The organism is Stenotrophomonas maltophilia (assembly GCF_001676385.1).
GTDB classification, from domain to species: Bacteria; Pseudomonadota; Gammaproteobacteria; order Xanthomonadales; family Xanthomonadaceae; genus Stenotrophomonas; species Stenotrophomonas maltophilia_J.
This window is the reverse complement of the sequence record NZ_LYVJ01000001.1, coordinates 1-53169: the sequence shown is the minus strand read 5'-3', so window position 1 is coordinate 53169 and position 53169 is coordinate 1. Positions and strand designations below refer to the sequence as shown.

The following is a 53169-nucleotide window of genomic DNA, read 5'->3' as shown; positions in this document are numbered from 1 at the left end:
GTGAGGGCGGCTATGATGGCGCGCAGAGCCTCTCCTGCCTCGATCCTTTCGCCCTCGTCGTAGTCCTCGGGGTCGAGGTCGATTTCACCGCAAAGCAAATCAAGCGCCCGCTTCTCGATGGCGTCCATCAAGCAACCCTCCTGTTCTGTCCAGCCATGTCCCAGAACTCGGCGCGCACGTCGTCGAGCATCACGTGGGTGTACCGGCGGCCGATGTACTCGGTCAGGCCGTCGAAAAGCTCCTGGAACCGGGCCTGTTCCATCTCGTCGAATGACAGGCTCTCTGCGCGCTTGACCGGGATGGTGCGGATCTCCGGCAGCACGCCGGCCAGCACCCTGCGGGCGCCTGCACCCAGCAGCGCCTCGCAGGCATCCAGCACCGCGGCGATGACTGGCGTCGCGTCCATCTCCACCGTTTCGCAGCACACGTCCGCGTCCAGCTGCAGGCGCTTCACAGCGTCGTGGGCGTCCAGCTGCTCCCAGCCTTCTACGTTGTCGATCATCAGGTGCCCGATCTTGTGGATCAGCCGGTGCTGGCTGCTGTCGCGCGGCTGCTTCAGCTCCCCGCGGATCTCCCGGCCCACGCGGAACTTCCGCTCGCGCATCAGGCGCTGGTCGACCTCATGGGCCGGTACCAGGGCGCCCACCAGCTCCCCGGTGGCCGGATCGATCAGCTTCGCCACCACCAGGTAGATCGGCCGGCGCGCACGCTTGGCGCGGATCTTCCTCGCTGCATTGGTCAGGGTCATGCGACTTCCCCCAGCTCGTCGGCAGCGCTGCGGTTCACGAACGACGTCGAACCGCCGTGCCAGGTCACCGGCACCACACCGATATTGCCGTGGCGGTTCTTCACCACGTTGATCTCTGCCGGCGACCGCTCGGCCTGCGGATTCGACAGATCACGCCACAGCATCATGATCTGGTCCGCTTCCTTCTCGATCTCCGAGCTGTCGGCCAGATGCTTCATTTGTGGGCGCTCGCCGTCGGCGTCGCGATTCACCTGGGCCAGCGCGATGACGGGGATGCGAAGGTCACGCGCAAGGTTTTTCAGGCTGCGGGCGATGCTGCCCACCTGCTGGTGCTTTGGCGCGCGCGACATCGATGCAATCTCGATGCGCTGCAGGTAGTCCACGTAAAGCGCGCGTATCCCCAACTGGTGCTTCCAACGGCGCGCCTCGCGCACAACCTCGATGATGTCCGGTGAAGGCCGGTCGAGGATGCGTACTGGCAGTGCGCCGTACTGCTCCGCCGCCTGCAGCAGCGAGCCGATGTCGTCGTGACGGAACTTGCCCGCGCGAAGGCGGCCAACGTTGACTCCAGAGCCGGCGGCCAGCCAGCGCAGGCCAACCTGATCGGCGGGTTGCTCCCCGGAGATCAGGCCAACTGCTCCACCTTTCGCGCCGGCGGCAGTGGCGCCCAGAAGGAAGCCTGTCTTGCCCATCGCCGGCCGCGCGCCAACGACGATCAGGTCGCTGTCGTGGAAGCCTCCCAACGCTTCGTCCAGGTCGAAGATGCCGGTGGAGACGCCGATCAACTTGCCGCCGTTGCGCTGTGCTTCCATGGCCTGGGCGACGGCAGCGTCCAGCGCCGACTGCGAGGTGTGTTCGTAGCTCCGGTCAGCGGCGTGCAGCGTCATCAGCCGCTGGATGGCCGCATCCACTGCGTCCTCCTGCCGAGCTTGCGCACCTGCCTCCAGTTCTCTGGCGATGGCCAGCGCCTCGCGGTCGCGCCACGCAGCGACCAGCACCGATGATTGGTAGGCCGGCTGGCTGCTGGGATACAGATCGCGGTCGGCGCCGATCAGCATCGCCAGCTCACTCAGGCGCGGGCTGCCCATGCGGTCGGCAACGTCCGAGAGCGTCACCGGGTCCACGGGCTTGCCGCCGGCGTCCATGCTGCGGATCAACTCCCACAGCTGGCCGTGGGCCTCGCTGCCGAAGTGCGCCGGCTGCAGCGGCATGTCGGCGATACTGGAGGGGCGGCACATGGCGGTGTGCAGCACCTGGCGCTCGACCTGGTGAATGGCGGAGCGGTGGTTATCTTCGACGGTCGTCATGCGCTGAGCCTCGGCAGAGCGCCCTTTTGCGGAGCCGGGCTCGAACCGTGCCGGGTCGGCGCTTGGTTCTGCGCGCGGCTCAGCCAGGAGTTCACGAACCGCATCGCGCCGCTTCGGGTCTTCCTGTTCTTCGGATTCGCGATCGTCCAGGCCTTCACCGCTCTCAGCTGCTGCAGCACATCGATGGCCGGATACAGCTCGGCGAACTCGCGGACCTGGGCCTCGGTGATCTCGAAGTCCTTCCCGTCGTTCAGCAGGAAGCTGACGGCGACTGGCGAAGCGGGCTCCGCTGGCAGCAGGTCAGCGGCCGGAGCCGGCTCGGCCGGCGCAGCGCAAGAGTTGTTTTCCTTCCTTTCCGTTCCCTTCCCTTCCCTTCCTTCCTTCCTTCCTTCCGCTTGTGCATGCACTTCACGCGTGCAGCTCGCGTCGTCCACGCGTTTCTGACGCGTGCCGCACGCGTGCAAGTCATTGGAATCGCTGGAAACTACTTCATCCGCATGATCGATTCCGGGCAGATCCGAGGACGCTTCTCGGTTGTTGATCACCTGGTGCTTGGTGAACGTCGGAATCCATCCAAACCACTCGTTTCCGACACGGTATTTGACGATGAAACCACGCGTGAGCCACGCGTCGAGCACGCGTGCAAAGTCGACCATGTCGTGCGGCAAGGTCTGGGCCTTGATCGTCCTGGGCCGCCAAGCGAACCGGCCTTCCCGGTCGGCAACAGTGAATAGCATCACCCAGGCAAACCGCATAGGCATGCCTGTGTCCTGCTCCAAGTCGAACATTTCTTCGTGAGCCGCCAGTTCAGGCTTCACAGTACGGATCCGAGCCATCAGGGAGCCCTCATTCCTGCAGCGTGCAAGGTGGCGAGCCGGTCCTCTCGCTGCTTCTTCTTGTTGCAGGTCTCGCAGAGCGCCTGCAGGTTGTCCGGATGGTTGCGACCACCGGCCTTCAGTGTCAGAACGTGATCCAGAATCAGAACGTCTGACCACTGCATGGAGACGCGACGAGCCTGCACCTTGGTATCGGTCAGCAGTGCATAGCGACCGTCATAGTCGGCCGGCACATCTACGGCCTTGGCACTGCACCGCTGGCAGCGATACCCGTCGCGGTGGAAGACATAGGCGCGAAGCGCCGCATGGGATGGCAGCTTGAACTTCAGCCGCCCCTTCATCGTCGTTACCGGCCAGTCTCGGCCTCTGTGATCGGTCCAGGTCTCACGCATGGGACACCCCCATCCGCTGTTCCATAGCCCGAACCTGCTCCGGGGAACGGGCCAGCACCGAAGCGCGCAGCTCGCTCCACAGGCGCCGCAGGGCCGAGCGGTCGCCGCAGGATCGGGCAACCCTCATGGCTGCAGCCAACTCGCGGATGCGGCGTTCGCGCTGCACGTCGGCCAAGTTGATGGTGTTGGCGTTCATGGCCACTTGATCCCCAGGCTTTGGGCGAGCGGCGCCATGGCTTTGGCCAGGTTGGTGAACTGGGCAATGGCCTCTGCGTGCTGGGCCTGCGGGCAGGTCAGGTACTTCTCGATCAGGTAGTGAATCGGCGTGACATCGCCGGTCTCCTTCACGTAGCGCTCGAACTCGTCGATGGTCAGGCAACGCTGCCGGCCCCCCCCATCGCCGCCAGCGAGCTTCTCCGACAGCTTCGACGGGGAAAGGTCCACCTTGCCGGCCACGGCGACCACTCCGCCGTTGTTGTGCACCTGGATCTGCATCAGCTCGCGCAGGCTCCTGGATGTGTGGGTTAGGCCACCCTGATACGTGATGTTGAGGTGTCGCATATCTGCCTCTCTGTGGGTCTTGGGGAAGCATGGGAACGACGTGTTCCCCACAGTTCCCCACGCTGGTTCTGAAAATGGCCGCACCCCCAATCGGAGTGCAGCCTGTGAAAAAGACTCAGCCGGCCTTGGCCGACGTACTGACGCTCACGCCCATGTGCGGAAAGCTGTTTGTGGTGAAGCGGGTCGGGGACACGGTTGAGGCCAGGCCTACGCGGAAGCCGGTGCCGAAGCCGCCCGGTGCACCCAGCGTGGTGATCCCCTTCCCCGTCAGGAGGGCCGTCCGTTGACGCCTCCCCTGCCCTCGGTACGGTCGTGGTGCAACGCCCACCCAACCGATCAAGGAACTACCCATGTACGAGAACAAGAAGCTGGAACTGCGCCTGCGGCACACCGAGGCGAGGACCGAAGCCCTGGAGGAAATGCTGGTGATCGTGAGCAAGGGACTCATTCCCGGATCCCCCGCAGCCGCCGTGGTTCAGGCGCAATTGCGAGAAGCAGCCGCATACGCAGGCCCGTCCGTCGCGAAGAAGGAACTGGCCTCCCTCGCCCGAGCCATTGGCAACCTGCAGTAGCCAGTTCGGAAGACATGTCAGGCGGCGGCCCCGGTTTCCGGGGTTTGCTGCTCAATATCAGTCGGCGCCGGACCGAACACATCGGTTCGGGTGACTCGCGTGTATGGGGGAATGCCCCGGTACTTCCAGTTCTGTACTCGTTGGGTGCCCTTGGGCATCGCGAAGCCCAGTCGTCGGGCCACTTCGGCTGGGCCACCGAGCTGGTCGATCAGCTCGGAATCCTTGTGCATGGTCGTCGTTGGCTGGTTCATGCCAAGGATTAAACGCCATGTTTATTGCACAGTCAACACGGCGTGTAACAACGCCATGTTTAGCCGCAGGACAATGCCCTATGGCTGAAATGCACCCTTCGATGAAACGGCTCTATGCCGCCGCTGCTCACCTCGACTCGCCCATCCGAGGCCAGTCGGCTGTAGCGCGCGCCTTGGGCCAGTCGCCGCAAACGCTGAAGAACTGGGAGAGCCGTGCGACCGGAGTGTCTGCCGCTGGCGCTAACAAAGCGCAGCAGATGCTCGGCATCAGCTCCACTTGGATCCTTGAAGCCCAACCGCCGATGCTGATCGGTGGCCCCTCGCCGGTCTCCAGTTCTGCGACACCCTGTGACTATGTTCGCGTTCAGCAACTGGACGCGGAGGCAGGCATGGGCGAGGCAGTGGAAAACGTCGACTACCCGGAGGTGATCCGGGCTATCGATTTCGAACCCGGCTACATCCGGAGCATCGTGGGATTCGTGCCAGCACCAGGTCGGTTGAGGCTGATCACGGGTAACGGAGACTCCATGCAACCCGTGATTCAACCAGGAGATGCGGTGGTGGTGGATACCGGAATCACCTCATTCGACGGTGATGGCATCTACCTGATCAACATGGGAAACGGCCAGCAGATCAAACGGCTGCTGGACAGGGGTGTGATCCATGTCGCCAGCGACAACAAGAGCTACGGCGAACCCTTCCCAATGCCAGATGGCACTTTGATTGGCGGGAAGGTGTACCTGCGAAACAGGATCGAGCGGTTCAACTAAGGACGACCATGAACATCACTAGATTGCTTGTTGCAGTAGCTCTCGCCAGCAGTGCCGCATGCGTCCACGCACAGGCGGTGGATGATCTGACTCCGGAGTTTCGGGCGTGCATTCGGGGAACCACCAGCCAAGTAGAAACAGGCCACTGCATGTCCCAAGAACTTGTTCGGCAGGACGCGCTGGTCGCGGCAGAGCTGAAGATGGCAGGTGACACGGCAAGACCGGAAATCGCGAATCGCCTGAAGAAAGCCCAGGCCACGTGGACAGCATTTCGGGCCCAGGACTGCGAAACGAAACAGGCTGCGGTCACAGGATCCGGCGCCACCTCTCAGTACCTGGAGTGCATGATCCACCATGCCATGCTCCGCAAGATCCAATTGGGGAACTACTGGTCCTTGTGAGTTGCCCCTTAGCTCCAAATGAAGCCCCGCCCCGGCGGGGCTTTTTGCTGCCCGCGCCGAAATTTTACACGGACGAATTAAACGTCGTGTTGACTTTTGTATAAACGTGGTGTTTAAATGATTCCCGTCGGCCCACCCGGGCCATCTGACGGGGTCACCCATGGCAGTCCGCAACGCAAACGACTTGGCCCGCGCAGCACAGCGCAGCCATGACGGCCGCGCACCGGCCGAACCGAACGACGAGGCCTTCCAGTTCGCCTGTGATCACGTGGCGGCGGAGCTGGAGCGCGAGGGCGACGTCGCCCCGCTGGTCGAGAAGCTGAGCCAGGCTCGGCACGTGATGACCCACCTCCTGTCGCAGGAGGTCCCGGCCTACTTGTTGCCCCACTTCCGCGAGCTGGATGAGCTGGTCCGCGACATGTCCCGCCGCGTGGACGCCTCAATGAAGAATTTCGAGGCCGGGCACATGGAGGACGCCGCATGACCGCCGCCGAACGCGAGCATAGGCACCACGTGGTCGCCACCGTCGTAGCGAATGCCCTGTCGTTCTGCCTGGGCGTGCTGGCCACCGTACTGCTGCAGGCGGTGCTGTCGTGAGCCGCGGTGTGGATGTCCTGGCCGTGTTGGACCGCCAGTTGCGGGACCGGGCGGACCGCGCCGCACGCTACGGCAAGCAGGCCGACAAGGCGGCGGCCAAGCACGGCGGTAGGCAGATCACCGCGGACCGCATGGCAGAACACGCACGCATCCTGCTGGCGGAGCTGCGCTCGATGCGCGCACCGCTGATCGAGTTGCGGTCCGCCGCCCGCGCTTCCCTTGCAGCCCGCGACCTCACAGACCAGGTCATGGCAGACGAGCGCCTCCTTGCGGCTCTGGCCGCCTTCGAATCGGAGGACGCATGCGCTTTCTGACCGCCATCGGCTGCCGCAGCTGGCGCGACTTCGCCGCCTTCCTCGCCTGCTACGCCATCACCGCCGCGCTCGCAGCCGCCATGTGCTGGCCGCTGGCGTGGTCCTGGTCCTGACTTCCCGCCGGCGCGGCCGGCTCCTACGAGAGGCACCACCGATGTTCCAACTCGATCAACACGATGCGGTGTTCTCGCATCTGAACCTGCGGAAGGAAAAGCACGGCGACGAAGACGCGGCCGCTGCTGACCTGAAGTTCTCGCTGAACGCTCCGAACACGATCCTCAACACCATCGACCCGGCCATCCTGCCGGCGTTCTGGAAGAAGGCCGACAAGGGCCAGCAGCAGAACCTGCCGATGGAAGGCAGCACGGACCTGGTGGCGCTCAATCTGCCGCTGCTGGGCGAGCAGGACATCACCGGCAAGTTCGAAGGCTACGAGCTGTCGATCGGCTCCCTGATGGACCACATCGAGCCGGTGTTCTTCGCCGACGCCAAGGTGAAAAAGATCACCTGGAAGCCGCTCGAAGGCGGCAGCGTGGCCATGGGCTTCACCGTCTCGGTGCTGCTGGACGAGGACGAAGACGCCGAGCTGATCTCTGCATGGCGCCGCGGTCAGGTGCGCCTGACCCTCACGCCGCCGAGCGCTGCCGCGCAGCAGGAAGACCTCGCCGCGTAACGAATTCCCCCGCCCTCACGGGCCCCGCGCCGGCCTGGATTCCACGACGCCGGCATCCATTCCTCAACACCACGCCAACGGGAGTTCTAACCATGGCACTGCGCATCATCCGCTCCACCGACCCGATCACGGTCACCCGACTGAACGTCTGCATCTATGCCGCGCCCGGCCTGGGCAAGACGTCCATTTCGTTCACCGCCGACAAGCCGCTGCTGCTGGACTTCGACCGGGGGGCCCACCGCTCGGCCAACCGCAAGGACACCGTGCAGGTGGAGCGCTGGGAAGACGTGGCGCACATCACCGCCGACGACCTGGCCGACTTCAACACGGTGGTGGTCGACACGGCCGGCCGCGCGCTCGACACGCTGACCCCGGACATCATCCGCCGCAATCCGAAGATGGGCCGGGGCGGCTCGCTGACGCTGCAGGGCTTCGGCCAACTGAAGGCCGAGTTCGTGGCATGGCTGAAGCACCTCAACAGCCTGGGCAAGGACGTGGTGCTGATCGCCCACATGGACGAGCAGCGCAACGGCGACGAGATCATTGAGCGTCTGGACGTCCAGGGCGGCAGCAAGGGCGAGATCTACAAGGCGGCGGATGCCATGGGCCGGCTGTCGATCCGCGATGGCAAGCGCATGCTCAACTTCAGCCCGACCGACTCGCAGTTCGGCAAGAACCCGGGGCAGCTGCAACCGCTTGAAGTTCCGCACCCGGATCGCGACCCTCAGTTTCTGGCCAGTGTGATCCAGCAGATCAAGGATCGTCTCAACGCTCTCACCGAGGAGCAGCGCCAGGCGCAAGCGCTGCTGGAGAAGTGGCGCACGCAGCTGGCTGACGTGGAGGACGCGGACGGCATCAATGGACTGATCAAGGATGCAGGCGACCTGCCCCGGTCGGTAAAGGTGCTGGTGCACGACCGCGCCACGGCGCTCGGTTTGATTGCCGACAAGGCCAGCGGCGGCTACGTCTCGCCGAAGGCAGCCTGACCGTGCTGGCCCGCGTGTCCAACATCGAGGCGTTCCGGAAGTGGCGGGACGCCGACGACCAGCCGGTGGCAGACCTGGTGCGCTACATCACCGTGGATCGGCCCACCAAGGCGATGCTGGCCGGTACCGCGTTCCACGATGCTCTGGAGCACGCTGTGCCGGGCGACTACGAAGTGCTGCAGGCGATGGATCACACCTTCCACCTGCCGGACTGCGAGCTGGTACTGCCGACGATCCGCGAGGTCCGCGCCTATGGCGAGTACGGCCACCTGACCGTGACCGGCAAGGTGGATTGCCTCGACGGTAAGCGCGTGGACGACCACAAGACCACCAGCCGGTTCGATGCCGAGCGGTATCTGGCTGGTTACCAGTGGCGGTACTACCTGGACCTGTTCGGCGCAGACGTCTTCCGCTGGAACGTGTTCGAGCTGAAGGAGGTAGGCGAACTGGAGTATCGCGTCTCGGCACCGCAACTGCTGGAGGTCACCCGCTACCCCGGCCTGCACGACGACTGCATGCAGCTGGCGCTGGACTACCTGGCCTTCGCAGAGGAACACCTTCCGGCCAACTATCGAGCTGAGGTGGCCGCATGAGGGGCCTCAACTACGACTATCCCCACGTCGGCACGAAGCGCGGCGGCAACAACCGCGCCCGCCAGTTCGACCACGTGATCGAGGGGAAGCGCGTCACGACCATGGAAGTAGCCGAAGCGCTGGGCCTGTCCAAGAAGATGGCCGCCGCCAGGCTGAAGCGTGGCCCGTTCCCGCTCACCTGGGAAGGCCTGCGCGGAGATCCGCCGGCATGAAGACCTGCACGAAGTGCGCGGCCCGGCTGCCGCTGCGGTTCTTCCCCCTGATCAACGGCAAGGCCACCGCCGCGTGCGCGCCCTGCCGGAACACCGAGCGCCGCCTGCACGACCCGCTGCGCCCCCTGCGCCGCGATCCGCTGCAGGTCGAACTGAACCACCTCACCCAAAGCTGGCAGCGCCGCACCCGTTGGCCGCTGCTGGCACATCAGGAGTCGCAACGATGAAGAACGGAGATATGCCTGTCGTGCCGCTGGTGAATACCCTCGGCGCCGCACACGCACCCAGCAGTGCTGGCCTGGCGCCCGGTGCCGCCTCGGGCCTGACGAAGCGCGAACTGATCGCCGCGATGGCGCTACAAGGCCTGTTGGCCGGCGGGTGGGATCACGCAGGCGTGCCGCGCGAAGGCGCAGAAACCGCCGTCGCCTATGCAGACTACCTGCTGGACGCGATGGAGCGCACCCCATGACCCACCACCGCTACAACCGCCGACTGCCGAAGCGCACCGAGGGCTTCGCCTGGGGCCGGTCCATCGACAAGGTGCTGGGCGGCCACGTCCTCACCTACCGCCTGTTCCGCCGCGACCTGCGGGGCGCGCTGCACATCAGCATGCGGCAGTTCGCCCTGACCGATCACCGCCGCTTCATCGCCATGGCGCTGCGCCAGATGCGCAAAGACCTGGCCGCGAAGGTCGACGCCATCGGCTATGCCCTGATCGAGGCCGAACAGGCCTCCCAACTGCAGGAGGTTGCATGAATACCAACAAGACCCTGGCGGACGTGAAGCCCGGCGGGAGGGTGAGGCTGGGGGATCAGCTGGTACTGGCGAAGCTGGTCGGCGCGGCCGGCCTGATGCTTGCCGAAATCGATACCTGCGGCCATGAGGTAGACCCGGCCTACCGGCGCACTCTTTACGAAGCGTGGGAAGAAGGCAAAGCCGCCCTCTCCGCCCAGCCCTCCCCGGATGGTCAGAATGTGCTCTTCATTGAAGAGCTGGCAGAACTGCGGCGGCTCGTCCCATCGGTCAATCAGAAGCAGGCACTGGATGCAGCTATCGCCGCACTCGCCGCCCGCCAGCCGGTGGGGGAGCCGGTGGCCTACTGGCTCGCCGTGGACAAAGACGGGATCGTCGAATTCGGCATGTCGGCCGATGACGGCAACGCAGGCCAAGCCGCGCGGCAGGAAATGAACGATTTTATCAATGGGCCGCTTCACGATGGCGGCGCGCCGCATCGCTTGGTCGGTGTCTACGCCGCCCCGCCCGCGCAGCAGCCCGCTCAGGTCTATCTGGACGGCTTGGACCGCGCACTCGGCGAGGCCATCGACCAGCGCGACCGCTACCACGAAGTAGCCGACGACCTGGCCGGCCACCTCGCGCGGATCACTGGCGCGGATATCGGCGAGCACAGCAGCGCCAACTGCCCGTGGCAGAACGCCATTGACGCGGCCGAAGCGTACCAGCCCGCGCAGGCCGTGGACCTGGGTGCGGCGCGCCAACTGGCGGAGAAGTGGATGCGGATTGGTGGTGAAGACGCACGATTCTGTGCGGGCGAACTAATGGCCCTGATCGACAGCCAGGCGGTGGGCAAATGAGCCAGTTCATTCCTCCAGCAATGCCGGAGAACAGCCGCGAGGCGGCCATGGTCGTGATCGAGCGTGACGCGACCGACAAGCCCACGGTGTGGTGCGATCCGGGCGTTGTTGACCTGGTGCGCGCCCTCAATGCAGGCGGCCTACGGACCCTTTGGTCCTGCGACGGACATGGCCACCGGCCAGCAGTCGTTGGGCTGATGGACGGCCGACAGCTGCTGGTGTTGGAAAGTGTCGAAGCGTTGCATCAGCTCGCCCACCTGTGGCCGAACATCAACGGTCAAAGGAGTACGCCATGACCAAGGCTGCTACCGGTCCTTTCGGCCAGTGGCTCAGGCAGTGGCGGAAGGACAACCGCTACTCCCTGTCGAAGTTCGCACAGCTCTCTGGAGTGTCGCCTGTCGCCGTCTTCGAGTTGGAACACGGCAAGAGCTTCAACCCGCGCCTTACGACGCTGATGGCTATTTCCAAGGCCACGGGCATCGCCTTCACCAAGGTGTCCCTGCTTGCGGCAACCCAGAAGCTGCAGGAGGCAGACGCCCATGGCTGACCAGCTGCTCACCGCTGCAATGGTCCACGTGTTCGCCCTGGTCGGGTTTGCGGCCGGCATCGCCACCCTGTGGGCGATCAGCCGCGCATGCCGCGCCGCGCGCAATGGGCTGCGCTGGTGCTGGCGGAGGTGCGCTCATGGCTGAGGCAATCGACCACCGCGAGGTCGGCCGGCAGCTGGCCAGCATGTCCGGCGTCGAGCTCGACTCGATCGCTCCCCAGGATGCTCGTCTGTGGGAGGCCCGCGGCCAGGCGCTTCAGGCGCTCGCTGCCGGCGACATGGACGCCGCGCTGCGCACCATGGGCATGGTGTCCTCGCGGATCATGGACCGAGACGAAGCATGGGAGATCGCATCGAACGCGGTAGCCGTCCGGATCGCCGCCGGCTGGACGCGCGACATGCTGGACAGCAGCACCGAGGCCGGCCGCGCGCCGTGTGGTCGCGGCTACTACCTGTTCTGCTCCGGGGCCATCGCGGTCTGCTACTTCCCGATGGTCTGCATCACCGACATGAACGGTCGCGGCTACCACTTCCATATCGCCCAGGACCTGCTCAACGAGCGAGATCCCAACCCTTACGAAATCCGTCGTCCGGCCGTCCCGCAGCAGTTGGAGATGTTCCGATGATCGCCGCTGGCTTCCCGCTCGCCCGGCACAGGTTGCTGATCTTCATGCGGCAGCACCTGGCACTCGCGCGGCGCGTACGCTTGCATGGCCCAGGAAATGGCGGCCTGATGGATCCGCCGTTCTGGCACTGCATGGACCTGGCCGCCGCGAATCGCGCGCGCCTGCTGCATCTGATCGCCGTTGAACGATCAGCAGTGCCCGCCCCATCTCCGGCGCTGCCGGCCCAACTGGACCTGTTCGCATGAACGCGCAGCTTTTCCCCCGCGAACCGCGCCGCATGAAGCAGCCGGCCAAGGACGTGCTGCGCGAGCAGCTGGTGGTCGCGGCCGATGAAGTGATCCGCCTGCGCGCTGAGGTACTGCGCCTGCGCGGCCAGATTTACCAGGCCACCGAGCAGCTGCGCGCTGCGCTGGCCACGAACTGAAGGAGACCAGCATGCAACTGATGACCCCCGAGCGGTGGCTGGACCGCTACTTTGAAGAGGGCAGCCGCCCGTCCCTGCAGGTTCTGCAGCGGCTGTTGCGCGAGGGCAAGCTGCCCGGCCGCAAGGTCGGCGGCACCTGGTTCATCGACGAACACGAATGGCTCGCCGGCGGCGACGATCTCGTGGCGCGCGTCCTGGCCGATGCGGCGTAACCTGCCATGATGGGACGTGTCCGCAAGCCCGGCCGCCGAGACTGGCCGCAGAACCTGTACGCCCACCGGGACGGTTTCAAGTACCGGCACCCGATCACGCGCAAAGAGCATTCGATGGGCAAGGACAAGGCCAAGGCCTTCGCCGCGGCCAAGAAGCTCAACGCCATGCTGATGCCCAGCAACGACCTGGTATCGAAGGTGCTGACGCCCGGCGAGACGGTTGCCGATGCGATCGTTGTGTTCCGCCGCGATGACGTGCCCGGGAGGAAGTGGGCACCGAAGACGGCCGAGGTCTACGAAAGCGTCATCCGCCGCATTGAGGCCGGGCTGGGCTCGAAGCCAGTAGCCGACGTGACGGTGAAGGTGTGCGCCACCTTCATCCGCGAGGTGACCGAATCCGACCGTGCGCGGCAGCAGTTCCGGCTGGTGCTGGGCTGGATCCTGGCCTGCGCCGTGGAGGAGGGCTGGATAGATACCAACCCCGCGCTGGCGACTCGCCGGTTCCAGCACGAGCGGAAGCGCGTGCGCCTGACCCTCGACGTGTACCGGGCAATATGGGACCAGGCCGCGCCGTGGCTGCGCAACGCGATGGACCTGTCGCTGGTGACGCTGCTGCGCCGCGAGGACGTGGTGACGGTGAAGTTCACCGACGTGCGCGATGGCCACCTGTGGGTGGTGCCTTCGAAAACCGAGGGCTCGACGAACGTTCGGCTACAGATCGCCGCCGCCGGCCCGCTGGCGGACCTGCTCAAGCGGTGCAAGGATGATGTGGCTTCGCCGTTCGTGATTCACCGGCTGCCGGAGAAAGCGAGGCCCAGCGACAAGCGCGCCAAGACGCGCAAGCACCACACGCAGGTGCTGCCCGAGCAGCTGTCACGTGCATTCGCCGCAGCACGCGATGCCGCCGGCATCACGGGGGACGCACCGCCAACCTTCCACGAGATCCGCAGCTTGGGCGGCGCGCTGCTGCGCGATGCGGGCTGGACCACGGAGCAGATTCAGGCGCTCATGGGACACGGAAACGCATCGATGACCGAGCATTATCTGGGTGGCCACGAAGCGCCCTGGCAGCCGGTCACCACGGGTATCGCGCTGCCGCGATAGTGGTGGAATAGTGGACACGTAGTGACCACAACGAAAAAGGGCCTGCACCGTATGGTGCAAGCCCTTGTTCTATCGCTGCTTTTGGTCGGGACGGCCGGATTCGAACCGACGACCCTCTGCCCCCCAGGCAGATGCGCTACCAGGCTGCGCTACGCCCCGACTGATGCTGCGATGTACCCGCCCGTGTGGCGGGCCGTGAAGTATAGCGGATTACGAGAGAAATGGGATCAGCGACGCAGCAACTGCAGCACTTCTTCCAGTTCCATGCGCACCTGCTTGATGATCTGGTTGCTCAGCGCCGATTCCTCGCGCGCATCGGGACCGTCCAGACGCAGGCGTGCGCCACCGATGGTGTAGCCCTGTTCGTAGAGCAGGCTGCGGATCTGCCGCACCATCAGCACGTCATGGCGCTGGTAATAGCGGCGGTTGCCCCGGCGCTTGGCTGGCTCAAGGCTGGGAAACTCGGTCTCCCAGTAGCGCAGGACGTGTGGCTTGACGTCGCACAGCTCGCTGACCTCACCAATGGTGAAGTAGCGCTTGGCCGGAATCGGCGGTAGTTCGCGGTTACTGCCCGGATCCAGCATAAGCTTCCACCCTCTCCTTGAGCTTCTGGCCCGGACGGAAGGTGACCACCGTACGGGCGGAAATCGGAATTTCCTCGCCGGTCTTGGGATTGCGGCCCGGGCGCTGGTTCTTGCGCCTCAGGTCGAAATTACCGAAGCCCGACAGCTTCACCTGGCGTCCCTGTTCCAATGCTTCACGCAGCACATCGAAAAATGCGTCGACGAATTCCTTGGCTTCGCGCTTGTTCAGACCGACTTCGTCGAACAGTTTTTCCGCCATCTCCGCCTTGGTCAATGCCATTGCCTGCTACCCCCGAGTGCTGCCCGCTCAGCCGCGGATCCGGGCGTGGTGTTCACGCTCGATGGCAGTGACCGCCCCGGCCACCACCGCATCCACGTCGCGGTCCGTCAGAGTGCGCGACTTGTCCTGCAAAATCAAGCCCATAGCGAGACTCTTGAATCCCGGCTCAACGCCCTGCCCGACATAGCGATCGAACAGGTTCAGGTCGCGCAGCAGCGGGCCGGCGGCCTGGCGGACGGTTGCCGCCAGATCGGCCCAGGCCACCTGTTCAGGGACCAGGAAGGCCAGGTCGCGGCGCACCGCCGGGAAGCGCGACAGCTCGCCGGCACGCGGCAGGCAGCGGGCGGTCAATGGTTCCAGGTCCAGCTCGAAAGCATAGACGTCGGCCTCGATGTCCATCGCCTTGGCCAGGCGCGGGTGGACCTGGCCGATCCAGCCGATCGCCGCGCCGTCACGGAACACCTCGGCCGAACGCGCCGGGTGGCCATAGGCACGGGTCGACGGTCGGAACTCCAGTTGCGCGCCGCTGGCAGCCGCCAGCGATTCCAGGTCGCCCTTCAGGTCATGGAAATCGACCTTGCGGGCCGGCAGGCCCCATTGCACTGCCTGTGCATCACCGCAGACCGCTGCAGCCACGCGCGGGGTTTCCAGCGGCGCCGGCTGGCCATCGCCGGCCTGCTGGGCGAACACGCGGCCCATCTCGAACAGCCGCACCCGGCTCAGCTGGCGCGCCGCATTGCGGCCCAGCGTGGCGACCAGGCCGGGCAGCAGCGAGGGGCGCATCACCGCCAGTTCGGCCGACAGCGGATTGGCCAGCGGCACCAGGCCATCCCGCAGCTGCCACTGGGCCAGCAGCGCATCGTCGACGAAGGCGAAATTGACGGTTTCCTGCAGGTCGCGCGCGATCAGCTGGCGACGCACGCTCACCGCGTCCAGCTGGCTCTCGCTCGGCATCGCCACGCGCGAGGCACCGCCCGGCAGCGTGGTCGGGATCTGCTCGTAACCGTGGATGCGGGCGAGCTCTTCGATCAGGTCTTCTTCGATGGCAATGTCGAAGCGGCGGCTCGGCGCGATGACCTGCCAGCCGTCGGTGGCAGCGGCCACCTCCATGCCCAGCGCACGCAGGATGCGCTCGACTTCGGCGTCTTCAATGGTGATGCCGAGCACGCGGGTGACGCGGGCCCGTCGCAGGGTGATCGTGGCCGGCCGCGGCAGGTCGGCTTCGCGCACGGCCTCCGTGACCGGCGACGGCGTGCCTCCCGCCAGCTCCAGCACCAGGCGGGTGGCGTACTCGATGGCGGTGCGCGGCAGCGCCGGATCGACGCCACGTTCGAAGCGATGGCCGGCATCGGTGTGCAGGCCCAGCTTGCGACCACGCCCCATGATCGCCGCTGGCGCGAAGTGCGCGGCCTCCAGGAACACTGCCGTCGTGCCGTCGGTGACGCGGGTGTCGAAGCCCCCCATCATGCCGGCCAGGCCCACGGCACGATCGGCATCGGCCACCACCAGGAAACTGTCGTCCAGCGTGACATCGCGGCCATCCAGCAGCTTCAGGCCTTCGCCCGCACGCGAGCGGCGCACGGCGATGCTGCCCTGCAGGGTGCCAAGGTCATACGCGTGCATCGGCTGGCCCAGCTCCAGCATCACGTACTGGGTAATGTCGACCAGCAGCGAGACCGGGCGCACGCCACTGCGGCGCAGGCGCTCGGCCATCCACAACGGGGTCTTCGCAGCGGCATTGACGCCTTCGATGACTCGCCCCAGGTAGCGCGGCGCTTCGGCGCCGGCATCGAGCCTGATCGACAGTTCGCGCGTGCCGCCCGCAGCAACCGGCGCAGCGGCGAAATCCAGCACGCCGCTGCGGGTCGCAGCAGCGACGTCGTAGGCGATGCCGCGGATGCTGAAGCAGTCGGCGCGGTTCGGGGTCAGCTTGATCTCGATGCTGGCGTCCGGCAGGCCGAGGTACTCAACCAGGGGCTGGCCGACCGGTGCGTCCTCCGGCAGTTCCAGCAGCCCGGACGCATCGTTGTCCAGGCCCAGTTCCTTGGCCGAGCACAGCATGCCGTTGGACTCGACGCCACGCAGCCTGGCCGGCTTGATCTTCAGTTCACCGATCTGCGCGCCCACCATCGCCAGCGGCGCGACCAGCCCCGGGCGCGCGTTCGGCGCACCACAGACGATCTGCAGCAGCTCGCCCTGCCCGGCATCGACCCTGCACACCTGCAGGCGATCGGCTTCGGGATGGCGCACGGCTTCGACGATGCGCGCCACGACCACGTGATCGAGGCCCTGGCCCAATGCGGTCACGTCTTCCACTTCCAGGCCGATGGCAGTCAGCACCGCGCTCAGCTCATCGCGGGAGGCGTCGGTCGGGACGTGGCTGCGCAGCCAGTTTTCGGAGAATTTCATGGTGTCACCCTGGTGGGAGGCCTGCCTCCCGTTACGGTATTTGTGGTCGCCCAGCGCATGCGCAAGGAGGCGTCCATCCAGAAATGCAGCCGAGCATGGCCCGGCTCTGCATGGTTGAGGCTTACGCGAACTGTTTCAGGAACCGCACGTCGTTCTCGAAGAATGCGCGCAGGTCGTTGACCCCATAGCGCAGCATCGCGAAACGCTCCACGCCCATGCCGAAGGCGAAGCCCGTGTATCGCTCCGGATCGATGCCGACATTGCGCAACACGTTCGGGTGGACCATGCCGCAGCCGAGCACCTCCAGCCAGCGGGTGCTGCCATCGGGCTGCTGCCAGGCAATGTCCACTTCCGCGCCAGGCTCGACGAACGGGAAGTAGCTGGGGCGGAAACGCATTTCGAAATCACGCTCGAAGAAGGCGCGCACGAACTCGGCCAGGGTGCCCTTCAGGTCTGCGAACGTCGAGTGCTCGTCCACCAGCAGGCCTTCGACCTGATGGAACATCGGGGAGTGGGTCTGGTCACTGTCGCTGCGGTACACCTTGCCGGCGGCGATCATGCGCAGCGGCGGCGCGTGGTCGCCCATGTAGCGCACCTGCACGCCGGAGGTATGCGTGCGCAGCAGGCGGCCATCGCCGAAGTAGAAGGTGTCGTGCATGGCGCGCGCCGGATGGTGCGGCGGGAAGTTCAGCGCCTCGAAGTTGTGCCAGTCGTCCTCGATCTCCGGCCCTTCCGAAAGCTCGTAGCCCAGCCGGCCGAAGATGCCGGTGATGCGTTCCAGGGTGCGGGTGATCGGATGCAGGCCTGCGCGCTCGGCGCTGCGCCCCGGCAGGGTGACGTCGATGGCTTCAGCCGCGAGGCGCGCATCCAGTGCTGCGTCTTCCAGTAGCGCCTTGCGCTCGCCCAGTGCGCGGGTCAGCGCATCACGGGCCTGGTTGATGGCTTCACCGGCGGCCTTGCGCTCGTCTGCCGGGAGGGCGCCGAGCTGCTTGAGCTGCGATGTGATGGTGCCGCTCTTGCCAAGCAGAGCCACGCGCAGCTGCTCGAGCACGTCGGGGCTCTGCGCGGCGGCCACATCGGCCAGCGCCTGGGTGGTGAGGGATTGGATGTCGCTCATGGGGGGCCGGAACTCCAGTCGATCTGCCATCGCGATGCGCGAAGGGCCGACCCCTGTCGCCACCGTCGTTCCCGTGCGGCCACCGTGGCCGGCCGGGACCCAAAAAAAAAGATGGGGAAGGACTTGCGCCCTTCCCCATGCATTGCCTTGACCTGACACCGTTCCGAGTGAACGGTTACGGCATCGGGAAGGACTTATGCCGCCAGCGCGCCCTTGGCCTTCTCGGCCAGCGCTGCAAAGCCGGCTGCGTCGTGCACGGCGATGTCAGCCAGGACCTTGCGGTCCAGGGTGATGCCAGCCTTCAGCAGGCCGTTCATGAAGCGGCTGTAGCTCATGCCGTTGATGCGGGCAGCCGCATTGATGCGGGTGATCCACAGCGAGCGGAAGTTGCGCTTCTTCTGCTTGCGGCCGATGTAGGCGTACTGCTGCGCCTTGATGACCGCCTGCTTGGCAACGCGGAAGACCTTGCGGCGAGCGTTGTAGTAACCCTTCGCCAGGGTCAGGATTTTCTTGTGGCGGCGACGCGCCTGTACGCCACGCTTAACTCGTGCCATGTGTCAGTCCTCAGAGGTAGGGAAGCATGCGATCCAGACGGCCTGCGTCTTCTGCACGGACATGGCCCGTCTGACGCAGATTGCGCTTCCGCTTGGTCGCCTTCTTGGTGAGGATGTGGCTACGATTTGCGTGGCCGCACTTGTACTTGCCGGACGCGGTCTTGCGGAAACGCTTGGCCGCCGCCCGGTTGGTCTTGATCTTGGGCATTGCTATGTCCTTGATGATGTTTTTTTACTGACCAGGGCGGTGGCTTCGCCACACTTTCCGTCCGTGCCCTTGCCTGCTTCAAGCCCTGCCTCCCCGAGGGAGTGGGCCGGTCCTGTTGCCGCGTTCAATTAAAGCAAAGAAAACAGCACCCGGCGAACCGGGCCGCCCATTATGCCCGCCCTTCCCGGCCGATGCAAACCTTTGATCGGCGGGGAGTTGGATGGCCACATGCCTGGCGACGGCGCACACCCCATCTCACACCGGCCCGAGACCGGGCCGACGAAGAAAGCCGAGCACGGGCTCGGCTTTGCAGGGATGCGGCAGGGCGCCTTACTTCTTCTTCGGCGCGATCATCATCACCATCTGGCGCCCTTCCAGGCGCGGACGGGATTCGATGACGATGTCCTCGCCCAGATCGGCCTCGATCCGGTTGGCCATTTCACGACCCAGTTCCTGGTGGCTCATCTCACGGCCACGGAAACGGATGTTGACCTTGATCTTGTCGCCCTCTTCGAGGAAACCGCGCATCTTGCGCAGCTTGATCTGGTAGTCGCCCTCGTCCGTGACCGGACGGAACTTCACTTCCTTGATCTCGACCTGCTTGTTCTTCTTCTTGGCCTCGCTGGCCTTTTTCTGCGCTTCGAACTTGAACTTGCCGAAGTCCATGATCTTGCAGACCGGCGGATCGGCCTGCGGCTGGATTTCGACCAGGTCCAGGCCTTCATCTTCAGCCATGGACAGCGCTTCGTCGCGCGACAACACGCCGATCATTTCTCCGTCGCTGCCGATCACGCGGACGCGCGGCACACGGATTTCCTGATTCTTGCGGTTCTGTTTGTTGTCAGGGGTACTGATATTGCAATCTCCCAGAGGAATCGAACCGGCCTGCGCACCCGGTGGCGCGCGGGCCGGACCCTATCAAACCGCGTTCTCGGCCTGCAGCCGCGAGATGAAGGCCTCGACGCTCATGCTGCCCAGGTCCTCGCCGGAACGCGTGCGCACGGCAACCGCGCCGTTTTCCCTTTCGCGGTCGCCAACGACCAACAGGTACGGCACGCGCTGCAGCGTGTGCTCGCGAATCTTATAGCCGATCTTCTCGTTACGCAAATCGGCGATGACCCGGAAGCCTTGATCCGCAAGGGTTTTGCGAACCTGATCAACGTATTCAGCCTGGGCGTCGGTGATGTTGGCGACCACCACCTGGGTCGGCGCCAGCCAGACCGGGAACTGGCCGGCATGGTGCTCGATCAGGATGCCCAGGAAGCGCTCCATCGAGCCGACGATGGCGCGGTGCAGCATGACCGGATGCTTCCTCTGGCTGTTCTCGTCCACATACTCGGCGCCGAGGCGGCCGGGCATCATGAAGTCGACCTGCATCGTTCCCAGCTGCCAGGTGCGGCCGATGGCGTCCTTCAGGTGGTACTCGATCTTCGGGCCGTAGAAGGCACCCTCGCCCGGCAGTTCCTGCCACTCCACGCCGCAGGCACTCAGCGCCGAGCGCAGCGCGCCCTCAGCCTTGTCCCAGGTGGCATCGTCGCCCAAGCGCGATTCCGGGCGCAGCGCGATCTTGATCTGGATTTCCTCGAAGCCGAAGTGCCGGTAGACCGCCAGCGCCTGCTGGTGGAACGCATTCACTTCCGATTCGATCTGGTTTTCCGTGCAGAACACATGGCCATCGTCCTGGGTGAATCCGCGCACGCGCAGGATGCCGTGCAGCGCGCCGGAGGGCTCGTTGCGATGACAGGAGCCGAACTCACCGTAGCGGATCGGCAGGTCGCGGTAGCTGTGCAGGCCCTGGTTGAACACCTGGATGTGGCCTGGGCAGTTCATCGGCTTCAGCGCATAGGTGCGCTTCTCCGATTCGGTGAAGAACATGTTGTCCTTGAAGTTGTCCCAGTGCCCTGACTGCTTCCACAGCGTCACATCCAGCACCTGCGGGCAGCGCACCTCACCGTAGCCGGTGCTGCGGTAGACCTTGCGCATGTACTGCTCGACCACCTGCCACAGCGCCCAGCCCTTCGGGTGCCAGAACACCATGCCTGGCGCCTCCTCCTGCAGGTGGAACAGGTCCTGCTGCTTGCCGATGCGGCGGTGGTCGCGCATCTCGGCCTCCTCGATGCGCTTGATGTAGGCCTCCAGCTGCTTCTTGTCGGCCCAGGCGGTGCCGTAGATGCGCTGCAGCTGCTCGTTCTTCGCATCACCGCGCCAGTACGCGCCGGAAATGCGGGTCAGCTTGAAGGCCTTCAGGAAGCGCGTGTTCGGCACGTGCGGGCCGCGGCACATGTCCACGTACTCCTGGTGGTAGTACATCCCCATGGCCTGGATGTCATCGGGCATGTCCTCGATCAGGCGCAGCTTGTAGTCCTCGCCGCGGGCCTTGAAGATCTCGATCACTTCGGCGCGCGGGGTCATCTTCTTGATGACGTCGTAGTCCTGGGCGATCAGTTCGCCCATGCGCTTCTCGATCGCCGCCATGTCCTCCGGGGTGAACGGACGCTCGGAGTAGATGTCGTAGTAGAAGCCCTCGGCGATCACCGGGCCGATCACCATCTTCACGTCCGGGTACAGCTGCTTGACGGCGTGGCCGACCAGGTGGGCGCAGGAGTGGCGGATGATCTCCAGGCCCTCCTCATCCTTGGCGGTAATGATGCGCAGGCGGGCGTCGTGGTCGATGACGTCGCTGGCATCCACCAGCACGCCATCCACGGCGCCGGCGATGGTAGCCTTGGCCAGGCCGGCGCCGATCGACTGGGCGACCTCCATGACGCTGACGGGGTTTTCAAACTCGCGGCGGCTGCCGTCGGGAAGGGTAATGTTGATCATCGCAGTGGTTTCGTGCGGGCCCGCCGGGCGGGCTGGAAAGCGTTCCCGGGGCGGCGCCCGGGCAATAAAAAAGCGCCGCGAGGGCGCCTGGAACACAGGGCCTTCGGGGGCAGGTCAACAGGGGGCGGTGGTAGTGCTCATGTCGCACGCTCGGCCGGCGCTGGGCGCGGGCCACCTTGTTCCAGTCTGGATTCAGCGACGATCTTAAACCAGTGCAGGGCAAAGCCCAAGGCCCGCCATGCGGCCTGCTGAATGGCGCGTGCTGGCGGCGCGAAAACGCAATGATTACCATATCCATGCAGCCCGCCCCGTGCCAGCCTGCCCGCTTTCCCCAGGATCCCGTGATGCGCCACCCGCTCCGACCGGCTCCCGCCGGCCCCGCCCGTGCCCCGCGTTCGCCGGCCCGCTGCCACGGCGGCCGCCCGCGATGATCACCGTCGGCCTCTCCACGCTGGGCTTCTGCAGCCTGGGCATGCTCGCGGCGATGTTCTCCGCTCTGGCGTTCTATGCCGCCTCGCCACATTGCCGCTGGCCACGGCTGCGCCGCGCCGGACGCCTGGGCCGCCAGATTGGTCTGGTGGCTGCTGCGGCGGCGCTCTGGTTGTGGATGGCCGAACTGGGCTTTGCCGCTGGGCTGGTCGCCATGCTGTGCACGTGGATGCTGGCTGCGATGGTGCTGCCGGCACTGGCCGCCTGGCATCGCCCCGGCACGGGGTCACCCTGATGTGGCCACGTGCATTCGCCGCCATCCTGGCCGGCTTCCTGCTCGCGGCCGCCGCCACCGGCCTGCTGGCATGGTTGCCACCTGGCCCCTGGCAGCGTGCGCTGGTGCCGACCCTGATCGCCTTCATCCCGCTGTGGATGCTGGCTGCCCTCTGGGCATTCAGCTTCCGCAGCGCGCTGCGCGCCTGGCTGGTGCTGGGCGGCAGCGCCGCAGCCGGCTTCGCCGCGCTTGCACTGCTGCGCCTGGCAGGCGCGGTGCAATGAGATCCCCTCCATGAAGTTCAGCTCGCAGACCCTGCGCACGTTCACCACTCTGCACACCTGGGTCGGCCTGGTCGCCGGCTTCGGCCTGTTCGTGGCCTTTTATGCCGGTGCGCTGACCCTGTTCCACCACGACCTGCCGCGATGGCAGACGCCGGGTGCGGCCACCGCGCTTCCTGCCGGCCTGGACGACGCGCAGTACCTGCTCGAGGACGTGCTGGCCGCGCACCCGGAAGCACGCCGCCACGTCGGCATGACCTTTCCCGGCGCCGATCATCCACAGCCACTGGCGTACTGGCAGGCCGATGACGGCAGTTGGCGCTATGCCTGGCCGGGGCAGATCGCCGGCAGCCGGGCGCCGCCGCAGTCCGGACTGGCTGAACTGGTCAACGAACTGCATTACAGCCTCGGCCTGCCGGTCGCTGGCATCTACGTGATGGGCATCATCAGCCTGCTGTACGGAATGGCCCTGCTCAGCGGCCTGGTGATCCATCTGCCGAAGCTGCTGGGCGATCTGTTCGCGCTGCGCCCCGGCCGCAACCTCAAGCAGCTGTGGCAGGACGCGCACAACATCATCGGCGTGCTCAGCCTGCCCTTCCACCTGATGTATGCGGTCACCGGCGCCCTGCTCTGCCTGGTGTTCGTGCAGATGGCCCTGCTCAACCCGCTGATTTACGACGGCAAGGCCCTGCAGGCGGTTCCGACGGCGATGGATACCGCGCCGGTGCGCGAAGCTACAGGCATTCCTGCGCCACCAGGCAGTCTGCGCGTGCTGCATGCACGAGCGCTGGAGGTAGCCCGCGCACAGGGCGTGGCCAACTTCGAGCCGGCCTATCTGAAGCTCGCCAACGCCGGCGATGCCCACGCCACCATCGAGATCACCGGGGAATCCACCGGCACGCTCGGTCCGCTGGGCGCGGTGGCGCTGGACGTCGCCACCGGCGACGTGCTGGCGACCCAGCTGCCGGGCCAGCGCGATGCCAACCACGCCACGCTCAGCGCCACCTATGCCCTGCACTTCGGTGAGTTCGGCAACGGTGTGATGGTCTGGCTCTACTTCCTGCTCGGCCTTGGCGGTGCCTTCCTGTTCTACTCGGGCAACCTCTTGTGGATCGAGTCACGCCGCAAGCGGCGCCAGCCGCAGCAACCCCGCGCCGGCGCCAACATGGCGCGCGCCACGGTCGGCGTCTGCATCGGCCTGTGCGTGGCGATCTCGGTCGCGTTCGCCAGTGCCCTGGTGCTGGAGCGGCTGGCACCATCGGCTGTCGACCACGGCATCCGCTGGGCCTGTTTCGGCAGTTGGGCCGCCTGTGCGCTGTGGGCAGCGTTGCGTCGCCCTGCACAGGCGGCGCGTGAGCTGCTCTGGACCGCGGCGATCTGCACCGCACTGGTGCCGGTCCTGCATGGCGCGCTCAATGGCGACTGGCTCTGGCGTGCCGCCGCACAGGGTCACTGGTCCCTGTTCTGGGTCGATGCGATCGCGCTGGCGATGGCCTTCGGCTTCGCGCGTCTGGCCGTGGCCAGCCAGCGCCGCGCCCGCAACGGCGATCCCAACAGCGTCTGGGCCGATTGAGCCGGGCGCCGGGCTCAGCCCGGCGTCGTCGAGCCGCACCGATCAATCGCCGGCACGGACCTTGTGCCAGGGAGCGAGCATGGCGTTGAGCAGGCTGGCCTGTTCGTCGTCGCCGGTCAATTCCCACATGAACACGCCGGCCAGGCCCTGCTCGCGCGCGAACTGCGCACGCAGCCCGATCGAGCGCGGGTCTTCATAGCTGATAAAGATCTTCTGCGCGGCGTTGTACAGCCACGGGCTCTGCGCCTGCGGCTGCCAGTGTTTCGTCCAACCCGGCTGGTCCAGATAGCGCGCCTTGATCACCCGCCAATCGCCGGCATCGGCCGGTGCACTGTAGGCCTGGTACAGCCCATCCGGGGCATCGCCGGTGACCTTGAAGCCGCGCCCGTAGAACGGCACGCCCAGCACCAGCTTGCTGGCGGGCACACCGTGCTCGCGGTAGTACTGCACCGCGCCGGCGACGTTGTTCCAGCGCCGCAGCTCCGGCGCCAGCGGATCGGCCGGCACTTGATGCAAGGGCGCATTGAAGGTCGACACTGCCGAGAAGCCGGTGCCCATGTCGTAGCTCATCAGGTTGATGAAATCGAACACCTTCGCCAGCGCCGGCAGGTCATAGCTGGCCGCTGGATCGTAGGGGCCATCGGTCTGCAGGCGACCGGCGGCCAGCGCGGCAGTCAGCAGCATCGGCTGCCCCGTCTTGCGGCCGCGCGCATCGAGTGCCGCGCGGAAGGCCTGGGCAAGCCGGGTCAGGTTGGCGCGATCCTGCGGGCGATGCGCCAGCTCCTTCGGTCCGCCACTGACCGGGAATTCCCAGTCGATGTCCACGCCGTCGAAGCTGCCGGCATGGCGATCGAAGAACAGCGCCATGCACGAATCGACCAAGCGCTGGCGGCTGGCCTCGGTCAACGCTGCATCGGAGAACCCGCCCGCACCCCAGCCACCAATCGAGATCAGCGTGCGTAGATGCGGATGCGCCTTCTTGAGCTCAGCCAGCGCGGCGAAGTTCTTCGGCGCTTCCGTCCCGACCGTGCAGCGCCCGTCCTCGATGGTGGAGAACGCATAGAACAGATGCGTCAGGCGCTCGGCCGGAATGTTCGAGACCGGATAGCGCTCGGCCGAACCGCCGGGGTAGTAGGCGCCGAAGATGGGCGGCTGCACCGGCGCCGCGTGCACGGCGATGGGCAAGGCACCGGCAATCAGCACGGCAAGGACGGCCACGGTCTGGCGGAACATGGAGATCTCCCGGTTCGAAGGCGCCGCCACGTTAGCAAACGGATGGCCCCATGGGACGGATGTCGCGGCATGTCGTCCCGTGGACAGGCACGCCGCATCCCGTGACGACAGCGGGGCAGACATGCGATTGCCGTCATGCACTGCAGCAGGACACGCACCGACGCTGCCGCCCCATGCATCGGCTAAGGTAGCCGCAGACCTTCAAGCGCGCATGGACATGAGCACCGACTACGACAGTATCGACGACGGCGACCTGCTTGGCGACGAAACCCGCGACGACCGCGAGGCACTGGAGGCGCGCGCCTACGCCGCCTTCCGCGAAGGCGACCTGCAGCAGGCGGTGGCGCTGTTCGGCGAGCTGATCGCACTCGCTGCCGAAGTGCCGTACCTGCATTACATGCGCGGATTGGCACACAAGTACCTGCGCGACTGGGCTTCCTCACTGCAGGACAACCTGCAATCAGAACAGCTGCGCGGCGAGTTCGATGAAGCCACCGCGTGGAATGCCGGTATCGCCGCCACCGGCGTCGGTGACTGGGCCGAAGCACGCCGCCAATGGTCCCGCTGTGGCATCACCCTGCCCGAGGGCGAAGGCCCGATCGAGGGCAACTTCGGCGTGGCCTGCGTGCGCTTGGCACCGTGGTCCGACGCCGAAGTGGTGTTTATGAGCCGCATTGATCCGGTGCGTGCACGCATCGACAACGTACCGCTGCCTGAAAGCGGCTTCCGCTTCGGCGACATCGTGCTGCACGACGGGGCCTCGACCGGCCAACGTGCCTACGACGAGCGCCAGGTGCCGGTGTTCAATGCCATGCAGCGCCTGCAGCCATCGGACATGGCGACCTTCACCGTGTTCGTGCAGTGCGACTCGGCCGATGACATCGCTGCCCTGGAGGCCATCACGCTGCCCGGCATCGGCATGGTCGAGGACTGGACGGCCACCGTGCGCCGGCTGTGCCGCCGCTGCAGCTACGGCACGCCTCACCAGCATGGCGATGAGGCACCAGGTGAAGACCAATGGAGACGCGAACGTGACCTCGGCGTGGCCGCACAGGGCCGGGCCGCGGTGGAAAAGCTCATGGCGATGTGGGTTGCTGCAGCCCCCGGCCGCGTGCTGGAGGCCATCGAACAGCGCGAGCACCCGCTGAGTGACCCCGAGCCGGGCCAGGTGTGGTGGCTGGGAGAGGAGGAAGAAGGCGCGCAGGTGTAAGGACCAACGATCCTCGCCCACAGGATTCCAGGCAAAGAAAAAGCGGGCCGAAGCCCGCTTTTTCATTTGCGAAAGCGTGAGGACCAACGGTCCTCACCCACCGCACGATCAGCAGTACCGATTATTCGGCGGTGGCGCCTTCGCCTTCTTCCACAGCCTTCATCGACAGGCGGATGCGGCCCTGCTTGTCCACTTCCAGCACCTTGACCTTGACCACATCGCCCTCCTTCAGCTTGTCGCCGACCTTCTCGACGCGCTCGCTGGAGATCTGCGAGACATGGACCAGGCCGTCCTTGCCCGGCAGGATCGTGACGAACGCACCGAAGTCCATGATCTTGGCGACCTTGCCTTCGTAGATGCGGCCCGGCTCGACGTCCGAAGTGATCTGCTCGATGCGCGCCTTGGCAGCCTGGGCAGCGATGGCGTTGACCGAGGCGATGACGATGGTGCCGTCGTCCTGGATGTCGATCTGGGTACCGGTTTCCTTGGTGATGGCCTGGATGGTCGAGCCACCCTTGCCGATCACTTCGCGGATCTTGTCCGGGTGGATCTTGATGGTCAGCAGGCGCGGCGCGTAATCGGACAGCTCCGAACGCGGGGCGGTCAGGCCGTGGGCCATTTCACCCAGGATATGCAGGCGGCCAGCCTTGGCCTGCTGCAGGGCCTGCTTCATGATCTCTTCGGTGATGCCTTCGATCTTGATGTCCATCTGCAGGGCGGAGATGCCCTCGGCGGTACCGGCCACCTTGAAGTCCATGTCGCCCAGGTGATCTTCGTCACCCAGGATGTCGGACAGGACCACGAAGCGATCACCTTCCTTGACCAGGCCCATGGCGATACCGGCCACCGGCGCCTTCACCGGCACGCCGGCGTCCATCAGTGCCAGCGACGAGCCGCACACCGACGCCATCGACGAGGAACCATTCGACTCGGTGATCTCCGAGACGACGCGGATGGTGTACGGGAAGGTCTCCAGCGACGGCATCACGGCCAGCACACCACGCTTGGCCAGGCGGCCGTGGCCGATTTCGCGACGCTTGGGCGCACCGAAACGACCGCACTCACCGACCGAGAAGGGCGGGAAGTTGTAGTGGAACAGGAAGTTTTCCTTGTACTCACCGGCAACGGCGTCGATGACCTGCCCGTCACGGGCCGTGCCCAGGGTGATGGCCACGATCGCCTGGGTCTCGCCACGGGTGAACAGCGCCGAGCCGTGGGTACGCGGCAGCACGCCGGTCTTCACGGTGATCGGGCGGACGGTATCCAGCGCACGGCCATCGATGCGGACCTTGGTATCGAGCACCGAGTCACGCATGGTGCGGTATTCCAGCTCGCCGAATTCCTTCGACAGTTCGGCCGGGTTCCAGCCTTCGGCGGCGACGCGGCCAGCCAGTGCCTCGGTCACGTCCTTCTTGATCGCGGCGATGGCATCGCGGCGCTGCAGCTTGTCACGCACCTGGAAGGCTTCGCCCAGGCGCGGGCCGATGGCTTCCTTCAGCGCCGAGATCAGCGCTTCGTTCTTGGCCGGGGCTTCCCAGGTCGACGGCTTGGTGCCGGCTTCGACGGTCAGCTCGTTGATCGCGTTGATGACCTTCTGCATTTCGCGGTGGCCGAAGGTCACGGCGCCCAGCATCACGTCCTCGGACAGCAGCGCGGCTTCCGATTCCACCATCAGCACGGCATTGGAGGTACCGGCGACAACCAGTTCCAGCTGGGAGTCGGCCAGTTCGCTGACGGTCGGGTTCAGGATGTATTCGCCGTTCTTGTAGCCAACCTTGGCGGCGCCGATCGGGCCCATGAACGGGGTACCCGCCAGGGCCAGGGCGGCCGAAGCGCCGATCAGGGCCGGAATGTCACCGTCCACTTCCGGATTCAGCGACATCACCGTGGCGATGATCTGCACTTCGTTCTTGTAGTCTTCCGGGAACAGCGGGCGGATCGGACGGTCGATCAGACGCGAGATCAGGGTTTCCTTCTCGGTCGCACGGCCTTCGCGCTTGAAGAAACCACCGGGGATGCGACCGCCCGCGTAGAACTTCTCCTGATAGTCGACGGTCAGCGGGAAGAAGTCCTGGCCTTCGCGCGCGCTCTTGGCGGCGACGGCAGTGACCAGCAGCACGGTGTCGTCCATCTTGACGATGACGGCGCCACTGGCCTGGCGGGCGATTTCGCCGGTCTCAAGCGTGACGGTGTGCTTGCCGTACTGGAAGGTTTTGGTGATTTTTGCCACGGAGGGTGTCCTTGGGAATGCTGTCTGCGAATTTGGACCGTCGGCGACCCTTGCCGCCAGCGGGTGGCCGGATCGTTCCGGCCTGAATCGGGGATTGCGATGCTACAAAACAAAACCGCGGCGCATCGCTGCGCCGCGGGGGATTCGTTGCTTAGCGACGCAGGCCAAGCTTCTCGATCAGGGCCTTGTAACGCTCGACGTCCTTCTTCTTCAGGTAGTCGAGCAGGCTGCGACGGCGGTTGACCATCTGCAGCAGGCCGCGGCGGCTGTGGTGGTCCTTCTTGTGGGTCTTGAAGTGACCGGTCAGCAGTTCGATGCGGGCGGTCAGCAGGGCGACCTGGACTTCCGGGGAACCGGTATCTGCGGCGCTGCGCTTGTTTTCTTCAATGACCTTCTGGGTGTCGATCGACATGTCTTTTTCTCGATGATGCGTGGCCGGCAGGAACGCGCTTCGCGCACCGCCAGGCTCGCCGTGGACTACAGGGGTGAAACCTGCGCGTGGCAGGCTGCCGGAAAACGGCCGCGAAATTGTAACGGCCGGGGGCTTCCGGGACAAGGACCGGGCTGAACCGCCCCACCCCGGTCAGAGGTTGAAACGCCGCTGCGGGGCAAGCAGACCGCTTTCGTCGACCTGGCCCAGGCCCTGGACAGCATCGTCCGGGCCAAACACCGCCACCAGGCCGTGCGGCCAGCCCACGCCGCGCTGGCGCTGGCCCATGCAGAAGCGCTGGACCTGTCCGGCATCCAGGTCGACGCGGGGGTAGCCGGCCAGCCCGGCGGCCAACGGCAGCAACAGTGCCTCCATGCCTGCCTCGTCGCCGGCCTCGGCCATCGCCCGCAGCTGGTCCAGAGTGACCATCGCCGGTTCATGGAACGGCTCGACCCACAGCCGCCGCAGCGCGCTGATATGGGCGCCGCAGCCGAGCCTCTCGCCGAGGTCCCGGGCCAGGCTGCGGATATAGGTCCCCGAGCCGCAGGTCACGCGCAGGCGCAGCCGCTCCGGCTGCTGCTCCAGCACCTCGATGGCATGCACCTGGACCTCGCGCTCGGGGGCCTCGATGGTCTCGCCACGACGGGCCTTCACATACAGCGGCTCACCGCCCTGCTTCAGCGCCGAATAGATCGGCGCCCGCTGGCGGATGCTGCCGGTCAGGGGCGCGAGCGCTTCCCGCAGGGCTTCGGCACTGATCACCGGGACCGGGCGCCGCAACAGCACCTGCCCTTCGGCATCGTCGGTATCGGTGGTCTGGCCGAGCACGATCCCGGCGTCATAGGCCTTGGCCGAGCCCAGCAGCAGGCCGGCGATCTTGGTCGCCTCGCCGAAGCACAGTGGCAGCAGGCCGGTGGCCAGGGGATCAAGGCTGCCGGTATGCCCGCCCTTCTCGGCACGGAACAGGCGGCGCGCCACCTGCAGGGCGGCGTTCGAGCTCATGCCGGTCGGCTTGTCGAGCAGCAGGATGCCATCCAGGCGGCGGAACTGAATTCGGGTCATGACAGGATTGTGTAGCGCCGAGCCATGCTCGGCTTCCGCAGCGATGCGCGAGAGCAAAAGCAGCCGAGCATGGCTCGGCACTACCGGAGGCTTATTCTTCGCCGCTCTCGCGACGTTTCTCTGCGGCCGCCGTATCGGGCAGGTCACGCAGCAGGTTGTCGATGCGTTCACCGCGATCAACCGAGTCGTCGTAATGGAAGTGCAGCTCGGGCACGTGGCGCAGCTTCATCGCCCGCGCCAGGTCCATGCGCAGCTGCTTGCCCAGTTCCTTCAGGCCGGCAACGGCCTCGGCGGAACGCTCGGGCATCAGCGCGGTGACGAACACCTTGGCATGGGCCATGTCACGGGTGATTTCCACGTCGGACACGCTCACCGAGGGCAACCCGTGCTCGCGCACGGCGTTGTGCACCAGGGTGCCGAGTTCACGGCGCAGCTGGGCGGAGACACGGTCGGTTCGATGGAAAGTCTTGGGCACGAGGGGCTCTTGATTCAGTTCTCGCCCGACCAACGGTCGGGCTCTACCTTTGATTCGATTGTCGCCCGACCAACGGTCGGGCTCTACATCATGGTAGGGCCCGACCGTCGGTCGGGCCACAGTTCAGCATCACAGGGTGCGCGGCACTTCGATGCGCTCGAAGCACTCGATCTGATCACCCGGCTTGACGTCGTTGTAGGCCTTCACGCCGATACCGCATTCGGTACCGTTGCGGACTTCTTCGACGTTTTCCTTGAAGCGGCGCAGCGACTCCAGCTCGCCTTCGAACACCACCACGCTGTCGCGCAGGACACGGATCGGCTTGCTGCGCTTGACCACGCCCTCGATGACCATGCAGCCGGCGACGGCGCCCAGCTTGGAGCTGCGGAAGACGTCACGGACCTCGGCGATGCCGATGATCTCTTCGCGGATTTCCACGCCCAGCAGGCCGGACGCCACCTGCTTCACCTGATCGATCACGTCATAGATGATCGAGAAGTAGCGCAGATCCACGCCGTTGGACTCGATGATGCGGCGGGCCGAAGCGTCCGCACGCACGTTGAAGCCGATGACGGTAGCCTTCGACGCGGCCGCCGAGTTGGCGTCCGACTCGGTGATACCACCCACGCCGGAGTGGATCACGTTGATGCGGATGTCGTCGTTGGACAACGCGACCAGTGCCTGGCTCAGCGCCTGCACCGAACCCTGCACGTCGGCCTTGATGACCAGGTTGAGGACCTGCTGGCCCTCGCCCTTACCCAGGGTCGCCATGATGTCTTCCATGCGGCTGCCCGCGGTGGCGACCAGGCGCGATTCACGGCGCTTGGTCTCACGCTGCTGGGCAACGTCCTTGGCCAGGCGCTCATCCTCGACGACCACGAAATCGTCACCGGCCTCCGGCACGCCGGACAGGCCCAGGACCTGAACCGGGATGGACGGGCCGGCGAACTCCGGCTGCTTGCCGGTTTCGTCGAACAGTGCCCGCACGCGGCCGTACTGCACGCCGCACACCAGGTAGTCACCCTTCTTCAGGCGGCCCTGCTGAACCAGCACGGTGGCGACCGGGCCACGGCCCTTGTCCAGCGCCGACTCGATCACCACGCCCGAGGCGCGGCCTTCGTCGACGGCCTTCAGTTCCAGCAGTTCAGCCTGGATGGAAATGGCATCCAGCAGGTCGTCGATACCCAGGCCGGTCTTGGCCGAGATCTCCACCATCTGGGTGTCACCACCGAAGTCTTCGGCCACGACCTGCTCGGACAGCAGTTCGTTCTTGACCCGCATCGGGTCGGCGTCGGACTTGTCGATCTTGTTGATCGCCACGATCAGCGGCACACCCGCCGAACGGGCGTGCTGGATCGCTTCCTTGGTCTGCGGCATGACGCCGTCGTCGGCGGCCACGACCAGTACCACGATATCGGTCAGCTTGGCGCCGCGGGCACGCATCGAGGTGAACGCAGCGTGGCCCGGGGTGTCCAGGAAGCTGATCACGCCCTTCGGCGTATCTACATGGTAGGCACCAATGTGCTGGGTGATGCCGCCGGCCTCGCCGGTGGCGACCTTGGTGCGGCGGATGTAATCCAGCAGCGAGGTCTTGCCGTGGTCGACGTGGCCCATGATGGTGACCACCGGCGGACGCTGCACGGCTTCGCCCTGGTCTTCGCCGGTGGCGGCCAGCAGTGCGTCTTCGGCGTCGTTGTCGTTGGCGCGGATCGCCTTGTGGCCGAGCTCCTCGGTCACCAGCACAGCAGTGTCGTGGTCGATGGACTGGGTGATGGTGGCCATCACGCCCATCTTGAACAGCGCCTTCACCACCTCGCCGCCCTTCAGTGCGAGCTTCTGCGCCAGATCGGCCACCGTGATGGTGTCACCGATGGCGACTTCACGCACGACCGGCGCGGTCGGGCGCTCGAACGCATGCGAACCGGCATTGCCACCGCCGCGCGCATCGCGCCGCCCCGGCGCCGGACGGCTGCCCGGACGACCGCGGGTGTTGCTGCTGTTGCCGCGGCGAGCACGATCGGCCGCCGACAGGTGCATCTGGCCGGAGAAGCGATCGCCCGAGCCACGCTCCGGACGGGCATTACGGCCGCTACGGTCCTCCGAACGCGGCGACGCAGCGCCCCGCGACGGGCCACCGGCATCGGCGGCAGACGGGCGCGCGGCACGCGGCGCCGCCGGCGCAGCGTCGGCGGCACGCGTGGCCGGACGGCTGGCGGCTTCCTGCTCGGCACGCCGGGCGGCTTCGGCAGCCTCGGCGGCCGCCTTCTTCTCGGCCTCGGCACGTTCGCGTGCGGCGAGTTCCTCTTCGCGCTTGCGCGCGATCTCCTCGTCACGCAGGCGGTCCTTCTCCGCCAGCGCCTTCTGCTCGGCGAGGTTGCGCTGGCGCGACTCCTCCAGCTTGCGCAGGATGTCGGCACGCTCCTCGTCCGGGGTCATCGGGCGACCACCATCGGCCTTGACGTAGGTGCGCTTCTGGCGCACCTCGACATTCACGGTCGTCTTGCTGCGACCGGAATTGACCGTCACTTCCTGCTGCTTGCGGCGGTTGAGCGTGATCTTCTTCGACGCCTGATCAGTCTCTTCCGGGCCCTGCTCGGGCTTGCCGTGCGAACGACGAAGGAAGCCCAGGAGCTTCACCTTCTCGGTGCTGGTCACGACCTGGTCGGGACCGCTGAACTTCATGCCGGCACCGGCCAGCTGTTCCAGCAGTTTTTCGACCGGCGTGTTGACCAGCTCGGCAAGCTTGCGGATGGTGGTTTGCTGCGACATTCGGATCCTATGATCTTGTGGGCGCTCCCCCGCATCTGGAGGTGGCGCGGATTCTACGCCCTGAGCGGCTCAGGGCCCTGTTCATTGCCGGCTCATTCGCCGCGTTCCAGTCGGGCGATCTCCTCGGCACGGGCGGCCAGGATCAGCGCGGCGGCGCGCTCCTGGTCCAACCCTTCAATGCCGAAGTCCATGACCTCGTCGGCGGCCAGGTCGGACAGATCTTCGCTGGTACGCACGCCGTGGCCGGCCAGCGCGTAGGCAGTGGCTTCGTCCATGCCCTTCAGGGCGAGCAGGTCCTGCGCCGGCTGGCCGTCTTCCAGGCCTTCCTCGACCGCCAGGGCCTCATTGAGCAGCGCATCGCGGGCACGGGCGCGCAGCTCTTCGACGATGTCTTCGTCGAAACCTTCCACCGCCAGCAGCTCACCGACCGGGACATAGGCGATTTCCTCGACAGTGCCGAAGCCCTCGCTGACCAGGATGCCGGCGATTTCCTCGTCCACTTCCAGCTTGTCCATGAACAGCTGGCGGGCCGCTGCCTGTTCGGCTTCCGACTTGGCAGTGACCTGGTCCTGGGTCATCACGTTGAGCTGCCAGCCGGTCAGGCGGCTGGCCAGGCGCACGTTCTGGCCACCCTTGCCGATGGCCTGGGCCAACCGGTCTTCGGCAACGGCCAGGTCCATCGAGTGCTTGTCTTCATCGACGATGATCGACTGCACTTCGGCCGGTGCCATCGCGTTGATGACGAAGTTGGCCGGGTTGTCGTTCCACAGCACGATGTCCACGCGCTCGCCATTGAGCTCGTTGGACACTGCCTGCACGCGCGAACCACGCATGCCGATGCAGGCGCCGATCGGATCGGTGCGCTGGTCGTGGGCGAGCACGGCGATCTTGGCGCGGTCGCCCGGGTCACGGGCGCAGGCCTTGATTTCCACCAGGCCCTGGCCGACTTCCGGCACTTCCAGCTTGAACAGCTCGATCATGAACTCCGGAGCGGCGCGGCTGATGAACAGCTGCGGGCCACGCGGCTCCGAACGCACTTCAGCCAGGTAACCGCGCACGCGGTCACCGGCACGCAGCACGTCGCGCGGAATGCCCTTGTCCTTCGGAATGAAGCCTTCGGCGTTGCCGCCCAGATCGACATAGATGTTGCCACGTTCGGCGCGCTTGACCACGCCGGTGATCAGCTCGCCGACGCGATCCTTCCACGCATCCACCACCTGCTGGCGCTCTGCTTCGCGCACGCGCTGCACGATGACCTGCTTGGCGGCCTGGGCAGCAATGCGGCCGAAATCCGGGTTCTCGATCTGCTCTTCGATGTAATCGCCGACTTCCACGCCTTCAGCTTCCTCGACGGCATCCATCAGGCGGATCTGGCGGTCCGGCGACTCCATGACCACGTCATCGGCCACCACTTCCCAGCGGCGGAAGGTTTCATAGCTGCCATCCTTGTGGTCGATGACCACGCGGGTCAGCACTTCCTCGTCGGGATAGCGCTTCTTCGCTGCCGAGGCCAGCGCGGCCTCGATGGCATCGAAGATCACTTCACGCGGTACGCCCTTCTCGTTGGCGACCGCGTCGACTACCAGCAACAGTTCCTTGCTCATTGGCTCACTCCGCGCGCGGCTTCTTTGCCGCCGGCTCGTTGGAAGAAGAATTCGTGTTCGGCTTCGGACGCTTCGGTGCCGGACCGGTCGGCTTGCTCGGGGCCAGCCCCAGCGCCACCCAGTCGGGCATGATCCGTGCCTTGTCGATGTTGTCGGCCGACACCACCACTTCGGTCTTGTCGACGATGAAGGTGATGGTACCTGCGGCCTCGTCGATCGCCTCGATACGGCCCTGCAGGCGACGGCGGTTGTCCTGCGGCAGCTTCAGCGTGACCTTGGCCGATTCACCCTGGTGGCGAGCAAACTGCTCGAGGTTGAACAGCGGGCGGTCCACGCCCGGCGAGGACACTTCCAGCGTGTAATTGCCGCTGATCGGGTCCTCGACGTCCAGCTGCGCCGACACCTCGCGGCTGACCCGCTCGCAGTCGTCGACATTGATGATGCGCTCGGGCTGTTCAGCCAGCGGTACGTCGATGTAAAGGCGCAGGGTCGCACCACCGGGGGCCGGCAGATACTCAACGCCCAGCAGCTCCAGGCCCAGCGACACTACGGTCGGGGCGAGCAGATTCGCGATGTCGGTTGCCTTGTCGCTCACAGCCTGCCTTGATCTCTTGGTTGGGTGCCGGCCTCGGCCGGCGTGGAAACATGAGGCCCCGAAACGACAAAGGGCCCGTTGGGCCCCTTTTCCGGAAAGACTCCGGTGACTGGATTCCGGTTGCGGCCCGGCACTGCGTGCCGGTCGCGGCCCTCCCTCCGGATCGGGCCTCCCTCGGGGAAGCCGCCTTCAGGGGTACTGCTAGGCCGATGATGATAGCGGCTGCACCGCGCTGGTGCAAGGTGCGGGCCCGGGTCAGATCACTTTCCCGTGGCGGAGGGCTCTGACCCCAACCAGGCGGAAACGACCCGGACTCCAAAGAAAAACGCCCCCGAAGCAATACTCCGGAGGCGATCTCTTTACTTGGTAGCGGGGGCAGGATTTGAACCTGCGACCTTCGGGTTATGAGCCCGACGAGCTGCCAGACTGCTCCACCCCGCATCAGAAGCGGAATTATGAGTGATAGCCCCAAAACATGCAAGCTTTCCCTCATTCACCGAACCGGTTGGCGCCGATCGCGGAGTTGGTAGCGGGGGCAGGATTTGAACCTGCGACCTTCGGGTTATGAGCCCGACGAGCTGCCAGACTGCTCCACCCCGCACCGGAAGTGCTTGAACTGCTGCCCGACCCTTACCGGGGGGCTATCGCAACGAAATTCTGGCTGAACCGCTGCGACGACAACTCAGGCTGCGCATATTACACGAATCGCGCAGCTTTGTGTCAACTTTCACGCAAGATGCGCAAATGCCTGCTGGCACCAGACCATGATCGGGTTCCAGGCAAGGCCCAGCGCCAGCAGCGCCAGCGCGTTCACGCCCAGCACCAGGCCCAGCACGCGGTCGTTGCTGCGGGGCATGGCCTCGCCCACCGGCTCATCGAAGTACATGACCTTGATGACGCGCAGGTAGTAGAAGCAGCCAACCACCGCGCATACCACGCCAAGAATGGCCAGCCACAGCAGGCCGCCGTTGACGGCGGCACCCAGCACCGCCAGCTTGGTCCAGAAGCCCAGGAACGGCGGAATGCCAGCCAGCGACGCCATGATGCACAGCACTAGGCCGGCCATCCACGGGTTGCGGGCATTGAGGCCCTTGAAGTCTTCGATGTTCTCGGCCTCGAAACCCGCACGCGACAGCGCGATGATCGCGCCGAAGGCGGCGGTGGACATGATCGCGTAGGCCAGCGCGTAGAACAGCGCGGCGGCATAGCCCTGCGAACCGCCACCGGCAATGCCCATCAGCAGGAAGCCGATGTGCGAGACGGTGGAGAACGCCAGCATGCGCTTGAGGTTGCTCTGCGCGATGGCCATCAGGTTGCCGATCACCAGCGAGACCGCCGCCAGGCCGGCAATCAGCAGCTGCAGTTCGGTCGACAACGGGCCCACGCCCATTTCCAGCAGTCGGTAGGCCATGCCGAAGGCCGCCAGCTTGGGCGCCGAGCTGATGAACAGTGCAATCGGTGCCGGAGCACCCTGATACACGTCCGGCAGCCACATGTGGAACGGTGCAGCACCCAGCTTGAAGCCGACGCCGGCGATCATGAACACCGCACCGGTGACCAGCAGCACGCGCTCTTCCGAGTGCGGGATGGCCTCACGGATGACGTCCAGGTGCAGGCTGCCGGTGGCGCCGTAGATCAGCGACATGCCGTACAGCAGCAGGCCCGAGGCCAGCGAACCCAGCACGATGTACTTCATCGCCGCTTCCGAGGCCAGGCCGCTGTCGCGGTTGCTTGCGACCAGGGCGTAGGAGCACAGCGCCAGCAGTTCCAGGCCCAGGTAGACCATCAGCAGGCTGCCGGCCGAGACCAGGATCATCATGCCCGCAGTGCCGAACAGGATCAGCACCGGGATCTCGCCCTGGAACAGATCGCGGTCACGCAGGTAGCGCCAGCCATAGACCAGGGTCAGGCCGCTGAGCAGCACGATCCCGGTCTTCATCACGTCCGCGGCGGTATCGCGCACGAACATGCCATGGAAGACCTCCCCCTGCCCGCCCACGCCGGTAGCCAGCATGAACAGCACCACGGCCAGTGCAGCGAGCGAGAACAGATGGGTGACGATCTTGTTCCGGTTGCTGACGAACAGGTCGAGGATCATCAGGGCGAAGGCGCTGCCGATCAGCACCAGCTCGGGGGCGAGCGGCGGCAGGTCAGCGGCGGTCAATGGCAGCAGCGGCGAGGTGGTCATTATCAAATCCTGGAATCAATTCGCTGTTGGGCCCGGTCAGAGCAGCTTGCTGGAGGCGATCTGCATGGCCAGCTTTGCGATCGAGGGCTCCATCAGGTCGGTCAGCGGCTTGGGGTAGATGCCCAAGGCCAGCACGCCGATGGCGAACACGCCCAGCACCAGCCATTCGCGGCCGTTGATATCCTTCAGTTCGGCGACATGGCCATTGGCCACTTCGCCGAAGAAGATGCGCTTGTACAGCCACAGGGTGTAGGCGGCGCCGATGATCAGGGTGGTGGCCGCGCCGAGCGCAATCCACGGGTTCCGCTGGAAGGCCGACAGGATGACCATGAACTCGCCGACGAAACCACTGGTGCCCGGCAGGCCCGCGTTGGCCATGAAGAACAGCATGGCGAAGGTCGCGAACCACGGCATGACATTGACCACGCCGCCGTAATCGGCGATGCGGCGGCTGTGCATGCGGTCGTACAGCACGCCGACGCAGGAGAACATCGCACCGGACACGAAGCCGTGCGAGATCATCTGCACCATCGCACCCTGCAGGCCCAGACGGGCCGCATCGGCATTGCCGGCCTCACGCACCAGCCACAGGGCAATGAAGGTGCCCAGGGTGACGAAGCCCATGTGCGCGATCGACGAATAGGCGATCAGCTTCTTCATGTCGTCCTGCACCAGGGCGACCAGGCCGACGTAGATCACCGCGATCAACGACAGCGCGATCACCAGCCAGGCCCATTCCTGGGAGGCATCCGGCACGATCGGCAGATTGAAGCGCAGGAAACCGTAGCCACCGATCTTCAGGGCGATGGCCGCCAGGATCACCGAACCGGCGGTCGGTGCTTCCACGTGGGCATCCGGCAGCCAGGTGTGGACCGGGAACATCGGCACCTTGACCGCGAAGGCGATCAGGAAGGCGAAGAAGATCCAGGTCTGCTCCTTGGCCGACAGCGGCAGCGCGTACAGGTCGGCCAGCTGGAAGCTGCCGCCCTTCAGGTACAGGTAGATCAGCGCCACCAGCATCAGCACCGAGCCGAGGAAGGTGTACAGGAAGAACTTCAGCGCGGCATAGATGCGGCGGGGACCGCCCCAGACACCGATGATCAGGAACATCGGGATCAGCATCGCCTCGAAGAACACGTAGAACAGCATCGCGTCCGTTGCGGCGAAGATGCCGACGGTGACGCCTTCCAGGATCAGGAAGGCCGCCACGTACTGGTTCACGCGCTTGTCGATGGCGCTCCAGGCACCGATCAGGGCAAGCACGCTGACCAGGGTGGTCAGCAGGATCAGCGCCACGGCAATGCCGTCCACGCCCAGGTTGTAGCCGATCTTGTACGCCGGGATCCAGGCATGGGTCTCGACGAACTGCAGACCGTCGATGCCCGCGTTGTAGCCGCTCAGCAGCGAGAGGCTCGCCACGAACGTCAGCACCGCTACGCCCAGCGACGCCCAGCGGGCGGTCTGCGCATCACGGATCGCAAGGATCAGGGCGCCACCGATGATCGGCAGCCAGATGAGGACACTGAGTAGGGGCCAGTTCGACACGTCTTCTTATTCCGTACAGGTCATCAACGCAGGTAATGCATCAGCACGCCCAGCAGGGCAATCAGGCCGATGATCATCGCGAAGGCGTAGTGATAGAGGAAACCGGATTGGGTACGACGCAGCACGCCGGCTGCGACGTCCACAACACGTGCCGAGAGATTGACCACGCCGTCGACGATGTTGCTGTCGATCCAGCGCGAGACCTTGCCCAGCTTGACGCTGCCACCGGCAAAGCCATCGATCCACAGCTTGTCGAAGCCGTACTTGTTTTCCAGCACCGACACCAGCGGAGCGAAGGTCTTGCGGGCCTTGCCCGACAGGTCCGGCTTCCACAGGTAGAACAGTGCGGCCAGCAGGAAGCCCGCAACGGTCAGCACGAACGCCGGAGCCATCATGCCGTGCAGCGCGAAGGCGACCGGGCCATGGAACTCCTCGCCCAGGAAGCCGATGGTGTTCTTGGCCGGATCGTAGAAATCGACGATGCCGGTGAAGAACGTGTGCGCCTGGCCCTTGATCGCGTCGTGCGCGTGGTGGCCCGCCCAGTCGGTGCCGTACAGCATCGGACCGACGCTGAAGAAACCGATCGCGATCGAGGGAATGGCCAGCAGGATCAGCGGCAGGGTCACCACCCACGGAGTTTCGTGCGGCTCATGCGGACCGTGGCCATGGCCGTGGTCGTCGTGATGGGCATCACCGTGATGGGAATCGGCGGCGTGGTGATCGTCATGGCCATGGGCGTGGTCGTCATGCGCGTCGCGGAAGCGTTCCTTGCCGTGGAAGGTCAGGAACAGCAGGCGGAAGCTGTAGAAGCTGGTGACGATCACGCCGCCCAGCACTGCCCAGTAGCCGTAGGTGGCCACCCAGCTGTTGGACAGGTGCGCGTGCAGCTCGGCCGCCTCGATGATGGTGTCCTTCGAGTAGAAGCCGGAGAAGAACGGCGTACCGACCAGTGCCAGGGTACCGATCCACATGGTGACGAAGGTGATCGGCATGTACTTGCGCAGGCCGCCCATCTTGCGCATGTCCTGCTCGTGGTGCATCGCGATGATGACCGAGCCGGCACCCAGGAACAGCAGCGCCTTGAAGAAGGCGTGGGTCATCAGGTGGAACACGGCGGCCGAATAGGCCGACACGCCCAGCGCAACCGTCATGTAGCCCAGCTGCGACAGCGTGGAGTACGCGACGACGCGCTTGATGTCGTTCTGCACGATGCCGATCAGGCCCGTGAAGAACGCGGTGGTGGCGCCGATGAACAGCACGAAGTTCAGCGCGGTCTGCGACAGCTCGAACAGCGGCGACATGCGGGTGACCATGAAGATACCGGCGGTCACCATCGTCGCGGCGTGGATCAGTGCCGAGATCGGGGTCGGGCCTTCCATCGAGTCGGGCAGCCACACGTGCAGCGGGACCTGGGCCGACTTGCCCATGGCACCGATGAACAGGCAGATGCAGATGACGGTGGCGATCGACCAGACCACCGGCTCGCTCAGCAGCTGCATGCCGAGGATCGAGCCATCCCAGATCTGCAGCTGGGCGCGCGGGTCAGCCAGCATGCCCGCCTGCGAGAACACCTGCGAGTAGTCCAGGGTGCCGAACACCCAGAGCACGCCGGCGATGCCCAGCAGGAAGCCGAAGTCACCGACGCGGTTGACCAGGAACGCCTTCATGTTGGCGAAGATCGCGGTCGGACGCTTGAACCAGAAGCCGATCAGCAGGTAGGACACCAGGCCCACCGCTTCCCAGCCGAAGAACAGCTGCAGGAAGTTGTTGCTCATCACCAGGGTGAGCATCGAGAAGGTGAACAGCGAGATGTAGCTGAAGAACCGCTGGTAACCCGGATCGTCCTGCATGTAGCCGATCGTGTAGACGTGGACCAGCAGTGACACGAAAGTCACCACCACCATCATCATCGCGGTCAGCTTGTCGACCATGAAGCCGACGTGGGCCGAATACTGGCCGACCTCGAAGAACGTGTAGATGTTCTGGTTGAACGGCTGCGCGCCGCCCCACATCAGCTGGTAGAACGTGTACATCGACAGGCCGCAGGCCACCGCGACGCCGAGGATGGTGATGGTCTGCGCGCCGAAGCGCTTGACCTGGCGACCGAACAGGCCGGCGATGATGCTGCCGAACAGCGGTGCGAGCACCACTGCGATCAACAGACTCTTGGAGAGAGTGATTTCCATCTGTGGATCAGCCCTTCAACGAATCGACTTCGCCGACATTGATCGTGCGGCGGGTACGGAACAGGGTCACCAGGATCGCCAGGCCGATGGCGGCTTCCGCGGCGGCGACGGTCAGGATGAAGAACACGAACAGCTGGCCGGACGGATCGCCCAGCTGGCGCGAGAAGCCGACGAAGTTGATGTTCACCGACAGCAGCATCAGTTCGATCGACATCAGCAGGACGATGACGTTCTTCCGGTTGAGGAAGATGCCGGCCAGGCTGATGGCGAACAGCACCGCGCCAAGCGCAAGGATGTGGCCAAGGGTAATCACGGCTGGGTCTCCTCGCCGGCGGCCGGCTTGCTGTTGCTGTGCACGACCGGGGCTTCGGCGCCCATCTTGACCATGCGCAGGCGCTGGCCGGCCTTGACCATGGTCTGCTCGCCCGGGTTCTGGCTCTTCACGCCGGTACGGCGGCGCAGGGTCAGCATCACGGCGGCCACCACGGCCACGGTCAGGATGACGGCGGCGAACTCGAACGGCAGCAGGTACTCGGTGAACAAGGTGCGCGCCAGCCAGGTGATGTTGGACGTATCGGCGGCGACCGCAGCGGCGTTGTCGGCCGGGAACGGCGTAACCGAACGCGCCTTGACGCCGATCAGGATCAGCATCTGCGCCAGCATCGCCACGGCGACGATGAGGCCGACCGGCAGGTAGCGCACCCAGCCCTCACGCAGCTTGGTGGGGTCGATGTCCAGCATCATCACCACGAACAGGAACAGCACCATCACCGCGCCGACGTAGACCAGCACCAGCGCCACGCCGAGGAACTCGGCACCCACCAGCAGCCACACGCAGGCAATGGAGAAGAAGGTCAGCACCAGGCAGAGCACGGCGTGAACCGGGTTGCGCACGCTGATCACCGCACCGGCCGAAACCGTTGCCGCGATGGCGAACACCCAGAAAGCGATATTTACCCAATCCATCTCTCGACCTCAGCGGTAAGCGGCATCGGCGGCGCGACGCTCGGCGATCTCGTTTTCGAGACGGTCGCCCAGGGCCAGCAGCTGCGGCTTGGTAACGATGTTTTCGCCACGATTCTCGAAGTGGTACTCGAGGATGTGGGTTTCGACGATCGAGTCCACCGGGCAGCTCTCCTCGCAGAAACCGCAGAAGATGCACTTGAACAGATCGATGTCGTAGCGCGTGGTACGGCGGGTGCCGTCCTCGCGCTTGGCCGAGTCGATGGTGATGGCCAGCGCCGGGCACACCGCTTCGCACAGCTTGCAGGCGATGCAGCGCTCTTCGCCGTTCGGGTAACGGCGCAGTGCGTGCAGGCCACGGAAGCGCGGCGACTGCGGGAACTTCTCCATCGGGTACATCATCGTGTACTTCGGCTTGAAGCTGTACTTCAGCGTCAGCCAGAGGCCCGCCAGCAGTTCGAGCAACAGCAGGCTCTTGAAGTAATGGGTAATCCGGTTCATCACTTTAGACGCCCTTTTGAATCACGCCGAAGAACACCATGACGGCGGTAACCGCGATCCACAGAATGGCCAGCGGGATGAAGACCTTCCAGCCCAGGCGCATGATCTGGTCGTAGCGGAAGCGCGGGAAGCTGGCACGGAACCAGATGTAGGCACTGGCGAAGAAGAACACCTTGACGAACAGCCACGGCGCGCCACCCTTCCAGATCCAGTCGACCAGCGGCGAGACATCGCCGAAGTTGACCCAGCCCTGGACCGGGCTCAACCAGCCGCCGAGGAAGAAGATCGAGATCAGGAAGCTGATCAGGATCATGTTCGCGTACTCGGCCAGGAAGAACAGGGCGAAGGCACCGCCGGAGTACTCGACCATGTGGCCGGCGACGATTTCCGACTCGCCCTCCACCACGTCGAACGGCGCGCGGTTGGTTTCAGCCACGCCCGACACCCAGTAGATGACGAACAGCGGGAACAGCGGCAGCAGGAACCAGTCGAAGAAACCGGAGCTGCCGGCCTGGGCAGCGACGATGTTGCTCAGGTTCAGGCTGCCAGACGCGATCATCACGCCGACCAGGGCGAAGCCCATGGCGATTTCGTAGCTGATCATCTGTGCCGAGGCGCGCATGGCACCGAGGAACGCGTACTTCGAGTTGGACGCCCAACCGGCCAGGATGATGCCGTAGATGCCCAGCGAGGTCATCGCCAGCAGGTACAGCAGACCCGCGTTGGCGTTGGACAGCACGATCTGCGAATCGAAGGGCACCACCGACCAGGCCGCGAAGGCCGGGGCCAGGGTGATCAGCGGCGCCAGCAGGTAGATCGCCTTGTTGGCGCTGCTCGGCTGGACCACTTCCTTGAACAGCAGCTTGAAGACGTCGGCGAAGGCCTGGAAGATGCCCATGCCCACGTACATCGGGCCGTGGCGGACGTGCATCCAGCCGATCAGCTTGCGTTCCCAGACCACGTAGAAGGCCACCGAGATGATCACCGGAACGGCGATCACCAGGATCTTCAGGATGATCCAGATCAGCGCGCCGATGTCACCGAGGCCAAGCAGCCACTGGTGCAGCGGGTCGACCGCGTTCAACAGCAATTCGTTCATGCAGCCACCACCGATACGCGAGCGGCACCCAGCGGCGCGGTCGCGCCGTGGCCCGATTCAATCCAGACCGAGCCCGCAGCGACGCGGGCGTCGACCACCACCGGCAGGGTGGCCTTGCCGGCATCGGTGCCGACCTTGGCCATCTGCCCTTCCTGCAGCTGCAGGCGGGCGGCATCTTCAGCGTTCAGCACGATGCGCGGAGCGTTGTTGAGCGGATGCGACTGCAGCGCCGGGGCACGACGGACCACCGCGTCGGTGCGGTAGATCGCAGCGGTCGAAGCCACTTCCAGGCCCTCGCCCGCCGCCACCGGCTGTGCCGAAGCGGCGACGGTGACGGCAACCGGTGCCAGGCTGGCACGCAGGCCGGCCAGGTCGGTGAAGTCGAAGCCGGCCACGCCCAGCTCCCCGCCGAGGGCGCGCAGCACGCGCCAGCCTTCACGGGCCTCGCCCGGCAGCTTGCCGCCGGCACGCGCCGACTGCTCGCGACCATCGAGGTTGGTCAGGGTGGCGTCGATTTCCGGCAGCGCGCCGATCGGCAGGATCACGTCGGCAACATCGCGGGTCGAGGCACAGGCGAAGTGGCTGAAGGCCACGACCTGGGCACCGGCCAGCGCCTTGCGCGCGGCAGGCGCATCGGCGAAGTCCAGGCCCGGCTCCAGGCCATACACCACGTAGGCCTGGCGCGGCTGTGCCAGCATCGCGGCGACGTCCCTGCCCGCCGGCAGCACGCCGGCACGGGCCAGGCCAACCGCGTTGGCGCCCTGCGGGATGCGGCACAGCCTGGCCCCGGTGGCCGTTGCGAACTCACGCGCGGCAGCGCGGATCGCCGCGGCCTGCGGATGGTTCTCGGCGATGCCACCGACGATCAGCACGGTGTTGTTGCCGCCCTGCACCGCCGAACGCAGCTCGGCGTTGGCCAGCGCGTCGACGAACTTCGACGGCGCGACGATCTGCTTGCCGGCGATGCTGAAGGCGAAGTCGAAATCCACCGGATTGATGACGTGGATCTTCGCGCCCTTGGTGGTCTGCGCCTTGCGCAGGCGGGCATGCAGCAGCGGCAGTTCGTGGCGGATGTTGCTGCCCAGGACGACGATGCGGTCGGCGCCTTCGATCTCGGCCAGCGGCATGCCGAACACTTCGGCAGTCGCTGCGTCGGAGAAATCGCGGTTGTTGATGCGATGGTCGATGTTGCCCGAGCCCAGGCCCTTGGCCAGGCGGGCCAGCAGTGCGCCCTCCTCGTTCGAGGTCGCCGGGTGCACCAGCACGCCCAGGTGGTCACCCTGGTTCGCCTTGAGGATCCCGGCGGCCGCGGCAAGGCCTTCGGCCCAGCTCACTTCCTTCCACTCGCCATTGACCTTGCGCAGCGGCTTGACCGCGCGGTCTTCGCTGTACAGGCCCTGGTGCGAATAGCGGTCACGGTCGGACAGCCAGCACTCGTTCACGGCTTCGTTGTCGCGCGGCACCGAGCGCAGCACTTCGCCGCGGCGCACGTGCAGGAACAGGTTCGAGCCCATCGCATCGTGGTAGCCCAGCGATTCGCGCGCAGTCAGTTCCCACGGGCGGGCGCGGAACTGGAACACCTTGTTGGTCAGCGCACCGACCGGGCAGACGTCGACGACGTTGCCGGACAGCTCGGTGGTCAACGGCTTGCCGTCGAAGGTACCGATCTGCAGGTTCTCGCCGCGGTACATGCCACCCAGTTCGTAGGTACCGGCCACTTCCGCGGTGAAGCGGACGCAGCGGGTGCACTGGATGCAGCGGGTCATCTCGGTGGCGACCAGCGGGCCCATGTCCTCGTCCGGCACCACGCGCTTGCGCTCGTTGAAGCGGCTGACCGAGCGGCCATAGCCGAGCGATACGTCCTGCAGCTCGCACTCGCCGCCCTGGTCGCAGATCGGGCAGTCCAGCGGGTGGTTGATGAGCAGGAACTCCATCACCGAACGCTGGAACTTCAGTGCCTTCTCGCTGCGGGTGGCGACCTTCATGCCATCCATCACCGGAGTGGCGCAGGCCGGCGCCGGCTTCGGCGACTTCTCCACGTCCACCAGGCACATGCGGCAGTTGGCGGCGATCGGCAGCTTCTCGTGGTAGCAGAAGCGCGGAATCGGGATACCGGCCTTGTCAGCCGCCTGGATGATCATCGAACCCTTGGGCACGACCAGCGACTTGCCATCGATCTCGATGGTCACGTGGTCCGGTGGCACGTTCGGGTTTACGGGTTGCGCGCTCATGCGGCGGCTGCCTCCACCTTCTTGCCGTCAACCATCGAATGACCGTTGACGATGTAGTACTCGAATTCGTCCCAGAACTGGCGCAGGAAGCCCTGGATGGGCCATGCAGCCGCTTCACCGAACGCACAGATGGTGTGGCCTTCGATCTGGCCGGCCACCGCCTTCAGCTGGTGCAGGTCTTCCATCGTGGCCTTGCCGGCGACGATGCGCTCCAGCACGCGGTGCATCCAGCCGGTGCCTTCACGGCACGGGGTGCACTGGCCGCAGGATTCCTTGTGGAAGAACTGGCTGATGCGGCAGGCGAACTTGACGCAGCAGACGCTGTCGTCGAGCACCACGATCGCACCCGAACCCAGGCCGGAGCCCAGCGCACGGATGGTGTCGTAGTCCATCGGCAGGCCCTTCAGCTCGGCCGCGGTCAGCACCGGCATCGACACGCCGCCCGGAATCGCGCCCTTGAGCTTGCGGCCCGGACGCAGGCCACCGGCCATCTCCAGCAGGTCGTCGAAGGTGGTGCCCAGCGGCACTTCGAAGTTGCCGCCCTTCTGCACGCAGCCGGACACCGAGAAGCACTTCGGGCCGCCGTTGGCGGTCAGGCTCAGGCCCTTGAACCACTCCGGGCCGTTGCGGATGATCGCCGGCACCGAACCGTAGGTTTCGGTGTTGTTGATCGTCGACGGCTTGCCGTACAGGCCGAAGTTGGCCGGGAACGGCGGCTTGTAGCGCGGCTGGCCCTTCTTGCCTTCCAGCGACTCCATCAGCGCGGTTTCTTCGCCACAGATATAGGCGCCCGCACCCAGCGCAGCGTAGATGTCGATGTCCACACCGCTGCCGAGGATGTTCTTGCCCAGCCAGCCGTTCGCGTATGCGTCGGCCAGGGCCTGCTCGAAGTGCTCGAACGGTTCGTGGTGGAACTCGCCGCGCAGGTAGTTGTAGCCCACGGTCGAACCCGTGGCGTAGCAGGCGATCGCCATGCCCTCCACCACCGAATGCGGGTTGTAGCGCAGGATGTCACGGTCCTTGCAGGTGCCCGGCTCGGATTCGTCCGAGTTGCAGAGGATGTACTTCTGCATGTTGCCCTTGGGCATGAACGACCACTTCAGGCCGGTCGGGAAGCCTGCACCGCCGCGGCCGCGCAGGCCCGAGGCCTTGACCATCTCGATGACCTGCTCGGGCGGAATCTTCTCTTCAAGGATCTTGCGCAGGGCAGCGTAGCCACCGGTCTTCAGGTAGCTTTCGTACGACCACGGGGTGTCGTAATGCAGGGTGGTATAGACCACCTGGTGCGGCAGCGGCGCGGGGCCGACCGGCCCCTTGGATTCGTGGTGATGTGCCATGCCCTTACTCCAGCCCGTCCAGCAGCTCGTCGACCTTTTCCAGGGTCAGACGCTCATGGTAGTGACCGTTGATGACCATCATCGGCGCGCCCGCGCAGCCAGCCAGGCACTCTTCCTCGCGCTTGAGGTAGACGCGGCCGTCCGGGGTCGATTCACCGTGCTTGATGCCCAGCTTCTTCTCGCAATGGCGGACGATGTCCTCGGCGCCATTGAGCCAGCAGCTGATGTTGGTGCAGATGGCCACGTTGTTGCGGCCCACCTTCTCGGTCTCGAACATCGAGTAGAAGCTGGCGACCTCGTAGGCCCACACCGGCGGCAGGTCGAGGTACTTGGCCACGGCGGCGATCAGCTCGTCGGTCAGCCAGCCCTGGTTCTGTTCCTGGGCCGCATGCAGGCCCTGCAGGACGGCAGAGCGCTTGCGGTCCGGCGGGAACTTGGACAGCCAGTGATCGATGTGAGCGCGGGTCTTGTCGCTCAGCACCACCATCGGGTCGACGTCGCGCGCCGCCTCGAAATTACCTGTCGCCTTCATCGGCCGACCTCAGCAAAATGCATAACGTGAAATTGCAGAAACCGCGGCGCCGGCTTGCGCCGGCTGCCAGCAGCGGGCGTTGGCATGGCAGACGGCATTACCGGTCAACCTCGCCGAACACCAGATCGTAGGTACCGATCATCGCCACCACGTCGGCCAGCATGTGGCCACGCACGACCGAGTCGATCGAGGACAGGTGGGCGAAGCCCGGTGCGCGCAGGTGCACGCGGAAGGGCTTGTTGGCGCCGTCGGAGACCAGGTAGCAGCCGAACTCGCCCTTCGGCGCTTCCACTGCCGAATAGGTCTCGCCGGCCGGCACGCAGTAGCCTTCGCTGAACAGCTTGAAGTGGTGGATCAGCGCTTCCATGTCGTCCTTCATGTCCTCGCGCCTGGGCGGAGCGACCTTGAAGTTCTTGACCATGACCGGGCCGGGGTTGGCCTTCAGCCATGCCACGCACTGCTTGATGATGCGGTTGGATTCGCGCATTTCGGCAACGCGGACCAGGTAGCGGTCGTAGCAGTCGCCTTCCTTGCCCAGCGGGATGTCGAAATCGACGGCATCGTACTTGGCGTACGGGCGCTTCTTGCGCAGGTCCCAGGCGATGCCCGAGCCACGCAGCATCACGCCGGTCATGCCCCACTGGTGGGCCAGTTCCGGGCTGACCACGCCGATGCCAACGGTGCGCTGCTTCCAGATGCGGTTGTCGGTCAGCAGGGTCTCGTACTCGTCGATGCGCTTGGGGAACTCGACGGTGAAGTTCTCCAGGAAGTCCAGCAGCGAACCTTCGCGGGCGGCATTGAGCTGCTTGAGCGCCTTGCCCTTGTGCCAGCGCGATTCCTTGTACTTCGGCATCTGGTCCGGCAGGTCGCGGTAGACGCCACCCGGACGGTAGTACGCCGCGTGCATGCGTGCGCCGGAGACGGCTTCATAGCAGTCCATCAGCTCTTCGCGCTCGCGGAAGGCGTACAGCATCACCGCCATCGCACCCAGGTCGAGCGCGTTGGAGCCCAGCCACATCAGGTGGTTGAGGATGCGGGTGATTTCGTCGTACATGGTGCGGATGTACTGCGCACGCTCCGGCGCCTCGATACCCATCAGGGTCTCGATCGCGCGCACGTAGGCGTGCTCGTTGCACATCATCGACACGTAGTCCAGCCGATCCATGTAGCCGATCGACTGGTTGAACGGCTTGGACTCGGCCAGCTTCTCGGTACCACGGTGCAGCAGACCCACGTGCGGGTCGGCGCGCATGATGGTTTCGCCGTCCATTTCCAGGATCAGGCGCAGCACACCGTGGGCGGCCGGATGCTGCGGGCCGAAGTTCATGGTGTAGTTGCGGATTTCCTGCCGGCTTTCAGCGGCGTTGCTGGCGAACGCTTCGCCGGCCTGGTGTACGTGGCTCACTTCACTGCCTCCTGCGCGCGCTCACCCTCTGCGGTCTGCAGGCGGGCGTCGTCGCGGATCACGCGCGGCACGCCGACGCGCGGCTCCACCGAGGTGACCGGTTCGTAGATCACGCGCTTCTTTTCTTCGTCGTAGCGGACTTCGACATTGCCGATCAGCGGGAAATCCTTGCGGAACGGATGGCCGACGAAACCGTAGTCGGTCAGGATCCGGCGCAGGTCCGGGTGGCCTTCGAAGATCACGCCGTACAGGTCGAACGCTTCGCGCTCGAACCAGTTCAGGCCGGGCCAGACGCTGGTCAGCGAGGCGACCACCGGCAGCGCTTCGTCGGGGGCGAAGCAACGCAGGTGCATCATCAGGTTGTGCTGGTACGAACGCAGCTGGGCGACCACCGCGAAACGCTGGGTCGGCATGTGCTGCGGGCGGGCACCATCGGCGCCGTTCTCCTCGGTGGGGAACTCGCCCCACGCGAAGCGGCCCTGGGCCTTGCCCTCGACGCCACGGCTGAAGCCCTGCGAAGAGACGTCGGCAGTGTCCCATTCGTCGGAGCCATAACCGAGGTAGTCGACGCCGCACAGATCCACGGCCTGCTCGAAACCGAACTCGTCACGCAGCGCCAGGGCGGTGGCGTGCCACTCGGCGGCAGGCACTTCCAGCGTCACTTCGCCGCGGGGTTCGACCACGATGACCTTCGCACCAGCGAAACGCGCGGAAAGTCGGTCGATGAAGGATGCTTGCTCTGCCATGGGGGCTTGGCGCGCTCTTGTCAGGTGAAGGGGTCAGCGGGCGATGGTCTGTGTACGCCAGATCTTCTTCTGCAACTGCAGGATCCCGTACACCAGCGCCTCGGCGGTCGGCGGGCAGCCCGGGACGTAGACGTCCACTGGCACCACGCGATCACAGCCGCGCACGACAGAATAGGAGTAATGGTAGTAGCCACCGCCGTTGGCGCAGCTGCCCATCGAGATGACCCACTTCGGGTCCGGCATCTGGTCGTAGACCTTGCGCAGCGCCGGGGCCATCTTGTTGACCAGGGTACCGGCCACGATCATCACGTCGGACTGGCGCGGCGACGGGCGGAACACCACGCCGTAGCGGTCGAGGTCCAGGCGGGCGGCGCCGGCATGCATCATCTCGACCGCGCAGCAGGCCAGGCCGAAGGTCATCGGCCACATCGAGCCGGTGCGCGCCCAGTTCAGCAGTGCGTCGACGCTGGTGGTGACGAAGCCCTTCTCCAGCAGCGGGTTGTCGCCTTCCGGCCGCAGGATGTCATCAACCCGGCCTTCCGGCGACGGATTGTTCATGAGGCCATCGAGAGTCTGAATCACTCCCATTCCAGCGCTCCCTTCTTCCAGACGTAAATGAAACCGAGGAACAGCATGCCGACGAACAGGCCCATGGTGACCAGCGAACGGGCACCCAGCTCCATGAAGACCTGGGTCCACGGCACGATGAAGATGATTTCCAGGTCGAAGACGATGAACTGGATCGCGATCAGGTAGTAGCGCACATCGAACTTCATGCGCGCATCTTCGAAGGCCTCGAAGCCGCATTCGTACGGCGAGAGCTTTTCCAGATCGGGGCGGCGGGGACCGAGGAATCGACCAACGGCCATCAGCGTGATGCCGATACCGGTGGCAACGATCAGAAACAGCAGAGACGGCAAATATTCGGCCAGCACAGCGATTCTCTCTTGCCTCTGCCGCCGCGCCTGCAGGCGCTTTGGCATGGGGGAGTGGACGGGAGCCTACCTGGCGCCTTGCGCGCCAGGCGAACCCGCTTTACTTACAAATGGTGCCCAAGAGGGGACTCGAACCCCTACGACTTGCGTCGCTACCACCTCAAGGTAGTGCGTCTACCAATTCCGCCACCTGGGCAAACGATCACATCAGGCTATCTTCCCGATGCGCCGCGTATTGTAACCGGCTTCAGTCTTTCTGGGAGCCTTCCGAGGGCTTTTCTTCACCAGAAACCGAAGATTCCGCCTGAGCCGGCACATTCGCGGCCGGAACCGGGGCGGCCGGGACCGCATCGGCCTTCGGAACCGCCGGCAGCTCGCCGGCCGGAGCCGCCGGCGCCACCGCTGCCGGGGCGGACATCAGGCCCAGGTCCTGATCAGCGGCCGGACGGCTGCCGTGACCGGCGTACCAGGCCATGAAGAGACTGATGCCGAAGAACACGACTGCCAGCCACTTGGTCGACTTGGACAGGAAGTTCGAAGCGCCGCGCGCACCAAACACCGTGCCCGAGGCACCCGCACCAAAGCCCGACCCCGCCGCCGCGCCCGAACCACGCTGCATCAGGATCAGCGCGATCATGGCCACAGCGACCAGCACGTAGACGACATTGAGGATCAACATCAGCATTGGAAACCGCCCTCGGACAATACTTCTTAGGATTGGTTCGCGGCCGCCGCCCTTGCGATGGCCAGGAAGTCCGCGGCCACCAGGGAGGCGCCGCCGACCAGCCCACCATCGACATCCGGCTGCGCGAACAGTTCCCCGGCATTGTCGGGCTTCACGCTACCGCCGTAAACAATGGGCAGTGAATCAGCGATTCTAGCATCGATACGGGCGACTTCGCCACGAATGAACGCGTGCACCTGCTGTGCCTGCTCCTTGCTGGCGGTACGGCCAGTGCCGATCGCCCAGACCGGCTCGTAGGCGACCACGGCCCTGGCAAAACCAGCCGCTCCGACGAGGTCCAGCACCGGCGCCAGCTGGCTGGCGATCACTGCCTCGGTCTGCCCGGACTCGCGCTGTTCCAGGGTCTCGCCCACGCACAACACCGGCACCAGCCCGGCATGCTGGGCGGCGGCGAACTTGCGCGCGACCAGCTCGCTGCTTTCATGGTGGTACTGGCGGCGCTCGGAATGGCCGACCAGGCCGTAGCGGGCACCGACCTCAACCAGCATGGCTGCACAGACCTCGCCGGTGTAGGCGCCCTTCTCATTGCTGCTCACGTCCTGCGCGCCGAACGCCAGGCCGGTCCCGCCAAAGTCCTCGACCAGCTCGCCCAGGTATGGCAGCGGCGGCAGGATCACCACCTCCACCCCGTCCAGCGGCAGACCAGCGGCCACCTGCCCCAGCAGTTCATTGGCGAATTGACGGCTGCCATGCAGCTTCCAGTTTCCGGCGACGATCTTTCGGCGCATGAGCGGGTGGCTCCTGTGTGAAGTCAGCCGATCATGATACCCGTTACGGGAAAAATCCGTTTCCGTGTAAGCGGTTACATGGATTTTATGCCAACGGCACAGCCCCTCGTGGCGGGGGTTGGGTTGGTCGTGGAGAGCCCGGTTGGATCTGCGGCTTGGCCGGGCGGGTG

At 65.5% G+C, this 53169-nt stretch carries 66 protein-coding genes and 4 tRNA genes (1 of these 70 only partly in view); 26 read left to right on the top strand and 44 right to left on the bottom strand.

The window, feature by feature from the left end:
* The 7 genes in view from A9K58_RS00340 to A9K58_RS00310 are tightly spaced (at most 17 nt apart) and all read right to left on the bottom strand, a layout consistent with a single transcriptional unit that may run on beyond the window.
* Positions 1–128, bottom strand: the start of a protein-coding gene (locus A9K58_RS00340; RefSeq protein WP_065197434.1) for a hypothetical protein. 142 nt of this gene lie to the left of the window's left edge; only the first 128 of its 270 coding nucleotides appear in the window; its start codon is at positions 126–128; its stop codon lies off the left edge, out of view.
* Positions 128–748 carry a hypothetical protein gene (locus A9K58_RS00335; protein ID WP_065197433.1) on the bottom strand — a complete coding sequence of 207 codons (621 nt, stop codon included), beginning with the start codon at positions 746–748 and terminating at the stop codon, positions 128–130. Before A9K58_RS00335 ends, A9K58_RS00340 begins: the two co-directional genes overlap by 1 nt.
* Positions 745–2055, bottom strand: coding sequence for a replicative DNA helicase (locus tag A9K58_RS00330; protein ID WP_065197432.1), 1311 nt, complete (start codon positions 2053–2055; stop codon positions 745–747). Before A9K58_RS00330 ends, A9K58_RS00335 begins: the two co-directional genes overlap by 4 nt.
* On the bottom strand, positions 2052–2873 hold the full coding sequence (locus A9K58_RS00325; RefSeq protein ID WP_155760407.1) for a hypothetical protein: 822 nt from the start codon (positions 2871–2873) through the stop codon (positions 2052–2054). Before A9K58_RS00325 ends, A9K58_RS00330 begins: the two co-directional genes overlap by 4 nt.
* A 17-nt stretch (positions 2874–2890) precedes the next feature.
* The gene (locus tag A9K58_RS00320) at positions 2891–3283 is read right to left on the bottom strand and encodes an HNH endonuclease (RefSeq protein ID WP_065197430.1); all 393 of its coding nucleotides are present in this window, start codon (positions 3281–3283) and stop codon (positions 2891–2893) included.
* Complete coding sequence (locus A9K58_RS00315) at positions 3276–3479, bottom strand: hypothetical protein (RefSeq protein ID WP_065197429.1); 204 nt, start codon at positions 3477–3479, stop codon at positions 3276–3278. The genes A9K58_RS00320 and A9K58_RS00315 overlap by 8 nt, the downstream gene beginning before the upstream one ends.
* Entirely contained in the window at positions 3476–3844 is a 369-nt protein-coding gene (locus A9K58_RS00310) for a hypothetical protein (protein ID WP_065197428.1), read from the bottom strand. The genes A9K58_RS00315 and A9K58_RS00310 overlap by 4 nt, the downstream gene beginning before the upstream one ends.
* A 350-nt stretch (positions 3845–4194) precedes the next feature.
* Between A9K58_RS00310 and A9K58_RS00305 the strand changes: the two genes are divergently transcribed.
* A complete protein-coding gene (locus A9K58_RS00305; protein WP_065197427.1) occupies positions 4195–4416 on the top strand; it encodes a hypothetical protein in 222 nt (73 codons plus the stop codon).
* Positions 4417–4433: 17 nt separating this feature from the next.
* On the opposite strand, the gene A9K58_RS00300 is transcribed toward A9K58_RS00305, so the two are convergent.
* Complete coding sequence (locus tag A9K58_RS00300) at positions 4434–4646, bottom strand: hypothetical protein (protein ID WP_196769136.1); 213 nt, start codon at positions 4644–4646, stop codon at positions 4434–4436.
* A gap of 101 nt (positions 4647–4747) precedes the next feature.
* On the opposite strand from A9K58_RS00300, the gene A9K58_RS00295 reads away from it, so the two are divergent.
* The 21 genes from A9K58_RS00295 (at position 4748) to A9K58_RS18880 (ending at position 13718) form a co-directional block, all read left to right on the top strand.
* Positions 4748–5437 carry a LexA family transcriptional regulator gene (locus A9K58_RS00295; RefSeq protein ID WP_231109228.1) on the top strand — a complete coding sequence of 230 codons (690 nt, stop codon included), beginning with the start codon at positions 4748–4750 and terminating at the stop codon, positions 5435–5437.
* Positions 5438–5445: 8 nt separating this feature from the next.
* A complete protein-coding gene (locus A9K58_RS20025; RefSeq protein WP_065197425.1) occupies positions 5446–5838 on the top strand; it encodes a lysozyme inhibitor LprI family protein in 393 nt (130 codons plus the stop codon).
* A gap of 160 nt (positions 5839–5998) precedes the next feature.
* Positions 5999–6322, top strand: coding sequence for a hypothetical protein (locus A9K58_RS00285; protein WP_065197424.1), 324 nt, complete (start codon positions 5999–6001; stop codon positions 6320–6322).
* Between the two features lie 109 nt (positions 6323–6431).
* The gene (locus A9K58_RS00280) at positions 6432–6749 is read left to right on the top strand and encodes a hypothetical protein (RefSeq protein ID WP_065197423.1); all 318 of its coding nucleotides are present in this window, start codon (positions 6432–6434) and stop codon (positions 6747–6749) included.
* Complete coding sequence (locus tag A9K58_RS20020; protein WP_265330916.1) at positions 6737–6862, top strand: hypothetical protein; 126 nt, start codon at positions 6737–6739, stop codon at positions 6860–6862. Before A9K58_RS00280 ends, A9K58_RS20020 begins: the two co-directional genes overlap by 13 nt.
* A gap of 41 nt (positions 6863–6903) precedes the next feature.
* Positions 6904–7422, top strand: a complete 519-nt coding sequence (locus A9K58_RS00275) for a hypothetical protein (protein ID WP_065197422.1) — start codon at positions 6904–6906, stop codon at positions 7420–7422.
* A gap of 92 nt (positions 7423–7514) precedes the next feature.
* Positions 7515–8408, top strand: coding sequence for an ATP-binding protein (locus A9K58_RS00270; protein WP_065197421.1), 894 nt, complete (start codon positions 7515–7517; stop codon positions 8406–8408).
* Positions 8409–8410: 2 nt separating this feature from the next.
* Entirely contained in the window at positions 8411–9001 is a 591-nt protein-coding gene (locus tag A9K58_RS00265; RefSeq protein ID WP_065197420.1) for a hypothetical protein, read from the top strand.
* On the top strand, positions 8998–9213 hold the full coding sequence (locus A9K58_RS00260; RefSeq protein ID WP_065197419.1) for a hypothetical protein: 216 nt from the start codon (positions 8998–9000) through the stop codon (positions 9211–9213). Before A9K58_RS00265 ends, A9K58_RS00260 begins: the two co-directional genes overlap by 4 nt.
* On the top strand, positions 9210–9440 hold the full coding sequence (locus A9K58_RS00255; RefSeq protein ID WP_065197418.1) for a hypothetical protein: 231 nt from the start codon (positions 9210–9212) through the stop codon (positions 9438–9440). Before A9K58_RS00260 ends, A9K58_RS00255 begins: the two co-directional genes overlap by 4 nt.
* Entirely contained in the window at positions 9437–9682 is a 246-nt protein-coding gene (locus tag A9K58_RS00250; protein WP_065197417.1) for a hypothetical protein, read from the top strand. The genes A9K58_RS00255 and A9K58_RS00250 overlap by 4 nt, the downstream gene beginning before the upstream one ends.
* Positions 9679–9969: a hypothetical protein gene (locus tag A9K58_RS00245; protein WP_065197416.1), complete on the top strand. Its 291-nt coding sequence runs from the start codon at positions 9679–9681 to the stop codon at positions 9967–9969. The genes A9K58_RS00250 and A9K58_RS00245 overlap by 4 nt, the downstream gene beginning before the upstream one ends.
* On the top strand, positions 9966–10805 hold the full coding sequence (locus tag A9K58_RS00240; RefSeq protein WP_065197415.1) for a hypothetical protein: 840 nt from the start codon (positions 9966–9968) through the stop codon (positions 10803–10805). Before A9K58_RS00245 ends, A9K58_RS00240 begins: the two co-directional genes overlap by 4 nt.
* A complete protein-coding gene (locus tag A9K58_RS00235; protein WP_155760406.1) occupies positions 10802–11101 on the top strand; it encodes a hypothetical protein in 300 nt (99 codons plus the stop codon). The genes A9K58_RS00240 and A9K58_RS00235 overlap by 4 nt, the downstream gene beginning before the upstream one ends.
* Positions 11098–11352, top strand: a complete 255-nt coding sequence (locus A9K58_RS00230) for a helix-turn-helix domain-containing protein (RefSeq protein WP_065197413.1) — start codon at positions 11098–11100, stop codon at positions 11350–11352. The genes A9K58_RS00235 and A9K58_RS00230 overlap by 4 nt, the downstream gene beginning before the upstream one ends.
* Positions 11345–11497: a hypothetical protein gene (locus A9K58_RS19630; RefSeq protein ID WP_196769134.1), complete on the top strand. Its 153-nt coding sequence runs from the start codon at positions 11345–11347 to the stop codon at positions 11495–11497. Before A9K58_RS00230 ends, A9K58_RS19630 begins: the two co-directional genes overlap by 8 nt.
* Positions 11490–11978: a hypothetical protein gene (locus A9K58_RS00225; protein WP_065197412.1), complete on the top strand. Its 489-nt coding sequence runs from the start codon at positions 11490–11492 to the stop codon at positions 11976–11978. The genes A9K58_RS19630 and A9K58_RS00225 overlap by 8 nt, the downstream gene beginning before the upstream one ends.
* Positions 11975–12223 carry a hypothetical protein gene (locus tag A9K58_RS00220; protein ID WP_065197411.1) on the top strand — a complete coding sequence of 83 codons (249 nt, stop codon included), beginning with the start codon at positions 11975–11977 and terminating at the stop codon, positions 12221–12223. Before A9K58_RS00225 ends, A9K58_RS00220 begins: the two co-directional genes overlap by 4 nt.
* Entirely contained in the window at positions 12220–12402 is a 183-nt protein-coding gene (locus A9K58_RS00215; protein ID WP_065197410.1) for a hypothetical protein, read from the top strand. The genes A9K58_RS00220 and A9K58_RS00215 overlap by 4 nt, the downstream gene beginning before the upstream one ends.
* 11 nt (positions 12403–12413) lie before the next feature.
* Positions 12414–12614, top strand: coding sequence for a MerR family transcriptional regulator (locus tag A9K58_RS00210; protein ID WP_065197409.1), 201 nt, complete (start codon positions 12414–12416; stop codon positions 12612–12614).
* Positions 12615–12620: 6 nt separating this feature from the next.
* On the top strand, positions 12621–13718 hold the full coding sequence (locus A9K58_RS18880; protein WP_081283945.1) for a tyrosine-type recombinase/integrase: 1098 nt from the start codon (positions 12621–12623) through the stop codon (positions 13716–13718).
* Positions 13719–13800: 82 nt separating this feature from the next.
* Here the strand turns inward: A9K58_RS18880 and A9K58_RS00200 are convergent.
* The 9 genes from A9K58_RS00200 to thrS form a co-directional block, all read right to left on the bottom strand.
* Positions 13801–13877 (bottom strand) — tRNA-Pro (locus tag A9K58_RS00200).
* Between the two features lie 68 nt (positions 13878–13945).
* The gene (locus A9K58_RS00195; RefSeq protein WP_005410431.1) at positions 13946–14302 is read right to left on the bottom strand and encodes a MerR family transcriptional regulator; all 357 of its coding nucleotides are present in this window, start codon (positions 14300–14302) and stop codon (positions 13946–13948) included.
* A complete protein-coding gene (locus A9K58_RS00190) occupies positions 14283–14582 on the bottom strand; it encodes an integration host factor subunit alpha (RefSeq protein WP_005410432.1) in 300 nt (99 codons plus the stop codon). The genes A9K58_RS00195 and A9K58_RS00190 overlap by 20 nt, the downstream gene beginning before the upstream one ends.
* Before the next feature lie 27 nt (positions 14583–14609).
* Positions 14610–16991, bottom strand: a complete 2382-nt coding sequence (gene pheT / locus A9K58_RS00185) for a phenylalanine--tRNA ligase subunit beta (RefSeq protein ID WP_065197408.1) — start codon at positions 16989–16991, stop codon at positions 14610–14612.
* 121 nt (positions 16992–17112) lie between these two features.
* The gene (pheS, locus tag A9K58_RS00180; RefSeq protein ID WP_065197407.1) at positions 17113–18108 is read right to left on the bottom strand and encodes a phenylalanine--tRNA ligase subunit alpha; all 996 of its coding nucleotides are present in this window, start codon (positions 18106–18108) and stop codon (positions 17113–17115) included.
* A 194-nt stretch (positions 18109–18302) separates the two neighbouring features.
* The gene (rplT, locus tag A9K58_RS00175; RefSeq protein ID WP_017157120.1) at positions 18303–18662 is read right to left on the bottom strand and encodes a 50S ribosomal protein L20; all 360 of its coding nucleotides are present in this window, start codon (positions 18660–18662) and stop codon (positions 18303–18305) included.
* 10 nt (positions 18663–18672) lie between these two features.
* On the bottom strand, positions 18673–18870 hold the full coding sequence (rpmI, locus tag A9K58_RS00170) for a 50S ribosomal protein L35 (RefSeq protein WP_005410436.1): 198 nt from the start codon (positions 18868–18870) through the stop codon (positions 18673–18675).
* Positions 18871–19200: 330 nt separating this feature from the next.
* On the bottom strand, positions 19201–19740 hold the full coding sequence (infC, locus tag A9K58_RS00165) for a translation initiation factor IF-3 (protein ID WP_081283944.1): 540 nt from the start codon (positions 19738–19740) through the stop codon (positions 19201–19203).
* A 48-nt stretch (positions 19741–19788) separates the two neighbouring features.
* Positions 19789–21693: a threonine--tRNA ligase gene (gene thrS / locus A9K58_RS00160; RefSeq protein WP_065197405.1), complete on the bottom strand. Its 1905-nt coding sequence runs from the start codon at positions 21691–21693 to the stop codon at positions 19789–19791.
* Between the two features lie 427 nt (positions 21694–22120).
* On the opposite strand from thrS, the gene A9K58_RS00155 reads away from it, so the two are divergent.
* The 3 genes from A9K58_RS00155 to A9K58_RS00145 are packed head-to-tail and all read left to right on the top strand — an operon-like array spanning position 22121 to position 24250.
* Positions 22121–22417, top strand: a complete 297-nt coding sequence (locus tag A9K58_RS00155) for a hypothetical protein (protein ID WP_065197404.1) — start codon at positions 22121–22123, stop codon at positions 22415–22417.
* Complete coding sequence (locus A9K58_RS00150) at positions 22417–22680, top strand: hypothetical protein (RefSeq protein ID WP_065197403.1); 264 nt, start codon at positions 22417–22419, stop codon at positions 22678–22680. Before A9K58_RS00155 ends, A9K58_RS00150 begins: the two co-directional genes overlap by 1 nt.
* Positions 22681–22690: 10 nt before the next feature.
* The gene (locus A9K58_RS00145) at positions 22691–24250 is read left to right on the top strand and encodes a PepSY-associated TM helix domain-containing protein (protein WP_065197402.1); all 1560 of its coding nucleotides are present in this window, start codon (positions 22691–22693) and stop codon (positions 24248–24250) included.
* A 42-nt stretch (positions 24251–24292) separates the two neighbouring features.
* Here the strand turns inward: A9K58_RS00145 and A9K58_RS00140 are convergent, their stop codons facing one another.
* A complete protein-coding gene (locus tag A9K58_RS00140) occupies positions 24293–25483 on the bottom strand; it encodes a glycoside hydrolase family 18 protein (protein WP_065197401.1) in 1191 nt (396 codons plus the stop codon).
* A gap of 217 nt (positions 25484–25700) precedes the next feature.
* Here A9K58_RS00140 and A9K58_RS00135 point away from each other — a divergent pair, with 217 nt between their 5' ends.
* On the top strand, positions 25701–26693 hold the full coding sequence (locus tag A9K58_RS00135) for an outer membrane protein assembly factor BamD (protein ID WP_231109227.1): 993 nt from the start codon (positions 25701–25703) through the stop codon (positions 26691–26693).
* Between the two features lie 121 nt (positions 26694–26814).
* Here the strand turns inward: A9K58_RS00135 and pnp are convergent, their stop codons facing one another.
* The 26 genes from pnp to tpiA form a co-directional block, all read right to left on the bottom strand.
* A complete protein-coding gene (gene pnp, locus A9K58_RS00130; RefSeq protein ID WP_065197399.1) occupies positions 26815–28923 on the bottom strand; it encodes a polyribonucleotide nucleotidyltransferase in 2109 nt (702 codons plus the stop codon).
* Positions 28924–29074: 151 nt separating this feature from the next.
* The gene (gene rpsO, locus A9K58_RS00125; protein WP_065197398.1) at positions 29075–29335 is read right to left on the bottom strand and encodes a 30S ribosomal protein S15; all 261 of its coding nucleotides are present in this window, start codon (positions 29333–29335) and stop codon (positions 29075–29077) included.
* A 171-nt stretch (positions 29336–29506) separates the two neighbouring features.
* Positions 29507–30415 (bottom strand): tRNA pseudouridine(55) synthase TruB, encoded by a 909-nt coding sequence (gene truB, locus A9K58_RS00120; RefSeq protein ID WP_065197397.1) that lies wholly within the window; start codon positions 30413–30415, stop codon positions 29507–29509.
* Positions 30416–30506: 91 nt separating this feature from the next.
* Complete coding sequence (gene rbfA, locus A9K58_RS00115) at positions 30507–30890, bottom strand: 30S ribosome-binding factor RbfA (RefSeq protein ID WP_065197396.1); 384 nt, start codon at positions 30888–30890, stop codon at positions 30507–30509.
* Positions 30891–31019: 129 nt separating this feature from the next.
* Positions 31020–33659, bottom strand: a complete 2640-nt coding sequence (gene infB / locus A9K58_RS00110; RefSeq protein ID WP_065197395.1) for a translation initiation factor IF-2 — start codon at positions 33657–33659, stop codon at positions 31020–31022.
* A 92-nt stretch (positions 33660–33751) separates the two neighbouring features.
* Positions 33752–35263 carry a transcription termination factor NusA gene (nusA, locus tag A9K58_RS00105; RefSeq protein ID WP_065197394.1) on the bottom strand — a complete coding sequence of 504 codons (1512 nt, stop codon included), beginning with the start codon at positions 35261–35263 and terminating at the stop codon, positions 33752–33754.
* 4 nt (positions 35264–35267) lie between these two features.
* The gene (rimP, locus tag A9K58_RS00100) at positions 35268–35858 is read right to left on the bottom strand and encodes a ribosome maturation factor RimP (protein WP_065197393.1); all 591 of its coding nucleotides are present in this window, start codon (positions 35856–35858) and stop codon (positions 35268–35270) included.
* Between the two features lie 364 nt (positions 35859–36222).
* Positions 36223–36299 (bottom strand) — tRNA-Met (locus tag A9K58_RS00095).
* Between the two features lie 83 nt (positions 36300–36382).
* Positions 36383–36459, bottom strand: a tRNA-Met gene (locus A9K58_RS00090).
* A gap of 126 nt (positions 36460–36585) precedes the next feature.
* The gene (nuoN, locus tag A9K58_RS00085; RefSeq protein WP_065197392.1) at positions 36586–38046 is read right to left on the bottom strand and encodes an NADH-quinone oxidoreductase subunit NuoN; all 1461 of its coding nucleotides are present in this window, start codon (positions 38044–38046) and stop codon (positions 36586–36588) included.
* A 36-nt stretch (positions 38047–38082) separates the two neighbouring features.
* On the bottom strand, positions 38083–39591 hold the full coding sequence (locus A9K58_RS00080; protein WP_065197391.1) for an NADH-quinone oxidoreductase subunit M: 1509 nt from the start codon (positions 39589–39591) through the stop codon (positions 38083–38085).
* A 23-nt stretch (positions 39592–39614) separates the two neighbouring features.
* Positions 39615–41777 (bottom strand): NADH-quinone oxidoreductase subunit L, encoded by a 2163-nt coding sequence (gene nuoL / locus A9K58_RS00075; RefSeq protein ID WP_065197390.1) that lies wholly within the window; start codon positions 41775–41777, stop codon positions 39615–39617.
* Between the two features lie 7 nt (positions 41778–41784).
* Complete coding sequence (nuoK, locus tag A9K58_RS00070) at positions 41785–42090, bottom strand: NADH-quinone oxidoreductase subunit NuoK (RefSeq protein ID WP_005417921.1); 306 nt, start codon at positions 42088–42090, stop codon at positions 41785–41787.
* Positions 42087–42743 (bottom strand): NADH-quinone oxidoreductase subunit J, encoded by a 657-nt coding sequence (locus tag A9K58_RS00065; protein ID WP_065197389.1) that lies wholly within the window; start codon positions 42741–42743, stop codon positions 42087–42089. The genes nuoK and A9K58_RS00065 overlap by 4 nt, the downstream gene beginning before the upstream one ends.
* 9 nt (positions 42744–42752) lie before the next feature.
* Positions 42753–43241: an NADH-quinone oxidoreductase subunit NuoI gene (gene nuoI / locus A9K58_RS00060; RefSeq protein ID WP_005410456.1), complete on the bottom strand. Its 489-nt coding sequence runs from the start codon at positions 43239–43241 to the stop codon at positions 42753–42755.
* 4 nt (positions 43242–43245) lie between these two features.
* On the bottom strand, positions 43246–44340 hold the full coding sequence (nuoH, locus tag A9K58_RS00055; protein WP_065197388.1) for an NADH-quinone oxidoreductase subunit NuoH: 1095 nt from the start codon (positions 44338–44340) through the stop codon (positions 43246–43248).
* Positions 44337–46571, bottom strand: coding sequence for an NADH-quinone oxidoreductase subunit NuoG (nuoG, locus tag A9K58_RS00050; RefSeq protein WP_065197387.1), 2235 nt, complete (start codon positions 46569–46571; stop codon positions 44337–44339). The genes nuoH and nuoG overlap by 4 nt, the downstream gene beginning before the upstream one ends.
* Positions 46568–47908 (bottom strand): NADH-quinone oxidoreductase subunit NuoF, encoded by a 1341-nt coding sequence (gene nuoF / locus A9K58_RS00045; RefSeq protein WP_065197386.1) that lies wholly within the window; start codon positions 47906–47908, stop codon positions 46568–46570. Before nuoF ends, nuoG begins: the two co-directional genes overlap by 4 nt.
* Before the next feature lie 4 nt (positions 47909–47912).
* Positions 47913–48440 carry an NADH-quinone oxidoreductase subunit NuoE gene (nuoE, locus tag A9K58_RS00040; RefSeq protein ID WP_065197385.1) on the bottom strand — a complete coding sequence of 176 codons (528 nt, stop codon included), beginning with the start codon at positions 48438–48440 and terminating at the stop codon, positions 47913–47915.
* A gap of 97 nt (positions 48441–48537) precedes the next feature.
* Positions 48538–49845 carry an NADH-quinone oxidoreductase subunit D gene (locus A9K58_RS00035; RefSeq protein ID WP_065197384.1) on the bottom strand — a complete coding sequence of 436 codons (1308 nt, stop codon included), beginning with the start codon at positions 49843–49845 and terminating at the stop codon, positions 48538–48540.
* Entirely contained in the window at positions 49842–50591 is a 750-nt protein-coding gene (locus tag A9K58_RS00030; protein WP_065197383.1) for an NADH-quinone oxidoreductase subunit C, read from the bottom strand. Before A9K58_RS00030 ends, A9K58_RS00035 begins: the two co-directional genes overlap by 4 nt.
* A 33-nt stretch (positions 50592–50624) precedes the next feature.
* Complete coding sequence (locus tag A9K58_RS00025) at positions 50625–51179, bottom strand: NuoB/complex I 20 kDa subunit family protein (RefSeq protein ID WP_005417936.1); 555 nt, start codon at positions 51177–51179, stop codon at positions 50625–50627.
* Positions 51170–51526 (bottom strand): NADH-quinone oxidoreductase subunit A, encoded by a 357-nt coding sequence (locus A9K58_RS00020; protein WP_065197382.1) that lies wholly within the window; start codon positions 51524–51526, stop codon positions 51170–51172. The genes A9K58_RS00025 and A9K58_RS00020 overlap by 10 nt, the downstream gene beginning before the upstream one ends.
* Before the next feature lie 111 nt (positions 51527–51637).
* A tRNA-Leu gene (locus A9K58_RS00015) sits at positions 51638–51722 on the bottom strand.
* Positions 51723–51773: 51 nt separating this feature from the next.
* On the bottom strand, positions 51774–52211 hold the full coding sequence (gene secG / locus A9K58_RS00010) for a preprotein translocase subunit SecG (RefSeq protein WP_010486424.1): 438 nt from the start codon (positions 52209–52211) through the stop codon (positions 51774–51776).
* Between the two features lie 26 nt (positions 52212–52237).
* Complete coding sequence (gene tpiA, locus A9K58_RS00005) at positions 52238–52999, bottom strand: triose-phosphate isomerase (protein WP_065197381.1); 762 nt, start codon at positions 52997–52999, stop codon at positions 52238–52240.
* Positions 53000–53169: the final 170 nt, after the last annotated feature.

Coding starts and splice junctions, on each gene's coding strand:
- A9K58_RS00230 (WP_065197413.1), top strand. CDS start 11,098: ATGACCAAGGCTGCTACCGGTCCTTTCGGCCAGTGGCTCAGGCAGTGG.
- truB (WP_065197397.1), bottom strand. CDS start 30,415: ATGACCCGAATTCAGTTCCGCCGCCTGGATGGCATCCTGCTGCTCGAC.
- A9K58_RS00025 (WP_005417936.1), bottom strand. CDS start 51,179: ATGGGAGTGATTCAGACTCTCGATGGCCTCATGAACAATCCGTCGCCG.
- A9K58_RS00300 (WP_196769136.1), bottom strand. CDS start 4,646: ATGCACAAGGATTCCGAGCTGATCGACCAGCTCGGTGGCCCAGCCGAA.
- A9K58_RS00140 (WP_065197401.1), bottom strand. CDS start 25,483: ATGTTCCGCCAGACCGTGGCCGTCCTTGCCGTGCTGATTGCCGGTGCC.
- nuoG (WP_065197387.1), bottom strand. CDS start 46,571: ATGAGCGCGCAACCCGTAAACCCGAACGTGCCACCGGACCACGTGACC.
- A9K58_RS00030 (WP_065197383.1), bottom strand. CDS start 50,591: ATGGCAGAGCAAGCATCCTTCATCGACCGACTTTCCGCGCGTTTCGCT.
- A9K58_RS00245 (WP_065197416.1), top strand. CDS start 9,679: ATGACCCACCACCGCTACAACCGCCGACTGCCGAAGCGCACCGAGGGC.
- A9K58_RS20025 (WP_065197425.1), top strand. CDS start 5,446: ATGAACATCACTAGATTGCTTGTTGCAGTAGCTCTCGCCAGCAGTGCC.
- A9K58_RS00275 (WP_065197422.1), top strand. CDS start 6,904: ATGTTCCAACTCGATCAACACGATGCGGTGTTCTCGCATCTGAACCTG.
- tpiA (WP_065197381.1), bottom strand. CDS start 52,999: ATGCGCCGAAAGATCGTCGCCGGAAACTGGAAGCTGCATGGCAGCCGT.
- nuoF (WP_065197386.1), bottom strand. CDS start 47,908: ATGGCACATCACCACGAATCCAAGGGGCCGGTCGGCCCCGCGCCGCTG.
- A9K58_RS00150 (WP_065197403.1), top strand. CDS start 22,417: ATGTGGCCACGTGCATTCGCCGCCATCCTGGCCGGCTTCCTGCTCGCG.
- secG (WP_010486424.1), bottom strand. CDS start 52,211: ATGCTGATGTTGATCCTCAATGTCGTCTACGTGCTGGTCGCTGTGGCC.
- A9K58_RS00195 (WP_005410431.1), bottom strand. CDS start 14,302: ATGCTGGATCCGGGCAGTAACCGCGAACTACCGCCGATTCCGGCCAAG.
- A9K58_RS20020 (WP_265330916.1), top strand. CDS start 6,737: ATGCGCTTTCTGACCGCCATCGGCTGCCGCAGCTGGCGCGACTTCGCC.
- nuoH (WP_065197388.1), bottom strand. CDS start 44,340: ATGAACGAATTGCTGTTGAACGCGGTCGACCCGCTGCACCAGTGGCTG.
- pheT (WP_065197408.1), bottom strand. CDS start 16,991: ATGAAATTCTCCGAAAACTGGCTGCGCAGCCACGTCCCGACCGACGCC.
- A9K58_RS00335 (WP_065197433.1), bottom strand. CDS start 748: ATGACCCTGACCAATGCAGCGAGGAAGATCCGCGCCAAGCGTGCGCGC.
- A9K58_RS00305 (WP_065197427.1), top strand. CDS start 4,195: ATGTACGAGAACAAGAAGCTGGAACTGCGCCTGCGGCACACCGAGGCG.
- nuoN (WP_065197392.1), bottom strand. CDS start 38,046: ATGACCACCTCGCCGCTGCTGCCATTGACCGCCGCTGACCTGCCGCCG.
- pheS (WP_065197407.1), bottom strand. CDS start 18,108: ATGAGCGACATCCAATCCCTCACCACCCAGGCGCTGGCCGATGTGGCC.
- nuoI (WP_005410456.1), bottom strand. CDS start 43,241: ATGAACCGGATTACCCATTACTTCAAGAGCCTGCTGTTGCTCGAACTG.
- rpmI (WP_005410436.1), bottom strand. CDS start 18,870: ATGCCCAAGATCAAGACCAACCGGGCGGCGGCCAAGCGTTTCCGCAAG.
- A9K58_RS00240 (WP_065197415.1), top strand. CDS start 9,966: ATGAATACCAACAAGACCCTGGCGGACGTGAAGCCCGGCGGGAGGGTG.
- A9K58_RS00220 (WP_065197411.1), top strand. CDS start 11,975: ATGATCGCCGCTGGCTTCCCGCTCGCCCGGCACAGGTTGCTGATCTTC.
- A9K58_RS00255 (WP_065197418.1), top strand. CDS start 9,210: ATGAAGACCTGCACGAAGTGCGCGGCCCGGCTGCCGCTGCGGTTCTTC.
- nusA (WP_065197394.1), bottom strand. CDS start 35,263: ATGAGCAAGGAACTGTTGCTGGTAGTCGACGCGGTCGCCAACGAGAAG.
- A9K58_RS19630 (WP_196769134.1), top strand. CDS start 11,345: ATGGCTGACCAGCTGCTCACCGCTGCAATGGTCCACGTGTTCGCCCTG.
- A9K58_RS00065 (WP_065197389.1), bottom strand. CDS start 42,743: ATGGATTGGGTAAATATCGCTTTCTGGGTGTTCGCCATCGCGGCAACG.
- A9K58_RS00260 (WP_065197419.1), top strand. CDS start 8,998: ATGAGGGGCCTCAACTACGACTATCCCCACGTCGGCACGAAGCGCGGC.
- A9K58_RS00270 (WP_065197421.1), top strand. CDS start 7,515: ATGGCACTGCGCATCATCCGCTCCACCGACCCGATCACGGTCACCCGA.
- nuoE (WP_065197385.1), bottom strand. CDS start 48,440: ATGAAGGCGACAGGTAATTTCGAGGCGGCGCGCGACGTCGACCCGATG.
- A9K58_RS00295 (WP_231109228.1), top strand. CDS start 4,748: ATGGCTGAAATGCACCCTTCGATGAAACGGCTCTATGCCGCCGCTGCT.
- A9K58_RS00145 (WP_065197402.1), top strand. CDS start 22,691: ATGAAGTTCAGCTCGCAGACCCTGCGCACGTTCACCACTCTGCACACC.
- rplT (WP_017157120.1), bottom strand. CDS start 18,662: ATGGCACGAGTTAAGCGTGGCGTACAGGCGCGTCGCCGCCACAAGAAA.
- A9K58_RS00315 (WP_065197429.1), bottom strand. CDS start 3,479: ATGAACGCCAACACCATCAACTTGGCCGACGTGCAGCGCGAACGCCGC.
- A9K58_RS00330 (WP_065197432.1), bottom strand. CDS start 2,055: ATGACGACCGTCGAAGATAACCACCGCTCCGCCATTCACCAGGTCGAG.
- A9K58_RS00155 (WP_065197404.1), top strand. CDS start 22,121: ATGATCACCGTCGGCCTCTCCACGCTGGGCTTCTGCAGCCTGGGCATG.
- A9K58_RS00285 (WP_065197424.1), top strand. CDS start 5,999: ATGGCAGTCCGCAACGCAAACGACTTGGCCCGCGCAGCACAGCGCAGC.
- A9K58_RS00320 (WP_065197430.1), bottom strand. CDS start 3,283: ATGCGTGAGACCTGGACCGATCACAGAGGCCGAGACTGGCCGGTAACG.
- infB (WP_065197395.1), bottom strand. CDS start 33,659: ATGTCGCAGCAAACCACCATCCGCAAGCTTGCCGAGCTGGTCAACACG.
- A9K58_RS18880 (WP_081283945.1), top strand. CDS start 12,621: ATGATGGGACGTGTCCGCAAGCCCGGCCGCCGAGACTGGCCGCAGAAC.
- A9K58_RS00225 (WP_065197412.1), top strand. CDS start 11,490: ATGGCTGAGGCAATCGACCACCGCGAGGTCGGCCGGCAGCTGGCCAGC.
- rpsO (WP_065197398.1), bottom strand. CDS start 29,335: ATGTCGATCGACACCCAGAAGGTCATTGAAGAAAACAAGCGCAGCGCC.
- thrS (WP_065197405.1), bottom strand. CDS start 21,693: ATGATCAACATTACCCTTCCCGACGGCAGCCGCCGCGAGTTTGAAAAC.
- A9K58_RS00310 (WP_065197428.1), bottom strand. CDS start 3,844: ATGCGACACCTCAACATCACGTATCAGGGTGGCCTAACCCACACATCC.
- A9K58_RS00235 (WP_155760406.1), top strand. CDS start 10,802: ATGAGCCAGTTCATTCCTCCAGCAATGCCGGAGAACAGCCGCGAGGCG.
- nuoL (WP_065197390.1), bottom strand. CDS start 41,777: ATGGAAATCACTCTCTCCAAGAGTCTGTTGATCGCAGTGGTGCTCGCA.
- A9K58_RS00135 (WP_231109227.1), top strand. CDS start 25,701: ATGAGCACCGACTACGACAGTATCGACGACGGCGACCTGCTTGGCGAC.
- A9K58_RS00190 (WP_005410432.1), bottom strand. CDS start 14,582: ATGGCATTGACCAAGGCGGAGATGGCGGAAAAACTGTTCGACGAAGTC.
- A9K58_RS00210 (WP_065197409.1), top strand. CDS start 12,414: ATGCAACTGATGACCCCCGAGCGGTGGCTGGACCGCTACTTTGAAGAG.
- A9K58_RS00250 (WP_065197417.1), top strand. CDS start 9,437: ATGAAGAACGGAGATATGCCTGTCGTGCCGCTGGTGAATACCCTCGGC.
- A9K58_RS00215 (WP_065197410.1), top strand. CDS start 12,220: ATGAACGCGCAGCTTTTCCCCCGCGAACCGCGCCGCATGAAGCAGCCG.